This window comes from Pseudomonas sp. GW822-FHT06D10 (genome assembly GCF_058799535.1).
This window is the reverse complement of the sequence record NZ_JBXALN010000001.1, coordinates 922,831-980,501: the sequence shown is the minus strand read 5'-3', so window position 1 is coordinate 980,501 and position 57,671 is coordinate 922,831. Positions and strand designations below refer to the sequence as shown.

At 63.4% G+C, this 57,671-nt stretch carries 45 protein-coding genes and 1 pseudogene (2 of these 46 only partly in view); 25 read left to right on the top strand and 21 right to left on the bottom strand.

All coding sequences use genetic code 11. From position 1 onward, the window contains the following. The 3 genes from AC1RL5_RS04290 to AC1RL5_RS04280 all read left to right on the top strand — a co-directional run. Nucleotides 1-8,126: the 3' portion of a TcdA/TcdB pore-forming domain-containing protein gene (locus AC1RL5_RS04290; protein ID WP_492588893.1), read on the top strand. 886 nt of this gene lie to the left of the window's left edge; only the last 8,126 of its 9,012 coding nucleotides appear in the window; its start codon lies beyond the left edge, outside the window; it ends in the stop codon at nucleotides 8,124-8,126. Between the two features lie 78 nt (nucleotides 8,127-8,204). Then, a complete protein-coding gene (locus tag AC1RL5_RS04285; RefSeq protein WP_123397374.1) occupies nucleotides 8,205-9,710 on the top strand; it encodes a TolC family outer membrane protein in 1,506 nt (501 codons plus the stop codon). Nucleotides 9,711-9,838: 128 nt separating this feature from the next. Next, the gene (locus AC1RL5_RS04280; protein WP_207239458.1) at nucleotides 9,839-13,009 is read left to right on the top strand and encodes an ATP-binding protein; all 3,171 of its coding nucleotides are present in this window, start codon (nucleotides 9,839-9,841) and stop codon (nucleotides 13,007-13,009) included. Here the strand turns inward: AC1RL5_RS04280 and AC1RL5_RS04275 are convergent. The 9 genes from AC1RL5_RS04275 to AC1RL5_RS04235 form a co-directional block, all read right to left on the bottom strand. Further along, complete coding sequence (locus tag AC1RL5_RS04275) at nucleotides 13,006-13,923, bottom strand: LysR family transcriptional regulator (RefSeq protein WP_015635601.1); 918 nt, start codon at nucleotides 13,921-13,923, stop codon at nucleotides 13,006-13,008. The genes AC1RL5_RS04280 and AC1RL5_RS04275 overlap by 4 nt on opposite strands. Before the next feature lie 20 nt (nucleotides 13,924-13,943). Continuing rightward, the gene (locus AC1RL5_RS04270) at nucleotides 13,944-14,924 is read right to left on the bottom strand and encodes a response regulator (RefSeq protein WP_492588895.1); all 981 of its coding nucleotides are present in this window, start codon (nucleotides 14,922-14,924) and stop codon (nucleotides 13,944-13,946) included. Nucleotides 14,925-15,023: 99 nt separating this feature from the next. Next, nucleotides 15,024-16,274 carry a TIGR02270 family protein gene (locus tag AC1RL5_RS04265; RefSeq protein ID WP_492588897.1) on the bottom strand — a complete coding sequence of 417 codons (1,251 nt, stop codon included), beginning with the start codon at nucleotides 16,272-16,274 and terminating at the stop codon, nucleotides 15,024-15,026. Nucleotides 16,275-16,298: 24 nt separating this feature from the next. After that, complete coding sequence (locus tag AC1RL5_RS04260; RefSeq protein ID WP_492588899.1) at nucleotides 16,299-17,180, bottom strand: hypothetical protein; 882 nt, start codon at nucleotides 17,178-17,180, stop codon at nucleotides 16,299-16,301. A 27-nt stretch (nucleotides 17,181-17,207) separates the two neighbouring features. Then, nucleotides 17,208-18,320, bottom strand: coding sequence for a PAAR-like domain-containing protein (locus tag AC1RL5_RS04255; protein WP_145712057.1), 1,113 nt, complete (start codon nucleotides 18,318-18,320; stop codon nucleotides 17,208-17,210). Further along, complete coding sequence (locus tag AC1RL5_RS04250) at nucleotides 18,320-19,360, bottom strand: 3-oxoacyl-ACP synthase (RefSeq protein WP_103407448.1); 1,041 nt, start codon at nucleotides 19,358-19,360, stop codon at nucleotides 18,320-18,322. The genes AC1RL5_RS04255 and AC1RL5_RS04250 overlap by 1 nt, the downstream gene beginning before the upstream one ends. Next, a complete protein-coding gene (locus tag AC1RL5_RS04245; protein WP_492588901.1) occupies nucleotides 19,357-20,469 on the bottom strand; it encodes a DUF2169 family type VI secretion system accessory protein in 1,113 nt (370 codons plus the stop codon). Before AC1RL5_RS04245 ends, AC1RL5_RS04250 begins: the two co-directional genes overlap by 4 nt. Nucleotides 20,470-20,483: 14 nt before the next feature. Then, a complete protein-coding gene (locus tag AC1RL5_RS04240; protein WP_262214462.1) occupies nucleotides 20,484-20,930 on the bottom strand; it encodes a DUF6484 domain-containing protein in 447 nt (148 codons plus the stop codon). 11 nt (nucleotides 20,931-20,941) lie between these two features. Next, complete coding sequence (locus tag AC1RL5_RS04235) at nucleotides 20,942-23,191, bottom strand: type VI secretion system Vgr family protein (RefSeq protein ID WP_011061292.1); 2,250 nt, start codon at nucleotides 23,189-23,191, stop codon at nucleotides 20,942-20,944. Nucleotides 23,192-23,800: 609 nt separating this feature from the next. On the opposite strand from AC1RL5_RS04235, the gene AC1RL5_RS04230 reads away from it, so the two are divergent. Then, on the top strand, nucleotides 23,801-25,492 hold the full coding sequence (locus AC1RL5_RS04230) for a SulP family inorganic anion transporter (protein ID WP_011061293.1): 1,692 nt from the start codon (nucleotides 23,801-23,803) through the stop codon (nucleotides 25,490-25,492). Between the two features lie 72 nt (nucleotides 25,493-25,564). Here AC1RL5_RS04230 and AC1RL5_RS04225 read toward each other — a convergent pair whose 3' ends face one another. Continuing rightward, the gene (locus AC1RL5_RS04225) at nucleotides 25,565-26,224 is read right to left on the bottom strand and encodes a hypothetical protein (RefSeq protein WP_492588902.1); all 660 of its coding nucleotides are present in this window, start codon (nucleotides 26,222-26,224) and stop codon (nucleotides 25,565-25,567) included. A 338-nt stretch (nucleotides 26,225-26,562) separates the two neighbouring features. Here AC1RL5_RS04225 and AC1RL5_RS04220 point away from each other — a divergent pair, with 338 nt between their 5' ends. The 4 genes from AC1RL5_RS04220 (at nucleotide 26,563) to AC1RL5_RS04205 (ending at nucleotide 29,704) form a co-directional block, all read left to right on the top strand. Then, the gene (locus tag AC1RL5_RS04220; protein ID WP_015635611.1) at nucleotides 26,563-27,423 is read left to right on the top strand and encodes an RNA ligase family protein; all 861 of its coding nucleotides are present in this window, start codon (nucleotides 26,563-26,565) and stop codon (nucleotides 27,421-27,423) included. Nucleotides 27,424-27,437: 14 nt separating this feature from the next. After that, nucleotides 27,438-28,583 (top strand): AAA family ATPase, encoded by a 1,146-nt coding sequence (locus AC1RL5_RS04215; protein WP_011061296.1) that lies wholly within the window; start codon nucleotides 27,438-27,440, stop codon nucleotides 28,581-28,583. A gap of 101 nt (nucleotides 28,584-28,684) precedes the next feature. Then, nucleotides 28,685-29,089, top strand: a complete 405-nt coding sequence (locus AC1RL5_RS04210; protein ID WP_492588904.1) for a hypothetical protein — start codon at nucleotides 28,685-28,687, stop codon at nucleotides 29,087-29,089. Between the two features lie 102 nt (nucleotides 29,090-29,191). Next, on the top strand, nucleotides 29,192-29,704 hold the full coding sequence (locus AC1RL5_RS04205; protein WP_492588906.1) for an Imm15 family immunity protein: 513 nt from the start codon (nucleotides 29,192-29,194) through the stop codon (nucleotides 29,702-29,704). A gap of 697 nt (nucleotides 29,705-30,401) precedes the next feature. On the opposite strand, the gene AC1RL5_RS04200 is transcribed toward AC1RL5_RS04205, so the two are convergent. Continuing rightward, a complete protein-coding gene (locus AC1RL5_RS04200; RefSeq protein WP_145712053.1) occupies nucleotides 30,402-30,977 on the bottom strand; it encodes a hypothetical protein in 576 nt (191 codons plus the stop codon). A gap of 242 nt (nucleotides 30,978-31,219) precedes the next feature. Here AC1RL5_RS04200 and AC1RL5_RS04195 point away from each other — a divergent pair, with 242 nt between their 5' ends. Beyond that, nucleotides 31,220-31,819, top strand: a complete 600-nt coding sequence (locus AC1RL5_RS04195) for an MliC family protein (protein ID WP_492588908.1) — start codon at nucleotides 31,220-31,222, stop codon at nucleotides 31,817-31,819. Between the two features lie 48 nt (nucleotides 31,820-31,867). Here AC1RL5_RS04195 and AC1RL5_RS04190 read toward each other — a convergent pair whose 3' ends face one another. Beyond that, nucleotides 31,868-32,701, bottom strand: a complete 834-nt coding sequence (locus tag AC1RL5_RS04190) for an enoyl-CoA hydratase/isomerase family protein (RefSeq protein WP_015635615.1) — start codon at nucleotides 32,699-32,701, stop codon at nucleotides 31,868-31,870. A 178-nt stretch (nucleotides 32,702-32,879) separates the two neighbouring features. Here AC1RL5_RS04190 and AC1RL5_RS04185 point away from each other — a divergent pair. After that, nucleotides 32,880-33,563 (top strand): annotated as a pseudogene (locus tag AC1RL5_RS04185) (linear amide C-N hydrolase). Between the two features lie 80 nt (nucleotides 33,564-33,643). On the opposite strand, the gene praB reads toward AC1RL5_RS04185, so the two are convergent. Beyond that, nucleotides 33,644-34,141, bottom strand: a complete 498-nt coding sequence (gene praB / locus AC1RL5_RS04180; protein ID WP_072450324.1) for an alkane oxidation protein activator PraB — start codon at nucleotides 34,139-34,141, stop codon at nucleotides 33,644-33,646. Nucleotides 34,142-34,471: 330 nt separating this feature from the next. On the opposite strand from praB, the gene AC1RL5_RS04175 reads away from it, so the two are divergent. The 5 genes from AC1RL5_RS04175 to AC1RL5_RS04155 all read left to right on the top strand — a co-directional run bounded on the left by AC1RL5_RS04175 (nucleotide 34,472) and on the right by AC1RL5_RS04155 (nucleotide 37,793). Continuing rightward, nucleotides 34,472-35,278, top strand: a complete 807-nt coding sequence (locus AC1RL5_RS04175; protein ID WP_492588910.1) for a helix-turn-helix domain-containing protein — start codon at nucleotides 34,472-34,474, stop codon at nucleotides 35,276-35,278. Between the two features lie 84 nt (nucleotides 35,279-35,362). After that, nucleotides 35,363-35,998 carry a LysE family translocator gene (locus AC1RL5_RS04170; protein ID WP_204840248.1) on the top strand — a complete coding sequence of 212 codons (636 nt, stop codon included), beginning with the start codon at nucleotides 35,363-35,365 and terminating at the stop codon, nucleotides 35,996-35,998. A 158-nt stretch (nucleotides 35,999-36,156) separates the two neighbouring features. Continuing rightward, nucleotides 36,157-36,573: an NUDIX hydrolase gene (locus AC1RL5_RS04165; RefSeq protein ID WP_072450322.1), complete on the top strand. Its 417-nt coding sequence runs from the start codon at nucleotides 36,157-36,159 to the stop codon at nucleotides 36,571-36,573. Nucleotides 36,574-36,708: 135 nt separating this feature from the next. Beyond that, nucleotides 36,709-37,314, top strand: coding sequence for an SCO family protein (locus tag AC1RL5_RS04160; protein WP_011061312.1), 606 nt, complete (start codon nucleotides 36,709-36,711; stop codon nucleotides 37,312-37,314). Next, the gene (locus AC1RL5_RS04155) at nucleotides 37,314-37,793 is read left to right on the top strand and encodes a copper chaperone PCu(A)C (protein WP_072450321.1); all 480 of its coding nucleotides are present in this window, start codon (nucleotides 37,314-37,316) and stop codon (nucleotides 37,791-37,793) included. The genes AC1RL5_RS04160 and AC1RL5_RS04155 overlap by 1 nt, the downstream gene beginning before the upstream one ends. Nucleotides 37,794-37,834: 41 nt before the next feature. Here AC1RL5_RS04155 and AC1RL5_RS04150 read toward each other — a convergent pair whose 3' ends face one another. Beyond that, complete coding sequence (locus tag AC1RL5_RS04150) at nucleotides 37,835-38,458, bottom strand: class I SAM-dependent methyltransferase (protein WP_093403232.1); 624 nt, start codon at nucleotides 38,456-38,458, stop codon at nucleotides 37,835-37,837. 71 nt (nucleotides 38,459-38,529) lie between these two features. Beyond that, nucleotides 38,530-39,447: a LysR family transcriptional regulator gene (locus tag AC1RL5_RS04145; protein ID WP_011061315.1), complete on the bottom strand. Its 918-nt coding sequence runs from the start codon at nucleotides 39,445-39,447 to the stop codon at nucleotides 38,530-38,532. 162 nt (nucleotides 39,448-39,609) lie between these two features. Between AC1RL5_RS04145 and AC1RL5_RS04140 the strand changes: the two genes are divergently transcribed. Beyond that, nucleotides 39,610-41,301: an AMP-binding protein gene (locus tag AC1RL5_RS04140; protein WP_492588912.1), complete on the top strand. Its 1,692-nt coding sequence runs from the start codon at nucleotides 39,610-39,612 to the stop codon at nucleotides 41,299-41,301. A 31-nt stretch (nucleotides 41,302-41,332) separates the two neighbouring features. Then, entirely contained in the window at nucleotides 41,333-44,605 is a 3,273-nt protein-coding gene (locus tag AC1RL5_RS04135; protein ID WP_072450318.1) for an acetyl-CoA carboxylase family protein, read from the top strand. 33 nt (nucleotides 44,606-44,638) lie between these two features. On the opposite strand, the gene AC1RL5_RS04130 is transcribed toward AC1RL5_RS04135, so the two are convergent. Together AC1RL5_RS04130 and AC1RL5_RS04125 are read right to left on the bottom strand one after the other, a co-directional pair. Beyond that, nucleotides 44,639-45,955 (bottom strand): DUF6687 family protein, encoded by a 1,317-nt coding sequence (locus AC1RL5_RS04130; protein ID WP_492588914.1) that lies wholly within the window; start codon nucleotides 45,953-45,955, stop codon nucleotides 44,639-44,641. A 48-nt stretch (nucleotides 45,956-46,003) separates the two neighbouring features. Further along, nucleotides 46,004-47,419: an MFS transporter gene (locus AC1RL5_RS04125; protein ID WP_072450316.1), complete on the bottom strand. Its 1,416-nt coding sequence runs from the start codon at nucleotides 47,417-47,419 to the stop codon at nucleotides 46,004-46,006. Between the two features lie 108 nt (nucleotides 47,420-47,527). Between AC1RL5_RS04125 and AC1RL5_RS04120 the strand changes: the two genes are divergently transcribed. The 4 genes from AC1RL5_RS04120 to AC1RL5_RS04105 all read left to right on the top strand — a co-directional run bounded on the left by AC1RL5_RS04120 (nucleotide 47,528) and on the right by AC1RL5_RS04105 (nucleotide 52,015). Next, the gene (locus AC1RL5_RS04120; RefSeq protein ID WP_053158546.1) at nucleotides 47,528-48,304 is read left to right on the top strand and encodes a helix-turn-helix transcriptional regulator; all 777 of its coding nucleotides are present in this window, start codon (nucleotides 47,528-47,530) and stop codon (nucleotides 48,302-48,304) included. Then, complete coding sequence (locus AC1RL5_RS04115; RefSeq protein ID WP_239690636.1) at nucleotides 48,304-49,776, top strand: alpha/beta hydrolase; 1,473 nt, start codon at nucleotides 48,304-48,306, stop codon at nucleotides 49,774-49,776. The genes AC1RL5_RS04120 and AC1RL5_RS04115 overlap by 1 nt, the downstream gene beginning before the upstream one ends. Nucleotides 49,777-49,907: 131 nt before the next feature. Further along, nucleotides 49,908-50,387: a sn-glycerol-3-phosphate transporter gene (locus AC1RL5_RS04110; protein WP_072450566.1), complete on the top strand. Its 480-nt coding sequence runs from the start codon at nucleotides 49,908-49,910 to the stop codon at nucleotides 50,385-50,387. Between the two features lie 137 nt (nucleotides 50,388-50,524). Continuing rightward, a complete protein-coding gene (locus AC1RL5_RS04105; RefSeq protein WP_072450315.1) occupies nucleotides 50,525-52,015 on the top strand; it encodes an aldehyde dehydrogenase family protein in 1,491 nt (496 codons plus the stop codon). Between the two features lie 44 nt (nucleotides 52,016-52,059). Here the strand turns inward: AC1RL5_RS04105 and AC1RL5_RS04100 are convergent, their stop codons facing one another. The 3 genes from AC1RL5_RS04100 to AC1RL5_RS04090 form a co-directional block, all read right to left on the bottom strand. Beyond that, entirely contained in the window at nucleotides 52,060-52,530 is a 471-nt protein-coding gene (locus AC1RL5_RS04100) for a hypothetical protein (RefSeq protein ID WP_011061324.1), read from the bottom strand. After that, nucleotides 52,524-52,979 (bottom strand): glucosaminidase domain-containing protein, encoded by a 456-nt coding sequence (locus AC1RL5_RS04095; RefSeq protein ID WP_015635634.1) that lies wholly within the window; start codon nucleotides 52,977-52,979, stop codon nucleotides 52,524-52,526. Before AC1RL5_RS04095 ends, AC1RL5_RS04100 begins: the two co-directional genes overlap by 7 nt. A gap of 143 nt (nucleotides 52,980-53,122) precedes the next feature. Further along, nucleotides 53,123-53,365, bottom strand: a complete 243-nt coding sequence (locus tag AC1RL5_RS04090) for a hypothetical protein (protein WP_186452701.1) — start codon at nucleotides 53,363-53,365, stop codon at nucleotides 53,123-53,125. Between AC1RL5_RS04090 and AC1RL5_RS04085 the strand changes: the two genes are divergently transcribed. Then, nucleotides 53,364-53,576, top strand: a complete 213-nt coding sequence (locus AC1RL5_RS04085) for a FecR/PupR family sigma factor regulator (RefSeq protein WP_011061329.1) — start codon at nucleotides 53,364-53,366, stop codon at nucleotides 53,574-53,576. The two genes, AC1RL5_RS04090 and AC1RL5_RS04085, sit on opposite strands and share 2 nt — an antisense overlap. 12 nt (nucleotides 53,577-53,588) lie before the next feature. Here AC1RL5_RS04085 and AC1RL5_RS04080 read toward each other — a convergent pair whose 3' ends face one another. Continuing rightward, a complete protein-coding gene (locus tag AC1RL5_RS04080; RefSeq protein WP_492588918.1) occupies nucleotides 53,589-54,530 on the bottom strand; it encodes a site-specific integrase in 942 nt (313 codons plus the stop codon). A 462-nt stretch (nucleotides 54,531-54,992) separates the two neighbouring features. Here AC1RL5_RS04080 and arnB point away from each other — a divergent pair, with 462 nt between their 5' ends. The 3 genes in view from arnB to arnA are tightly spaced (at most 5 nt apart) and all read left to right on the top strand, a layout consistent with a single transcriptional unit that may run on beyond the window. Beyond that, nucleotides 54,993-56,132 carry a UDP-4-amino-4-deoxy-L-arabinose aminotransferase gene (gene arnB / locus AC1RL5_RS04075; protein WP_207239225.1) on the top strand — a complete coding sequence of 380 codons (1,140 nt, stop codon included), beginning with the start codon at nucleotides 54,993-54,995 and terminating at the stop codon, nucleotides 56,130-56,132. Nucleotides 56,133-56,137: 5 nt separating this feature from the next. Further along, a complete protein-coding gene (gene arnC, locus AC1RL5_RS04070) occupies nucleotides 56,138-57,157 on the top strand; it encodes an undecaprenyl-phosphate 4-deoxy-4-formamido-L-arabinose transferase (protein ID WP_011061332.1) in 1,020 nt (339 codons plus the stop codon). Beyond that, nucleotides 57,154-57,671 carry the start of a bifunctional UDP-4-amino-4-deoxy-L-arabinose formyltransferase/UDP-glucuronic acid oxidase ArnA gene (gene arnA / locus AC1RL5_RS04065; RefSeq protein ID WP_011061333.1) on the top strand. Its footprint extends 1,489 nt past the window's final position, so the window shows 518 of its 2,007 coding nt (coding positions 1-518); its start codon is at nucleotides 57,154-57,156; the stop codon falls past the right edge of the window. Before arnC ends, arnA begins: the two co-directional genes overlap by 4 nt.

The following is a 57,671-nucleotide window of genomic DNA, read 5'->3' as shown; positions in this document are numbered from 1 at the left end:
TGCGCTCGCCGACCTATGCACCGATTCGCTCGGTGCTGGTCAAGACCGGGTTCGTCGAGCAGTACTTCGCCAACCACCTGGTGTCGGAAAGCTCCCTGCGCGAAGGGTTCAAGGCCCAGGTGCTGAGCAATGGCCGCAAGCTGCTGTTGACCGGTGTCGATCGCAAAGTGCCCAACCAGGTCGGCATCCAGGTCTCGGGCCAGTCGCCCGGCACCAGCGTGACCCGCGAAGTGCCCCTGGCCGGCGCCTTGAGCGAACTGATCAACCAGAACGCGGACATCACCAGCTTCCAGACCCTGGGCGTCGAAGACTATCGGCAGAACAGCTACCACCCGGACCGCGACGGCCTGTTCGTCAATATTCATGAGCTGGAGCGCTCGGTCGGCTTTGCCGAGCACCAGTACCTGCTGGAAATGCCCCAGGGTGACGCTTACCGTTCGGCGACGCCTTTTGCCGTGATGACCGTCGAGGGCGACAAGGTCAGCAGCAGCCACCTGAGCAAGGCCCAGACCGAGGCTTTGTACCAATACAACGCGGCGTTTTTCGAGCGCCTGGAACAACTGCGCGGCGAGGGCTTCAAGGCCAGCCGGCTGTTCGAAGGCAGCAGCGAGCGCGCCACCTTCGTGCAACAGCTGACGCGCCTGCTCGAACGCAACCACATCACCCCGGCCGGGGTGCTGCTGGCGCAACACAGCCGCCCGAGCCTGCGGGATATCAAGGGCAACAACCTGAACAAGGTGCTGTGGGAACAGGCCTTCGCCGCGTCGGTCTGGCAAAGCCACGACAACGATGAGCTGCTGTTCGGCCTGGGGCAGAACCTGGTGAAGAACCAGGCGCTGAGCAAAGTCCTGCAAGGTGGTTATCTGCAGAGCGACATTGCCCAGGCCAAATTGCTGCTGGCACCGCTGTATGAACAGTGGCGTGCCCAGGCGATCGAGGTGGAAACACAGCGAGTGGCCAGCGCCAACGCCGGGCAGCATCCAGGCAACCCGAAGGTGCATGTTTTCGATCAGGTGGCGGTGGAGCGCGGCCTGGACAGCAAGTTGCTGAACCTGTTGTTGAGCGGCCCCCGGGGCCTGGCGCCGGCCGACGTCGCGTTGCGGCCGACGGTCGAGGCGCTGTTGTCCGGCGACCAGGGCCGCAGCCTGCGCAAGCAGGCGTTGTTCCATGCCCTGCGCCCCGTGGCCGACAGTTTTTCCAAGGCCGCGGTGCCGGTCAATGCCCATGCCGCGCTGACGCCAAAAAACGGCGCCGACAAGGTCATGATCAACAACCGGCTGAACCAGCCCGACCCCTACCTGATCCTCAATACCCACCCGGAGCAGGCCCGGACCGATGCCGCGCTGCTGATCCAGGACGACAAGTACCGCAGCTACAGCCAGTTCCGCCCCGATCCGAACAATGAAGCCACACGCTACATGAACGACCTGGACACCCCGTTCGTGGGGGGCATTTCCGGGACCACCCAGACCGTCAGCAATGCCTTGCCGGAACTGTTCGGTAGCGCGCCGAGCGTCAAGCAGTACTGGCAGTTCCAGATGGCCAACGCGGCCTTCATGATCCGCAACGGCTACCACTCGTTCTTCGAAACCCTGTATGTCGCCGCCCGTTATGAACCCCAGGGGCCGGACAGCATCGGCAAGGACCTGCTGCAGACCTTCGACCGCTACCGTGCCGAAGGGCGCCGGGAGGCTTTGCATGGGGAGCTGTACGACGCCGTGATGGCCCGGGTCCTGCCCGTCGTCAATCAAGGCCTGGCGCCGAGCGAGGAGTTCCATCCACCGCGCTTCACCGACCTGGGGCCGCTGCCCGCGCTGTTGGGGCAGGCCGCCAAGGACCTGCAACTCAAGACCGGGCTGGCATCGCTCGGAGCCGGCTTCGAACCGCGCCAGGGCAGCGCCGACATTCACCAGTTTGCCGCCGACCCGGTGCAGTTCGCCCAGACCCACACCCTCAGTGCCGAGGCCCTGGTCAAGGAGGGGCGCTTGCCGGCCCAGGGCAACGTGCAGTTGGTGGAAGTCGCGCCCAGGCTGTATGAGCTCGAATACACCGAGCACAGCGCCAACTCCGTGAGCGGGAGCCCGGACAGCGTGCCGGCGTATTTCCTCGGCTACAACGGGCCGAACCAGGCCAACGCCGCGCCGGCCTATGTGGACATTCCCAAGCAGGCGCGCGCGGGCAGCTTCCTCTTTACCGGCACCTTGTCGGGCTGCTCGCTGGTGGTGACCAGCCTGGACGCCACTACCTATCGGGTCTATCACGACGGTCGGGTCAACAGTTCGCTGCTGTACGACAACGTGGTGATGGCGGTCGACTACAAGGACTACCAAGTGGCCGGCACCGCCGAGGGCCTGGCTGCGGCGTACATGCAGGTCGTCGACGGCCAGTGGCAGTTGGTGTTCCAGCGCCAGGAGTACCAGCGCGAAGGGCAGATGGTCTGGCCGAAGTTGCGCGAGGGTGCAGAGCCTCTTTCCATCCAGACCGCCGACAGCCAGGTGCAGGAACGCAACCGGACCCAGTTCGCCGAGTACCGCGAACAGGTGCACCAGAACCTGAAGAAGGTGGCGACCCAGTTCGGCGTGGCCACCGAAGGGGTGGCCGATGGCGTCTACAGCGGCGGCGACTTTTCTCCCGAGCACCCGGCCATTGCCGCCTGGAATCGGCTGCGCGATGCGGTCCAGGCCAAGGTCAGCGCCGACATCGAACAGCTCGGCAACCAGCGTTATCAACTCCAGGAGCAGCGGCGCGGGGCCAGCGACAAGAGCTTGATCGACCAGCAGATCAAGCAGCTCAACCTCACCCAGGATTTCTACCGGGCGCAGTACGAACCGGTGTTGCGTGAGGCCGCTTCGGTGGAAAAGACCTGGCTCTGGCAGCAGATCCAGGCCAAGCAGGGCAGCGCTGCGGTGGTGCGCACCGACGACACGGCGATCCAGGGCGGGGGCGATGAGCGCAGCACCAGCGTGGGCGAGCGCTACGCCATTGCCGAGGCCTATCAGCGCGGGGCCCGGGGCACGGCATTCAGTGACGGCGTGCGGGATTTCCGCGAGATCAAGATCCCCGGGCTGGACGACAAGAAGTCGGCCCTGGAGATGAAGCGACTGTTTCTCGACGGCCAGCTCACGCCTGGGCAGCGTGGCGCCCTGAGTGCTCGCATCAGTGAAACCAGCCAGGCCGAATACATCGACAAGGTGCTGCGCCAGACCGCGACCCTCAGTGAAGACTTCCGGGGCGCCGGCAGTGTCTTCGGCCAGTTGGCGCCCCAGGACTTCTACCTGTCGCTGGTGGGGGACCGCTCCGGAGGCCGCTGCTACCCGCTGGTCAGGGCCATGGCCGTCGCCCTGGCCAGGGGCGGCGAGGCGGGGGTCAACAGCCTGGTGCAGAAGCTGTTCCTGGCCTCGGCCGATCCCCAGGCGGGCAGCTCGACCTTGCTCAAGAACAGCCTGATCCGGCTGCATTCCAATGTCGACGCGGTCCAGGCCTCCAAGGCGCTGGGGCAGTTCCAGTTGTCCGACGTGGTGGCCCGGCTGGCCAACGGCAGCAGCGACTCGATGTTTGCCCTCAACACCCAGAACCACTCGATGATGGTGGGCAGTACCCAGGGCCCCGAAGGCCGTCGCTACTACTTCTATGACCCGAACGTGGGGATCTTCGCTTTCGACTCCAGCAAGGGCTTGGCCAAGGCCATGGAGCAGCACCTGGTGCGCCGAAAACTGGCGGCGCACTACGGCTCGTTCGGCAGCCAGTCGCAGCCGGCCTTCAACCTGATCGAGATCGACACCCACAAGATGGCCGAGGTGCCGGTGGGCAGCGGGCTGAACGTTGCCGATCTGTCCCGTCCCGAGGAGTTGGCCGGTGTCATCGGCCAACGCCGCCAGGTGGAGCAGGCGGTGGGTGCCCAGCAGCGCGTCAGCCAGGACCTGCGCCTGGGCGCAGCGCTGACCACGTTCGACGCCGAGCAATGGGGGGCGCGCTTCGACGCCGCCAGCACCCGGCTGGCCCGGGAGCACCAGTTGAGCAGCCAGTGGATACCGATCATCGCCAACACCGAGCCACAGCCGGAGGGCGGCTATCGGGTGCAGTTCATCAACCGTGACCAGCCCGATCAGACCCGCTGGCTGAGCACCGACGATGGCACCTTTGTCGAATTCCGTCGTTTCGTCGATGAGCACATGAGCGTGCTCAACGAGCACTTCACCCTGGAACATGGGCAGATCCGGCCCCGCGGCGGTGTCGGCGAAGTGGCGCATGTGGACGGCCTGAACGCGGGCTTTGCGGTCCAGACGCTGATCCAGTGGTTTGCCGACAAGAACCGCAAGGATGCGGCCCAAGGCGTGGTTTCACCGGACCTGGCCACCGCCCTGAAGATCCATAGCTACCTGGGCCTGGCGCAGATTGGCCATGGCACCTTGCAAGATGTGGCCAAGGTCACCCAACTGGTGCAAACCGCGTTGCGCGGCGAAGCCCTGGCCGCCGAGTCCTCGCTCAAGGACTTTGCCTCGACCCTGGGGCACACGGTCAACGAGGGCGCAGGCGTGCTGTTTGGCGGGGCCATGGTCGGCCTGGATGCCTATGAGCTGGCCCATGCCGAGAACGATGTGCAGAAAGCCGTATTCGGCACCCAGCTGGCGTTCGATTCGGCGAGTTTTGTCAGTGGCGCGGCGGGTATCGGTGCCGGGCTGATCGGCGCTTCGACAACGGCGGCGGTGCTGGGCGGCGCGGGGGTGATCCTCGGTGGCCTGGCGGTAGGCTTCACGGCACTGGCCCAGGCCTTTGGCGCGGTGGCCGAAGATGCCAAGGCGGTGGGACGTTACTTCGACACCCTGGACAACGCCTACCAAGGCAACGGCTACCGTTATGACGAGAAACAGCAGGTGCTGGTGCCCCTGGCCGGGGCGGTGGTCAAGCGCCTCGACCTGCGCTCGAACGAGGTAGGTTTCGACAGCCAATACATTTACCGCACTCACCACGGCTCCACCGGTTCCGGGGCGATCAACTACTTCTTCTGGGTCGGGGACTTTCCGCGGATGATCCACGACCGCGCCCAGGCGATCGAAGTGCGCAGCGGCATTGGCCACGGCGCCAAGCCGCCCAGACTCGACCACGGCGACAGCAGGACGGTGATCCTGCCGGGCACGCCCAAGTCCTACATCAGCTACGAGTACATGATCCTGCCAGGAGCCACCACCCGGCATGACACGGGCTTCGATGTGATTCGCAAGCTTGAGCAGGACCGGCGCTTCGACTACGACTTCTACATCTTCCCGAGCGAGGAGACGATCCGGCGGATTCACCAGGAGTACGTCGAGACGCCGGTAGAAGTGCTGCTCGATGGGCACAACCGGCAATTGGTGGTGCCGCAACTGCCCAAGGAGCTGTACGGCTACCTGCGCTACGACATCCAGGGCGCAGGCGGCGAATACCTGATCGGCCTCAACGAAGGCACCGAGGTCAGGCTCAGTAACGAGGCCGGTCGTCAGCCGTCACGCTGGATCATCGACAGCAGCCAGCTTGAGAGCGACAGCATCACCGTGGCGAAGGACCACCTGCTGGTGGGTGGGGTCAAGGTCAGGCTCGATCCGGCCCAGAGCGGGCAGGTGCTGCTGGTCAACGCCAAGGGCGAAGTACGGGCAGCCGATTTTGCCGGCCAGACCACCTACGTGGTGAAGGAAGACGCCAGCCAATGGCAGGTGTCCGGGCAGCGCATCGAACAGCACCTCAAGGAGCTGGCCCAGGCCCATCAGTTGCACGGCCAATACGTGGTGGTGGAGAACTACAAGCACGGTGAGCGCAATGTCGGTCGGGCTTACTACGACGTTGCCAAGGACCGCATGCTATTCACCGACACCGATGTGCAACAGGCGCGCAACGCCCAGTTGGGGGCGGTCATCGGCGAGCATGCCTACTTCGTCGATGCCGAGAACGCCGCCGCGTGGCGGGTCGATATTGCCAGCGGCAAGATCGATGCGCAGTTCGCCCCTGCGTTCAACCAGAGCGCCGGCCAGATCAGCCGATTCTGGCAAGAGGGCGATGCGGTGTATCTGGCCCGTCGTTATCAGCTCAAGGAGCGGGAAGCCGAACTGAGCTTCCGTATCCTCGGTGACCGCATGGAGCTGGTGGGGGTGGTCGGCGATGAGTCGTTGCTGCAACTGTCGGCAAGCAACAGCCAGCATGGCAAGGACGCCAAGACCCTGCTCAATACCCTGCTCAAGGGCTACGAGACTCAGGCCACCCAGCGCGACACCCCGGTGTACAGCCTGGGCGCGCCCGTGCTGGAGCCGACTGCGGCAGAGCTGATCACGGTGTTTGGCCTGGACAACGCCAAAGTCGCGCACCGCTACTGGGTGCGCAGCAGCGACGGCATCGTGATCAAGCCGAACCTGGCACCACCGGCCGGGCAGGCGCCGCGCGCCGATGCCCCGGGGCAGGCGCAAAGCGCCTGGCAGATTCCGGCCGACCTGGTGTTGGCGGGCAGCCAGGCGCAGCCCGGTGGCCAGGAAGTGTTTTATTTCTACAGCAAGGCGCAGCAGGTGCTGTTCCGCCAGGAAGGGCCGGGGCAGAAGGTGCTCGATGCCGGCCAGCCAAGCGCCTTGCGGCTGAGCACGCCGCCCCTGGCCAATGTGCTCAATCTCAATGGCCATCTGCTGGCCGTGACCAACGACGGGCGCATGGCCCGGATCGAGGCGACGGGACGGCTAAGCTATGAGGCGGTCAACGAGCATTGGCTCAAGGCCCACAGTAACTGGTGGAAAAACCTCGCCGAGGTCGCCGGCAGCAATGCCACCCTGGCGGTATTCGGGGTCAAGGCCGCCGACGGCAAGAGTGCGTTGCCGGTGTGGTACCACAACGGTCAGGTGGTGGTGGCATCGTCCGCGCTGCAAGGCAAGCCGCTGCAGTTTCTCGGCTTCGACAGTGCCAGCGTCAGTGCCCGGCTGTTCGAGCCCGAGAGCGGCAAGCTCTATCTGCAGCCGCCGCTGACAGCGCAAGCACTGGCCACCGCGTTTGGCAACGACGAGGTGCTTGAGGCCTCGGCGCAATTGCCGGCCGCCATTGACTGGATGCCCAAGCAGCCGCTGCGTTCGGCAGTCCAGGTCGATGCCGGGTTGCGCCTGACCACGGTGCAAGGCGAAGTGCTGCTGCGCAGCAACAACGGCGATGTGCAACTGGTGGCCGTGGACAAAGGCTGGCAGCAGGCACATCTGGGCAATCTGCCCCAGGCCCTGGCAACCGTGGCTGGCCAGTGGCGCGCCAAAGGCGTGTTGAGCTTGCAGGACGGCGACACCCGCGGCTGGTTCGATATTGCCAGTGGGCAGATGTTCGCCAGCAACGGCATCCCGGGTGGCAGCGACTTGCGCTTTATCGGCGTCGCTGCCGGGACGCCGAACTCGGCCTATGTCTACAGCCCGACGGCGCAGGCGCTGTATCAGGTCAAGGACGGCAAGGCGCTGCAGCTGGGCCATTACGCAAATGTCGAGCGCATCGGCTCCTCGCTGCTGCTTCAGGGAGCCAGCGGCAATGCTCCTCAGGATGACCTGGCGCCGCCGTTGATTGCCGGGGTCGACAGCGTGGTGCTGCACGGCGGCGCCGGGGATGACACCTATCGTTTCAGCCCGGCGATGTGGGCGCATTACCGCTCGGTGGTCATCGACAACGATGATCCGGGCCTGGCCCTGGATCGGGTGATCCTGCCGGTGGCCGATGGCAAGAATATCCTCGTCAGCCGTCGGGGCGAGGACGTGCAGCTGACCGACACGGGCAATGGCACCGCCCTGGTGCTGCGCCAGGTGCTGGGCAGCCAGGCGGCCGCCCATGGGCATTTGCTGATCGAGCTCAAAGGCGACTCGTCGATGCTCAGCGTCGAGCAACTGCTCAAGGGCTTTGGCCCGAGTGGATCGGCCGGGGACCGCGTGTTCGAACTGGCCTGGAGCCAGCGCGAGACGCTACCGGCGACGAACGCTCTGAGCTCGGCGGCGGATGAGCTGGACTCGGCTCCGGATGGCCGGGGCCCCAGCCTGGCAAAACTCAGCGGGGCCATGGCGGCCTTCGCTGACACCGGCGGTGCTCGCGAACAGCTGCCGAAAAACCATCAGGCCGCGCAGGCGGTGCTGGTGCCTTCACTGACCTGACCTCGCAGGAGAAACACAGGAGGGGCGCAAAGCCCCTCCTGTCTGCGGCGCCCTCTTTTCCCGGTGTTAGATCCAACCATGAGCAAACCCATGAATTCGCGGCAGCGAGCCCTTGCCGGCTGGCTGCTTGCCGTCCCGCTGCTGGCGGCGCCCCTGGCGCAGGCGGCCCCATTGCATCGGCAAGACCTGCCACAAGACTCGGCACAGCATCCGCCAGCCCATGTGCCACAACAGCGGCCCCAGGCACTGCCCAGCGACCTGTGGCGGGTGTACCTGGATGCCCGGCAGAACAACAGCGAGCTGGCGGCGGCCCAGGCCGATCAGGCGGCCCGCGCCGAGGCGGTGCCCCAGGCCAGGGCCGGCCTGCTGCCCACGCTGTCCGCCAGTGCCGATCTCAATGCCACCAGCACCTCCCTGCAGCAGCCGCGGCAGGACACCCGGCGCAGTGGCACCAGTTATCAGGCGGTGCTGAACCAGCCGATATTCCGCGCCGATCGCTGGTTCACCCTCAAGGCCGCGCAAGCTGAAGACCAGCAGGCCCAGCTGGAGCTGGCCGCCGCCGAGCAGAAACTCATGTTCGACAGCGCCCAGGCCTACTTCGGCCTGCTCAAGGCCCAGGACGCCCTGGCGGCGGCCAAGGCCGAAGAAGCGGCGCTCAAGCGCCAGCAGCAACTGGCCGAACGGGGCTTGCAGCTGGGCCTGTCGGACCGCACCGATGTGCTGCAGGCCCAGGCCGGCCATGACACGGCGCGGGCCAACCGCATCGTGGCGCAGAAGCAGACCGACGATGCCTTCGAAGCTCTGGACACCCTGACGCATCAGCAGTACCAGGCAGTCCAGGGGCTGCGCCACGACATGCCGGTGCTGTTGCCCGAACCCAACGACGCCCGGCGCTGGGTGGACACGGCGGTGCGCCAGAACCTGACCCTGCAGGCCAGCCAGTTCGCCCTGGAGGCGACGCAGCAGACCCTGAGCGCGCGCAAGGCCGGGCACGCGCCGACCCTGGACGCGGTGCTGCGCTACCAGACCGGGGACAACGACGCCCTGGGCTACGGCAACAGCGATATCCGAGGCAATGGCTACGGTGGCAATGTCGAGCAGCGCACCGTCGGGCTGCAGTTGAACATTCCGCTGTTCAGTGGCGGTCAGACCCGCTCCCAGGTGCGCGAAGCCCACCAGCGGATGAACCAGCGCGAGTACCTCAACGACGGCTTGCGGCGTCAAGTAGTGGAGCAGACCCGCAACCTGCATCGCGGTCTCAACAGTGGTGTCGATCAGGTGCAGGCGCGGCGCCAGTCGATCATCTCCAACCAGGGCGCCGTGCTGGCCTCGCAGATGGGCTTTCAGGTCGGAACCCGCAATATCGTTGATGTGCTGGAGGCGCAGCGTCAGCTCTATAACGCCGTGCGCCAATACAACAACAGCCGCTATGACTACATTCTCGACACCCTGCGGCTCAAGCAGGCGGTGGGGACATTGTCGCCCCAGGACCTCAAGGCGCTTTGTGATTACCTCAAGGCCGACTACGATCCGGACCGCGATTTTCTGCCGCCGGAGTTTCCACGCCGGCTGGCAAAACGCTGACAGGGCCAGGCAATGCCTCGGACAAGGGTTGGCGGGCACCGATTTTTTTCAGGTAAAGGGGGACAGGGTTGTACGGGTTATTGGACTTCTTCGACAGTCACAGGCGCTGCTGTTATGCCCTGGGCGTGATGATCGCGGGCGGCGCCGCAGGGGCGCTGGGCAACTACTACCGTGTGCAGGTCGAAGACGTCTACCGGGCCAGCATCCAGATGCAGACCCGGGAGCAGGCCCAGGACCTGGAACAATGGAAATCCAACGGTTTTGCCATTGGCGCACTGTCGATCCTCGGGCGTCACAACCCCTCGCTCAAACGCATTGTCCTGGAGCCCGAACCCTCTGCGGACCTGATGGAGCGGGCCACCATTCCCCTCAAGACCCTGTCCCTGGTGGTGGAAGCCAACCATGCGTTTGTTCTCAACCGGGAAGGGGTGGTGGTAGCGGCCCATGACCAGCACGGGCAGACGCCCCTGGGGCTGAACGTGGCCTTCCGCCCCTACTTCAAGGTGGCTCTCGATGGCGGCAGCAGTGTCTACGGCGCCATCAGCGCCACCACCGGCACTCGCATGTTCTACATGGCGGTACCGATCTTCGAGTCGCGTACGCGTCAGGACAAGGTGATCGGGGTGCTGGTGGCGCGTTTTGATGCCGATAGGCTCGATGCCAGCCTGAGCAAGCCGTACAGCGACGATCTGAAGATGATCCTGTCCCCCAGCGGCGTGGTGCTGGCCGCCAGTTCCCCGGCCTTTATCCTCAAGTCCGACCGCGCCTGGCCCTGGAACCGGTTCACGGGGGAGATCCGCCGCCAGTTCAGCGACTATCGGTTTGCCAACGGGGTGCCCGAACGCTTGCCCTTCGATGCCCATCAGTCGGTGATCCAGCTGGACGGCCGGCGCTATAGCCTGTCCCGGGTGGATTTCGACTGGAATGACCCGAGCGGTCCCTGGACCCTGATCACCCTGGGCGACCTGGATACGCTGTTGCCGGGGGAACAGGTGCTGCTGATCGAGGGGCTGAGTGCCCTGGTGTTCTTGCTGTTGCTGTGGGGCGGCCTGCGGCGCCTGGCCGATGCCCGGCGGCACAAGCGCGACGTGGCGCAGATCGAGCAGAGCGAACAGCGCCTGGACATGGCCCTGCAAAGCGGGGCCCTGGGCCTGTGGGACTGGAACCTCAGCCTGGGGACGGTCATCAACAACGATGTCTGGCTGCAGATTCTTGGCTACAGCAAACAGCAGATGGAACAGGCTTTCGGCCATGGCCTGGAGCGCTGGACCGCTCTGGTGCATCCGGACGACTACGAGCCGGTCATGGCCCGGCTCAAGGCGCACCTGAACAATGAAGTCGGCGAATACCGCGCTGAGTACCGCATGCGCAACAAAGAGGGGCAATGGCTGTGGGTGCTGGACATCGGCAAGATCATGCAGCGCGACGCCAGTGGAGCACCGACGCGGGTCACCGGGGTGCTGCAAGACATCAGCGAGCGCAAGGCGGTGGAAGCGCAAATCCAACAGTCACGACAGGATGCCGAGCGGGCGACCCAGGCCAAGTCGGAGTTTCTCGACTGCATGTCCCATGAGATCCGCACGCCGCTGAACGCGATCATCGGCATGGCCCACCTGGCACTGGACCTGCCACTGGAGCCGGTGCAGCGCGACTACATCGAAAAGATCGACCGTGCGGCCAAACACCTGGTGGGCACCATCAACGGCGTGCTCGACCTGTCGAAGATCGAAGCCGGCAAGCTGAGCATGGAGCAAGTGGGCTTCGACCTGCGGGAACTGGTGGACGATGTGTTGCTGCTGGTCCGCCAGCGCGCGGAAGAAAAGGCGCTGCGGCTGCAACTGGATATTCCGGCTTCACTGCCGCGCCGTTATGTGGGTGATCCGCTGCGTCTGGCCCAGGTGCTGACCAACCTGGTGGACAACGCGATCAAGTTCACCGAGGTCGGCCATGTCTGTATCGGTGTGTGCCTGGTGCGCCAGTGGGATCATCAGGCGCTGCTGTGCTTCAGCGTCACCGACACCGGGGTGGGCATCAGCGACGAGCAGCAGGCCCGCTTGTTCAATGTCTTTGTCCAGGCCGACCGGTCCATCAGCCGGCGTTATGGCGGCAGCGGCCTGGGGCTGACCATCTCGAAGAAAATCGTGCAACTGATGCAAGGTGATATCTGGGTGAAAAGCCAGCCAGGGCAGGGCGCAACATTCAAGTTCAGCGTGCAGTTGAGCCTGTCGCCGTTACCACTTGAGGAAAACTGCACCACGCCAGCCACTGGTGCCGCAGCGGGGCAGGGCGCGATCAATGACCCGGTACGCTGGCTGGCGGGGACGCGGGTGCTGGTGGTCGAGGACAACGGGCTCAACCAGGAAGTGTTGCAGGGCCTGCTGCAGCGCGTGGGGGTCCAGGTGGTGCTGGCGGCGAACGGTGCGCAGGCCCTGCGTCTGTTGCTTGAGGAGGGGCGCTTTGACGCTGTGCTGATGGATTGTCAGATGCCGGTCATGGACGGCTTCGCCACGACCCGCAAGATTCGCGGGTATCCGCACCTGCGGTGGCTGCCGATCATTGCCGTGACCGCCAGTAGCCAGGCCGATGTGCAGGGCAGGGCGGTGGCGGCTGGCATGAGCGATCTGCTGAGCAAGCCCCTGGAGGTCGCGGCGTTCTATCGGACCCTGGTGCGCTGGATCAAAGCGACAGACATGCCAGTAGCGCAAGTTCCGCCGCCTCCGGGTACAAGGGTCTTGAACTCGACTTATGCAGGCATCGACACCGCGCGCGGGCTGGCGGTGGTGAACCAGGACCTGGCCCTGCACCGCAAACTCCTGGCCGACTTTCGTGACAGCCAGCAGCAGGTCATCGAACGCTTGTGGCAAGCCCATGCCGCAGGGGACCTAGCCGCCCTCGGCTTTCTGGCCCACAGCCTGCAGGGCAACGCCGGGAACATCGGTGCCACGGCGGTCAAAGAGGCCGCTGGACAACTGGAGGAACAGGCGGGCGGGCCGGCAGCGCTGGGGCCGCTGATCGAGCAGCTGGCGCGTTGCCTGGAACCGGTGCTGGCCGGCCTGGCGTCCCTGCCAGGGGCAGCCGACGGGGATCTGGCACCGCAGCAGCTGGGGCTGGACCCTGAGCAGGTGTTGGCACTGGAGCGCTTGGCCAAGCTGCTGCGCAGCCATAATGCCCAGGCCCTGGCGCTGATCGATGAACTGTACGAGCAATACCCCTGTGACCCTCTGCGGGCCATTCAAGAGCGGATCTACCGATTGGAGTTCCAGCAGGCCCATGACCTGCTTGTCGACTTCCAGGGCTAGCGGGTGTCCTGGGTCAGGGCCTGATAGCGGGCCATGCGGTCGGTGCAGTGCTCGACCAGGCATTGATGCAAGGCGCGCAACGACGAAGTGATCTGCGAGCGGTGCGAGACCACCAGATTCAGCGGTGCCGCGTCGGACTGCCAACCGGGCAGCAACGGCAGCAGGCGACCGGCGAGCAGGTCCTCCACGACATTGAGCAGCGGCAGGTTGACCACGCCATGGCCAGCCACGGCCCAGCGCCGTGCGGCATCGCCATCATCACAGCAAAAATGCCCTTGCACCGGCACGTCCTCGACCTTGCCGGCCCCATGGAAACGCCAGCGGCTCTCCGGGCGGCCAATGCTGTGGCAGATGATGCATTCGTGCTCGCTCAGCTGTTCCGGCGACTCGGGCTGGCCATGCTCGGCCAGGTAATCGGGCGCGGCGCAGGCGATGAAGTAATGCTGCTTGAGCACCGGTAGCTCGACCAGATCCAGGGCCAGGTTCTTGCCGTAGCGCAACGCGGCATCGAAGCGGCCCTTGAGCAGGTCCTCTTCCTTGTCGCTCAGCGCCAGCTTGATGTACATGCGCGGCCGTTCCTGCTTGAGCCGGGCGAGCATGTCCAGCAGCAGGTTGCGGCCCAGGTCGGAAGACACCGTGAGTTCCAGCATGCCGTCATCGTGGCGCAACGAGCGCTTGCCGTTGGCCAGGATCTTCAAGGCGTGCTGGGCACTTTCCAGGTAGCGTGCGCCTTCGGGGGTGAGCTTCATGGTGCGGGTGGAGCGGGTGAACAGCCGCACGCCGAGGCGGTTTTCCAGGCGCTTGAGCCCCAGGCTGGCGGCAGCCGGGGTGATCGACATGACGCGAGCGGCGGGGGACAGGCCCTGCAGCTCGGCGATCAGAATGAACAGCTCCAGATCTGCGAAGTTAGGCATTGGCCAGGCTCACCATCCATTCACCGGCCGAAAAAGCTCTGTGACGAACTCAGCAAGGCCGCCGACAGCGGCTCCGGGTCGCCGGCGATGCACTGCTCGAACCCGGGCTGGCGGTACATCTGGCCCATGGCTTGCGCATGCCGACTGTGGAGGTCCTCGGTGCTGGCCTGGAGCAGGCTCAGGTGGTAGTTCAGTGCCAGGGCGAACAGACGGGCCGACAGGGACAACCGCTCGCAGGTGTGCAGCTCACCAGGGCCCTTGAGCAAGACATCGGCGTGGGTGATTTTCCAGGCAAGGTTGAGGATCGGGTCTTCCGGCTCGGCGTGGGCGAGAATCTCTTCAATCAGCAGCCTGCTGTGACCCAGGGCCTGATCGATACGGCTGCCCGGCTGATTGAGGCCCATCAGCGCCAGGCAGGCAGCGCTGCGCAAGGCCGCGGGGTCGCGCCGGCTCGGGCTGCTGCGCAGCAGAATCGACAGGGTATCGAGCAGGGCCTGGAGGCGAATCTGCGGATTGCCGGCCAGTTGCAGGGTCAATGCACTGACAAAACCGTCGCGCATGTCGCTGCCGGCGCAAGGTCCGGCCACCGCTTGCAGGTCATGCAGGGGTTTGTTGCGGTAGCCCAGTTGCGTTGCCACCCGGGCCAGTACCACAGGGGGCGAAATCGGCTTGGCGATGTAATCGGCGGCGCCCAGCAGCAGCCCCAGGCGTTCGTCTTCGACACTGTTGCGCGAGGTCAGGAAAATCACCGGAATGGCTGCAGTCGCCGGGTGACTCTTGAGCTCGCTGAGCACCTGGAAGCCATCCATCTCCGGCATCAGGATGTCGAGAATGATCAGATCGGGGCTGGCACTGCGAGCCAGGGCCAGGCCACGTTCGCTGTTCTTTGCCAGCAGCACTTCATATTCGGCGGTCAGGGTTTTCGACAGCACGATCAACGATTGCGGATCATCGTCGATGGCCAGAAGCGTATAGGGCTTGGGAACATGCTCTGCGGGCATGACGAGGGGGCCTGAACAAAATAGGCCGGCAGTCTAGCGTATTTGGTTTATGGGCACCTAGCGTCCAGCTGCCGCAGTCGAAGAGAATGAATCGCCTGCTCATCCTCCGGACAACAACCGCTTTTGCCGCCAGGCCGGTGCGCTGGTGGGAAAAAGCACTTCGGTCGGCCGGAAGCGGGCGATGCCGTAGGCGGCGGCAATACGCTGGCGTTGCTGGCCCCGGACAAGCGCTTGCTGAAAACTGCTTTCGCGCTGCGCCAACCCCAGCACATAGCCCACGCCCGCCTGGAAATCACCTCCATGGGCCTGCCACCAGGCTGCGATCAACTGCGGGTCGGGCCAGGGTAGATTCTCATCGGGGTCCATGGCGACATTGGCATCCTCAGGGTCGTCGTTCGGGCCTGCATCGAAATCCGGCAGGTCCTGCAATTCCAGATCGAGTAACGCCAGGTCTGCCCCAGTAATCTGGCTGAAGGCCTCGCCGGCGACGCGGGCATGAGGCAGGTCGCTCATCTGCTGGATCAGCCAGGGCACGCTGACCGGGTCGCCCAGCAGCCCAACGGCCTGGATGCCGACGCGCTGTTGCTCAGGGTTCTGTATCAACTGGCGTATCCAGGCGATGCTGTGCTCACGCCTTTGCCAGGCCAGCAGTACACAGAGCGCGCGGTACTGGAACTGGCCCGGTTGCTCGGCGAACTGCCGCAGCGGCTCCAGCGCTTCCTCGTCGCCCATCTGCGCGGTGGCCCAATTGGCCCAAAAGCGCGTGGCGGTGTCCTGGTGTTGCCGGTGGCTGCGAATGGTCGGCATCAGGTCACGACGGCGCAGCTCGCCGGCAGTGCGGGCGGCACGTGCCAGGACGCTTGGGTCGGCGTGGGAAAGGCCGGTAAGCAGGGCTGGGCCGGGGTCGTGGCGGTGCATGCCACAGGCGGCCAGGCCGAGGCGCAGAAACAGGGGGTCGGGGGAGGCGAGCAGGCGATCGATCCAGGGCGATACCCACTTCCAGTCGAGCCAACCCAAGGCCATCAGGTAGCCGCTTTCCGTTTCTACGGCACTTCGCAAATGCTCGCTGAGCCGTGACAACACCTGTGCGTTACCCGCCTCGAAGGCCAGCACCACACTGGCGAACAGCCCGCCAATGGAGTGTGGCCCAAGTTGAGCCAACAGGGTTTCCAGGCCGCAGGTGCCGGCGACGCGAAGGCCGTCAAGGTGGGCGTCGATGCGCTCGTCGAGTTGGCTGAGGTGGTCGAAATCGTAGTGCGGTGCGCCCAGGGCATAGTCCCGCAGGACGGCGAGGAAGCTGGCTTCTTCGACATGTTGATCCAGAATCAGCGGAATCAAGTTCGAGTACATTTCAAAGTCTTGAGAAATAGAGAGTTAAGCAAGTTTCCTCCAGCTCTGCCCGTCATGTACCAAGATATCCTTTTGGCCAACAGACCAGAGCGCCCCGTTTTTAGCGGAAAGACAGTAGCAAGTATTGGGCTTTGGCATATTCCAGTTGACTGGCCGCAAAGAACTTTCATCGAGAACGTATACTTCGAACAAGGTGGCTAAATAGATTTTTCCTTGGTGTTCAGCAATGCTCCAGAAATCATCGGTGAACTCTTCGAGATCGATAATTTCCCATGTATCTGCTCTGCCACGCAACAAAGTGCCTTGGCGGCCACATAAATAACAATAACCATCAGAGGCGCATATCAATGCAGTTATTTTAAAGTTGGTTGGACTGTCGACTTGCCGCCAGTTGCCTTGCTCCCGCAGCCATATTTCTCCCTTCCAGCCGGCGGCATAGATTTCATCATTGGAGAAACCGCCCAGTGCTTCGAAGCCAAAAACACTGTCTTTACTCGTAGGCTTTGGGGCATGTACAGGCTGCCAGGCAGAAGATCCATGGCGTACATACACTTCTCGGGACACTCCGCACAAGTAGGTACATTCGCCTATCGAGCTTATCCCTCTGAGCATTAGCGGTGGCGGATCCATTTGCGACAAGCTGAGGGTCGAGCCGAGATAGCCTTCCCCAATTTCACCCTCTTCGGATATTGCCAGCATCTGTTGTGACCGGTCGGTGGTCATGGCAACGGTATCCCAAGTCGCCTCGCCAACTTCTCGCCACTTTCCAGAGTTGTACTCCAGGAAAATAGTGTGCGAAACGTCCTGGGCTTCTAGTCCTATTTCCCGAAAAGCGAAAAAAGATTTCTGTGCGTCTACGGCGGCAACATAAGCGTAGTAATAATCTTCCAGCCATTCGTCAGCCATATGAATATCCGTTTATTGGGTGGTGGCTCAAGGGGAGGGCCTTCTCGCAGTACGGTTCAATACCGCTGGCTTACTTCTTCCGCTTGGTGAATGTTTTACTTTAGGGGGCTGCGTATTTGGCGGTAGCATTTTTTTATGCCCGTCGGCCAACTGTGCCGTGAGGCAGCGTTCGCTACAGTTTGACTCGGGAAACGCGCCACGAGTACTTTGCGCCGCCATGGAGGCCTCTTTACCGAATTCGCGCATATCGCCTTTCTTGACCCCAGCGATAACCCCCAGAGCTTTATGCTCGCTGTGTCGGACACCATGACTCCCATGAGTGTTCCCCCAGCCCTCAACGCACATACAAGGCGCTGTATCTTTCGAATACTCTTCCCAGCCGGGCTGGCGCTTGTTGTTACTGAACGCTCCTACAGAAAATGAGCTTTTCGGTATGACATGGTCAGGTGTTTGTGCTGGACAACATCCGGCTATACCTGCTTCGTCCTTAGGGCGGTAGGGTACTAACTGACAGCGGCGAGCCGACAAGCATTTGTTTGCTTTGGCTCTTGTCGCTGTTTTGCTGGCCCAAGCGCTTTCATTGACCATTGCACCGCTCAGCTCGGCCTCTTTACAAACATTCTTTTCACCGTACGGTTTGTATTCCTGGCAGGATTTTCTTTCTCTTTTTTTCTCCCTTTTGCATTTTCCCTGGGTGCTCGGCGACATCTTGGAAAGGTGAGGCCAGGGAGGGGTATTACCTGGCTGTGAAGCATGGTTATGCGTCGTCATGTCAAGGTGCCGTACTACGTTTTGACCTTCGAACTTCACATTCATCGACCAGGAAGTGAAGTACACCTTCCCCTTGATCTTGCTAGTGATGACCCCCTTCTTGGGCGCATTCCCAGCCTCATCCCCATAACTTGTCTTGAAGTAACTCTTGTCCTTGAGCATCACCTCTTTGCGGGTGATCTTGACCGTTCGTGTGCCCCGGGTGGTGTCCTTGGACATACCCGTATTGGGGTAGGGAATGGGTACCCCTATCGGTGTCGGCGGAGCCACGGGCGGGGTGAAGCAGACATCCGGAAAGCAGGCGACGGACTTGCCATCGGCCGCCTTGCAGGAAATCTCCATATTGTTGGCATACACCTCGTTGGCCATCAGGCAGCCCTCACGGTCTGGTAGCTGAGCAGGGCGGCGGCGCGTTGGCCCGCGTCGTTGCCGAGGTGGCAGAGGATATTCGGGCCGTCACCGTAGCCCTTGCGGCTGGCGGCCAGGGCCACGGCCAGCATCGTCGGGCCGATGGCGGCGCCGACTTCGCCAATGCAGTCGGCCGGGTGCCAGAGGTGGAAGAACTCCTTGCGCACCCGCAGGGTACGGCTCAGGGCCAGGGAGGCTTCCTTGAAGTAGTACTGCTCGCCGGAGATGTCGGTGAGCCGATAATCCATTTGCTCCAACCCACAGCCGACCTCGCTCAAGGCAGCGCGTACGGCTTGAGTCAGACCGTCAGCACGCAGGGGAGTACCTTCGGCCTCCACGGTGGCCTTCTCCACGCCGAACCCCAGGCCGAGGCAGGCCAATTGCGGTTCTTCGCTGGCAACGGGGGCGGCCAGCACCACGGCGGCGGCACCTTCGCCGGGGATAAATCCGTTGGAGTTCTGGCTAGTGAGCAGGCGCTCGCGTGCTTCGAAAGCGGCCAGCGTCGGTCCATTCAAGAAGGAGTCGACGCCGGCAATCAGCACGTGGCGATGGCCGCCCTGGTAGATCAGCGTACGCGCATCAAGCAGGGCCACGGCAGCGCTGACCCGTCCATAGGCGATGACGTTGGAACTGGGATGAAAGCGCAGGCCCAGTTCGGCTTCGATGGCGTGCAGCAGCCCCTTATCGAGACCGTCGAGGCGGCCGGGGCGCTCGACTTCCGCCACCCCCAGCAGCAGCGGGGTCTTTTCCGGGTCGACGTTCGGGGTGCTTTGCAGCGCCTCGGCGATGGCGCAGGCGGCCATCTTGATCAGTTTGCTGCGCCCACGCCAGGGCTGCTCCAGAGGCACGCTGGCAGCGATCAGCCATTCGCCGCCGCAGTCGATGAAGCGGGTTTCCTGGAAGTTATCGATAGCGCAGCGAATCGCCGCGCAGCTCGCGGGTGCGCTGAGGCCAACGGCGCTGACCATGCCGGTACCGATGATGCAAAGTGCAGTCATCAGTCTGTCTCCTCGGAGGCGTGCCTGGCTTTTACCAGGGAGGAGAGCGACGGGTAGTAATCCTTGCCCAGTTCGCGGGCGCGCCACCAGCCTGTGGACATAGTGCCGACCAGCACCTGAGCGATCTCGAACATGTTGTGTCGTAGTGCACGGGAGACACGCCAGGTCAGTTGCACCTGGAGCGCGTCTGTGTCGATCAGCAGGGTATCGATCACCGCCTGCACAGTCTCATGACCGCCTTTTTTCAGAAAGAAGGTCACCGGCACGTCCATTTCGGGGATGCGAAAGCCCGCGCGCTCCTGGCGTGTGAGGTTGAGCAGCAACACATCCTCGCCGCCACGCAGGTAAGGAATCTGCTGATCGTCAGGGGCCGCCTGAAAGTAGCGACGGTCGAAATCTCCCGGCAGAAACGGAAAGCGGTCGGCCAGCCAGGCATCGTCGTAAGTGCCAGCGAAGCGAGCACGTTGCGGCCAGCTGCGGCCGATGGGGCCAAGGGCCATAGGACGGAAGTCGCCAGAGGGACTGTCGATCGCCTTGCCCAATTCCTCGGTGCTCGGCATCGGCATGCCGACGATAGCAGCACTGCCCATGCGGCTTGGAAACCAGCCACAACCGGTCGGATTGTCCAGGTAGCTGTAACGCAATTCGGAGTCTTCCGCCATCGGATGGCTGCCGCCAAAGGCCTGGGCATAAGAGATGTCCTGCTCGATGAAGGGCTGCGGCAAGCCGGGAGAAACGCCCAGTAGCCCCAATTGCCATTGTCGGGGGCCGAGCACGGAAAAGGCCTTGCTCATCTGACCGACGCGAATGCCCGCTGCCATCTGGCTCACGGGTCGCCCGCCTGGGGCATAGGCCTTGCCGCGCACCAGCACATCGCAGAACGGCTTGACCGGTGCGAAGTCCATTTCCTGCAGCGGGGCGCTGAGACCGGGTTCGCCGAGGAAGGTATCGGCCATCAGCAGCGGTTGCTGGGTCTCGGCCAGGGTCGCCGCGCGGCCGTCCAGCGGCAGATTAAACGTGCCTTTGACCACCACCACCAGGGATTCGCGGCCATCGGGCTCCATGCCCTGGGTATAGGCAGCAAGCAGTTTGCTGGCGTTGAGCAATTCCATAGGCGACTACCTGTCTAGTTGATCTGCACCGAACCACCCTTGATGCGGTTGACCCCGCTAGAGCGACTGGACAGGTAGGCGCCCTGGATGATCACTTTGCCCGCGCGGGTCAGGGTGATGCTGGCCTTGCCGCAACGCAGCACGATCTCGCGTTCGGCGCGCAGTTCCAGGCGCTGGTCGTCCAGTTGCACGCTGGCAACCGGTTCGGGTGCCATGGCCTGGCTCAGCAGGCGGCCGATCACTAGCGGGCGGGAAGGGTCGCCATCTTCGAACATCAGCGCCACTTGGCTGCCGATGTCTTCAGGGGAGAGCAGGGTGGTGCTGCGGGCGGCGATGCTCCGTTGCTCGGGGCAGCCGGGGTAGGTCACCCAGGGCGCACTGGCCTGTGGCAGGTCGAGCAGTACACCGACGACTACGCCATCGATGCGGGCCTGCGTGGGCAGTGAGTATTGAACCGTCATACGCGTTACTCCTAGTTTTGCAGGATCTTGCGTCCCTTGATCACCACGTTCTTGTTGGCCTTGATGTTGATCACGCCAGAGCCGTCTATGGTGATGTCCTTGCCGCTGATGCTGATGGTGCCGTCCTTCTTCATGACGATGCTGGCTTTGCCGGTCATGATGGTCACCGAGTCACCGGCATCGATGACAAGGTTCTTGCCCACCGTCAGCTCATCGTCCTTGCCGATATCGGTCGTGCGTCCTGCGCCGACCTGGCGCGATTCGTTGTCTTTTACCGTCGTTGAAAGATTGGCTCCGACGTCCACCGAGCGGTTGGTGCCCACATTGGTCGACTGGTAGAGGCCCACGTTGACGTTTTGGTAGGCCCCGACATTCACCGTTTGAAAGGCACCGATGACAACTTCCTGCGCGGCGCCGATGGCGATCGTCTCGTTGATACCTACCGCATGGGTGCGTTGCAGGGCCACGGTCGCGGTTTCGCTGGCGCCCACGCTGATGGTGCGGTTGAGGCCTATGCTGATCGTCTCGTTACTGCCGACGCTTTCGGTACGGTTGACGCCAATGCTGATGTCCTCGTTGTTGCCCACGCTTTCGGTGCGGTTGACGCCGATGGTGATGGTCTCGTTGTGATCGACGGTTTCGGTGCGGTCGTGTTTGACATGCACAGTCTCGTCGTTATCGATGGTCTTGCTGCGGTCGTGGCCGACCCAGTGGGTCTCGTCGTTCTCGACCTCGATGTCCTGGTTCTTCTCGGCATGGATAAACAGTTGCTCCGCACCTTTCTTGTCCTCCATGCGGATTTCATTGAAGTTGGCCGGTGAGCCGTCCTTGCTCGAACGGCTTTTCACCCCGCTCTGAGTGGCATTGGCCGGTAGCGTGTAGGGCACGGTCTGTTCGGCGTTGTAGACGCGGCCAGTGATGATCGGCCGATCCGGGTTGCCTTCGATGAAACTGACGATCACTTCCTGACCGATTCGCGGGATCTGCACCGCCCCCCAGTTCTTGCCGGCCCAGGCCTGGGACACGCGCATCCAGCAGGAGCTATTGGCATTGGACTGATCGTGGCGGTCCCAGTAGAAATGCACTTTGACCCGGCCATACTGGTCGGTCCAGATCTCCTCGCCATCGGGGCCGACCACCACGGCGGTCTGCGGCCCGCGAACAATGGGCATGGGGGTCAGGGGAAGAGGGCGGAAGGCCTGGCTGGCATCCATGCAGTCCAGCTCGCTGGTGAACTGCTCGGACAGGTCCAACTGCGCATTTTCATAGAGTTCCTGGCGGATCTGATAGCGTGCGAACACCACCAGGTATTCGCGGTTCTGGTCCTCGCGCTCGTAGCCGGTCAGCTTGAACAAATGGCCGCAGCCCAGCCCGCGGGCGCGGCCGCGCAGCTGCACGCGTTCGAACTGGCTATGAATGGCTTCGATGCGGGTACGCGCGTAGTGCTCGCCATCGTTGCTCTGTACGTATTCACCGGGGTAGTCGTAGAGCGGGTGGTCGCCGTTGCTGTGACTGCGCGACACACTGGAGCGCACCTCCAGTCTGGCGCGGGGGCGCTTGAAGTCGTAGTCGTTTAGCTCCAGAGAACCGGGTTGGACTTCCCGCTCCAGTTGCCAATCGTAGAAATGGTCGCGCTCGCGCATTTGCCGATCGGGCGGGTAGAAGGGCACCGAGTCATAGTCGGCCACCGTGGAGTGGGCGCCATAGGCGTCGGCAAACACCAGTACATGACGCGCCTGCTCATGGCGAAAGTAGTAATAGATGCCTTCGTGCTCCATCAACCGGCTGACGAAGTCAAAGCTGGTTTCGCGGTACTGCACGCAATATTCCCACTCGCGGTAGTTGCCGCTCAGGCTGTCTTCGAAATCGGAGAAACCGAGGTCGCGGAACACCTGCTTGATGATCTCCGGCACCGTTTTGTTCTGGAAAATCCGGCAGTCCGAAGTGCGCGTGAGCAGCCATAACCAGGGCCGTAGGCTGACGCGGTAGCCGGCGAACTGACCGTGGCCGTTCACTTGCCGGCAGCTGCAGACAATGCCGTGGAAATAGCGTTTGCTGCCGTCGTGCAGCTCCAGGGTCAGGCCCATGGGCTTGCCCAGCAACTGGTCGAATGTGATCGCTCGGTTTTCGGAGGTGAGGTCCAATTCGTAGTGGAACAACCGCCCCAGCTCTTCGTTGCCTTCCATGCTCTGCAGCAACAGGACATCGCCGCCGAGGGGACTGTCGACCTGCACCAAACGGTTGTTTTGCGTTATTGCCATAAACGACTTCCTCTGGCTCGTGTTCGGGCGTCAGTCGTCCGTCTCGCGGGGTCAGGGGAAATCGTGTCCATCCATCGCGGTACATCCACCACAGAGATGATCTCCATATCGGCCTCATAGGCACTCAGTCAAAGCGAACGTACGAGTCAATCCGGCTCCTGCGGATTAACCTTCTGTCCAGAGCCACTTGGGCATCACCTCTAACAATTCCGGTTAAAGTCTTAGCGCGGTTTAATCCTAGTCAAGAAACTCTCCGACCAATGGAGCGAACACCGAGCCGTTTCACGGTAGGTGACCGACGGTCATTTGCTGCCCGGCTACGAGCGCAACGACATGCACCGGGAGGTGGCGCGTCATCAAGGCAACGCGCCGTTATAGCTGGCTTGGCGGCCCATGAATGGGAGGGGTTGTTCATCCATAGCGGCCCAAGCTCACCACCACCTGCGCCTCAGCGGGTTGCCCATGGCCAAGCACCTGGGTGAATCGAAGCAAAAGCTGCTCCAGCTCATGGCGCTAAGTTGCCCGATTCGCTTGAATAACGCCCCGCGTCGCCTTGCCAGACAAGCGCGCAGCCAAAGAATAAAACGGAATATTTCGAAAGGACCCGGCATGTCGTTATCCCGCTGTCTATCTGGCCTGTCCAACTTGCTGCACTACCGCCGCGAATGGTTGCGCGCCGACCTGCGGGCCGGCTTGTCCGTGGCGGCTATCCAGATCCCGATCGCCATCGCCTATGCGCAGATTGTCGGCCTGCCACCGCAGTATGGGCTTTACGCCTGTGTGCTGCCGATGATCGTCTATGCCTTGATCGGCAGCTCGCGGCAACTGATGGTCGGCCCCGATGCCGCCACTTGCGCCATGCTCGGCGGGGCCGTGGCGCCTTTGGCCATGGGCGACCTGCAGCGTACCGTCGAATTGTCGATGATCGTCACCGTGCTGGTGGGCCTGATGCTGATTGCCGCCGGGATCGCCCGGGCGGGTTTTATCGCCAGCTTCTTCTCGCGGCCGATCCTCATCGGCTACCTAAACGGCATCGGTCTGAGCCTGATCGCCGGGCAAATGGGCAAGGTGGTGGGCTTCAAGATCGAAGGCGACGGCTTCATCCTGGGGCTGGCGGACTTTCTCCAGCGCCTGGGGGAGATCCATGGCCTGACCCTGGCCGTCGGCCTGGCCAGCCTGGGCCTTTTGATCTGGCTGCCGCGACGCTATCCGCGCGTACCTGCGGCGCTGCTGACGGTGGCGCTGTTCACCTTGCTGGCCGGGCTATTGGGCTTCGACCGCCTCGGAGTGGCGATCCTCGGTCATGTGCCGGCCGGGATGCCGGAGTTGTCCTGGCCCAAGACCACCCTGGAGGAAAGCAAGAGCCTGCTGCGCGACGCGCTGGGCATCGCTACCGTGAGTTTCTGCAGCGCCATGCTCACAGCCCGCAGCTTCGCCGCGCGCCATGGCTACGCGATCAACGCCAACCATGAATTCATCGCCCTGGGCCTGAGCAACCTGGCCGCCGGTGCCTCCCAGGGCTTTGCCATCAGCGGTGCGGATTCGCGTACCGCGGTCAATGACATGGCCGGAGGCAAGAGCCAACTGGTGGGCATCATCGCCGCCCTGGCGATTGCGCTGATTCTGCTGTTTTTCACCGCGCCCATGGCGTGGATTCCGCAGCCGGCCCTGGGCGCGGTGCTGTTGATGGCGGGCTGGGGCTTGCTCGACGTCAAGTCCCTGAAGCAAATCTACCGACTCAGCCGCTTCGAGTTCTGGCTGTGCCTGCTGACCACCGTCAGTGTGCTGGGGCTGGGCGTGCTGCCGGGCATCATGTTCGCCGTGACCCTGGCCATCCTGCGCCTGCTGTACAGCATCTACCAACCCACCGACGCGGTGCTGGGCTGGATGCCGGGCATCGAAGGCCAGGTGGACATCCGCCAGTACCCGCAAGCCCGCACTGTGCCCGGCCTGGTGGTGTATCGCTTCGACGACGCGATCCTGTTCTTCAACGCCGACTACTTCAAGATGCGCCTGCTGGACACCGTGCAGCGCGAGAGCCAACCCGAGGTGGTGCTGTTCGATGCCGAGGCGGTGACCGATATCGATGTCAGCGGCATCGCGGTGCTGCGGGAAATCCGCGAGACCCTGGCCGCCCAGGGCATCTACTTCGCTATCGCCCGTGCCCGCGGTACTTTCCTGGCGATGCTGGAACGTTCGGGGATGACCCGGGAAATGGACAGCCAGTTGCTGTTCGGTTCGGTGCGTTCGGGCATCAGGACCTACCGCATATGGCGCAACAGCATGCGCGGCAAGCAATGAAGCAGAGGAGGGTGACCGGCAGGGAGCAGCCCTGCCGGCGCTTGATCGAGGCTCAGCCAGGCTGGCCCGGCATCACTGGGTGATGGTCATGCTGCTGGTGGCCTGGACCGAGCCATAGCGGATGCGCGGATACGTCGGGTCGGCGTAGCTGAAATCCATCACCGTGCCGACGGAACCGAAGTACAGGGCCTGGCAATTGAAGTTCACCGCGACCTGGCCGCCGTAAGGGGTGACCCCGATGGCGACCTGGGTCGGCCCGGTCCATTCGATCTTGCAACCCAGCGTACCGCCTGCTGCGCCGGCATTGTATCCACGACAGTTCAAGGTGGCGTTGCCGTTGCTGGTATTGGGAAAGCCCGCCCATTTGGCGATGGCCAGGTTGGCCGAGCATGAAGTGTTGACGCTGCTGGCTCCCGGGGCGAGCTTGTAGACCCCCGACGGTGGCGCAAGCGTTGCCGTGACAGGCGTCAATGGCAGCGCGGCAAGGCTCGATGCCGCCTGGTTTTCCACCACGGTGGTGGGCGAGGGCGGGAGCTTGCACACCACCACGGCGCCGACGTCGTCGGACCTCTTCAACTCACCCAGCGCAGTGATATCGGCGCCGCCCTTCGACTCGCAGAAGAGTTTGCGCAACTGGGCTTTCTCTTCGCTGTCAGCCATGGACGAGGCCTGGGCCAAAGGTGCAAGTGCCAGGCCAATGACTGCAGCCATCAGCACGCTTGAACGTTTCATGATCGATTCCTTATCGGGTTATGACTGGCTGCACCCTATGAGCCCCAGGCGGTTTTTTTCATGACAAAAGCTCGGGTGTTTCGCGCAAGCAGGGGCGCTGGGGTTTTGTCCTCTCGGGGCTTGACCTGATGCCGCTATCTGCTGTTGAATGCGCGCCCTAAAGCCTCTGCAACCTTTTCTCCAAGTGGTGAAGCCAGTGCCCTACGCCAGCCAACACGCCTGATACCGACGACGGTCCATCCTGCCTGATGGCTGCCCGTGCCCATGCACGGCGGCGCTTCATTGCCATGTCTGCCTGATCCTGTCGTTGGTTTTTCTCTTTTTTCGAGGACAAACCCATGCACACGGATATTCGTGCCACCGCGCACAACCTGGAACTGCTCAAATACCCCCGCACGCCCCACCTGCAAGGCTCGCGCCTGCAAGATGGCGACACTGACACTGGCCAGGTGCGCTATGGCGCCCTGGCCGGACAGTGGCTGGTGGTGGAAGAAAAACTCGATGGTGCCAACGCGGGCATCAGCTTTGGCGCAGGCGGCGAGTTGCTCTTGCAATCTCGCGGTCACTACCTCACCGGCGGTGGGCGCGAGCGCCAGTTCAATCTGTTCAAGCAGTGGGCCTCGGCCCATGAGCACTGGTTGCTGGAACGCCTGGAAGATCGCTTCGTGCTGTATGGCGAGTGGCTGCACAAGAAGCACTCGGTGTTCTACGACCACTTGCCACATTACTTCTGCGAGTTCGATGTGTGGGACCGCGCCACAGGGCTGTTCCTCTCCACCGCGGCGCGTCGGCGCCTGCTAGAAGGTGGGCCGGTGCTGTCGGTGCCTGTGCTGTACGAAGGCCCGGCACCGCGCCGGCATGCCGAGCTGCTAGCGCTGGTGGGCGATTCGCTGGCCAAGACCGCGCACTGGCGCCAGGTGTTCGAGCAGGTTGTGCACCGCGAAGGCCTCGACCTGGCCCGTGCCTGGCGTCAATGCGACCGCTCCAGCCGCATGGAGGGCCTGTACCTGAAGCTTGAGGACGAGCAGCAGACCCTCGGCCGGCTCAAGTGGGTACGCCAGGACTTCGTCCAGGCCATCCTCGATGCCGACCAGCACCATGCCAGCCAACCCTTTATCCCCAATCAACTGGCCGCCGGCGTCGACCTCTATGCCCCGCGCCTGTCCATGGACTGGCAGGGCCCACGCCACGGCTACTGAAGGAGCATCCCGAAATGGATATTCAACAACTGCGCCAACTGGTCCCCGAGCCGGGGCGCGATATGGACACCGCCGCCTGCCTGTCGGCCATTCCGGCCCTGGCGCGCCTGGCCGACACACCGCAGGACCCGATCTACCACGCCGAGGGCGATGTATGGATTCATACCTGTCTGGTGGTCGAAGCATTACTGGCCCAACCCGCCTACCAGCAGGCCAGCGCCGAGCAGCGCTTTGTGCTGTTCTTCGCGGCCCTGTTGCACGACATCGCCAAGCCCGACACCACGGTGATCGACAAGGATACCGGGCGTATCGGCCAGCCCGGTCATTCACGCCGGGGGGCGGTGGATGCGCGGCTGCTGTTGTGGCGCGCCGGTGTGCCGTTCGAGCTGCGCGAGCAGATCTGCCGCATCATCGCCGTGCACCAAGTGCCGTTTTTCGCCCTGCAGGGTGATCGCAGCGGCCGCAGCCCTGAGTTCCTGCTGCACAAACTGTCCTGGGAACTGCCGCTGTGGATGCTCTGTGCCGTCGCCGAGGCCGATATGCAGGGCCGCAACTACGCCGGCAAGGCCGATGTACTGGACGCCATCGAACTGTGGCGCGAACTGGCGCAGGAGGAGGGCTGCCTGCACGGACCGCGGGCCTTTGCCGACGACTACACACGCATTCAGTACCTGCGTGGCGCCCGGGTACATCCCGACTACCCGTTGCACGCGCCGCAGGGTTCGTCGGTGGTGATGCTCTCGGGCCTGCCGGCCAGCGGCAAGGACACCTGGACCGCACAGCATCACCCGGAGCTGCCGGTGGTGTCGTTCGACGACGCCCGCCAGGCCCTGGGCCTGCGCCATGGACAGAATGAAGGCGCCGCTGCGCATTACGCCATCGACCGGGCCAAGGCCTTGCTGCGAGAGCACAAACCCTTTGTGTGGAACTCGACGCACCTGTCGGCGCAGATGCGCAACCGCACCCTGGACTTGCTCTACGGCTACGGCGCGCAGGTGGAAATTCTCTACCTGGAGCGCCCCGAGGGCGAGATCATGCGGCGCAACCAGCAGCGCGACACCTCGCTGCGCAACGATGATATCCGCCGCATGCTGTTCAAGTGGGAAGTGCCACTGCCCACCGAGGCGCATCGGGTTGTTTATCAGGCGGTGACGGGGTGAGTGGTCCAGGGGGACATGGCGACGCGAGGCATGAGGCGTTTCAAACTCTATCCTCTTGAAAAAAACCAACTTGAAAGTCACGGCCAGAAATCACCAGGTAAATGAAAATGTCAGAAACTGCAGAAAAAATAAGTGAGGTATTACAAGCTTTTCACCGTTTTGAAGATGGCTTGCTATTGTCGTTCGAGTTTAATTTTGCGCCAGGCGAACGACTCGCAGCACAGGTTGTATTTCATGCCAGAGATCATCGTATTGATGGGGATGTTTGGAAGAAAGTCAAAGTGGTTGTCCGTGGCGTCGAAGAGCTGAGCGCGAAAGTTAGCGGTCATCAATTCAATTCAATTTGCTCGGGGGTTCGGCTGTTGAAGTTTGACGAGTATTGGTGTGTCGACATTGATGGAAATTACGCTTTGGATGCTGATCCAGTATCTATTGATCAAGTGCGCCAAGAAGGGGATCTATATGTTGTTGGTCGTGATATCGAGGTTTATGAGCTTGAGGGCTAGGCGATCCCAGTGAAAGTGGTTCTAGCCAGAACGTACCCTCGTTGATTGAACTTCCTGACGTTCCACCCGAACATCCTGCGACGGATGGAGTATCCCCTGGAAATGAAGCTTACAGATCTCTATAACAAGGTAATCAGTAAAGAACCGTACAATGATATGGACGTGTTCTTCGAGAGCTATGAAAGCTTTGAAGAGATTCCGCTTGTATCAAGGTATGGTCGCTTAAAGCACCTGATGGATGAAATGAGCAGCGACGGGTTGTCTGATTTTCTGACAGGGCTCGCTTTGTTTGTTTTAAATACTTTAAGAGTCTTGGAGGTTTCAACAGGTAAAGATGTTTTTTTTGCCGTGACTTTTACAGACTTTGAAGGGCTGGAGCAGCAAGGTGTTCTCATACCCAATATTTTTATTTACGCAAAGCCAGCTTCAGTCAGTTTTTTGGAAAAAGTACGAGAACATGATAAAGGGCTTGCGTCGAAGGAGATGAAGGAAGTGAAAAAACATTTTTCCAACTGTGGGGCAGAAACTGCTTTTGATTTTTATGAAAGCAGATCTTATGACGCAGCTTGCGCTGAAGAAATTGTAAGGGTCTTTGCTGTACCCAGGACTTCATGAGAGTACTGGATTCGTCAGCCAATCCGATTCGATGGTGAAGCACTCCAATGATGGGGTGGGAGCTATGCGATTGCTCGCTGCGTCAGGTCCATGGGCTTGGTCGAAGCCTATAGGTGCAGAGCGAGCCATCGGTGGATCTGAGCAGTGAGTGGTTTCGAAAACTGGAAATGGCCAGCTCGGGTACGCCAATTCAAAGCGTCGAAAGCGCCCGGATGCGTGATCCAAGCCTGATAGCTGATCTCAGGTACTGTGAGCCTTGGAGTTATTCTATTTAACATAATATACATTATGCGTAGATATGACACATTCATGTGGGTCACGATACCCAAGAATTACCCAGGCTCAACTGCAACGCTTCCTACCCTCAGGAACAGCTTCTGAAGCCAGGCTTCGATCACTTTGCTGTTGCTCGCGTCTGGGCCTTCGCAATGACATCCTGGACAAACGAATCCTGACTCCTTTGCTCCTTGTAGCCAACCCAGGACTTCACCGGCCGTGGGCCGAAAAACTTCCAGTTGCATGACACCCACGAATTCCGACTGCGGACGAACACGTGGTGTGTGTCTTTCGAGATTCGTAACGCCTGTCAAAGTTCGAGCGGGAGAATTTCAAACTCAGGTGGTTGCTGACTGTGGCCCACCTGCATATCGAACTATTGAAGGTGGGCTTTGGGTAATTGCCGGGACGGCCAAGGAATCTACCGACAGAGTTCTCTGTATCGACTCACGTTGGAAACTGCAGAGTCTAGTGTTGTTGTTTTGTATTTGTAGTAGTGGATTATATTCGCCTGGGCCGGTCCGACATTGCCGAAGTATTCTTCCCAGGCATTACTCTTGGTGAGTAAGTCAGAGAGCATGGTTCTCAAGTCGTTTTCCGTCCAGGCTGTCTTGTAGCCTTTAACCTCACCAGGGGCCGGGCTGTTATGTTTTACATAATTAACCAGCAGGTACTTTCCTTCGTAGGCCATAAATACCGTATACACGGTCCCTTGAGGGGCTGACTGCCTGTACCAAGGGATCACGACAAAATGATGAACCACTGGTCCCGTACTAAAGTGCCAAACAGCTGTCTCCGAGTGCAGGCCGCGAAATAAAAGAGCCTGATCGATTTGGTACTTCATGCTTCCGTTATTTGTAATGACATCGTTTCCAACATCATTTTGTACCTTCCCGTAGACAGCGCAGCTCATTTGAATGGGCACGGAAGGACAATCCTTCAGCCCCATGAGTGTTGCGTTGTTTTCTATTGCCTTGACCAGATCTTCCCCTGTCATGTTTCTTGGCTCCTGCCTAGTTGTTCAATATGCAGTTTAAATAATCGATATTGCTGCCCCTGGTGAGGATAGCTTCGATCTGCCCTTTATCAAATACACCTCGCCGCGGGTCTTGCCGAGTGCTGCCGGGTGTCGAGATATGGCTCGCGGGATGAGCTACCCTGCCCTTACAATATGACGCTTATAAATAACTAAACTAAATGAATATTTAGTTTAGTTATATTGGAAATCAGGAGTTACCCATGAGCTTTCCCCTTCGAACAATGGTGAGCAGTGTCGCTTTTTCGGCCCTGCTGGCCACTTCTCTGGCAACGGCCGAACAAGGTCCTTCATTCAACTGCAGTGAGAAGATGACCGGGTCGATAACCGCACTGATCTGCCAGAACCCTGGTCTCGCGGCACTGGACCGCAAGTTGGCCACTATTTATCGCGACGCCCTGAAGAATGCCGGCAAGCGCGGCAATGTGCTCAAGGCCGAACAGCGTGGCTGGATCAAGGGCCGCGACGAGTGCTGGAAGATCGATGATCAGCAAGCCTGCGTGGCTGATAGCTATCGTCGGCGCATCGTCGAACTGCAGACGGGTTATGGGCTGGTCACCTCCTCCGCTCCGGTCATGTTCGATTGCGCGAGCAATGGCCGTATCAGTGTCACCTTCTTCCAGACCGAACCGCCCTCCCTCACCGCCTTATATAAAGGCCGGCAATCGCTGATGCTGGAGACCAGCTCTGCCAGCGGCTCACGTTACCTAGGGCAGAACGAGAGCTTCCGGGAGCATCAGGGCGAGGCCGCTGTCACTTGGGGCCATGGGGCTGAAGAGATGATCTGCAAGAAAGCAGGCTGAGCCCTGCCGTCTGCACCGCATCGGGTGCAGGCCGCAACGCCCTGGGGGTTAGTTCCTGACAATACCTGGCGTCCCGGGCGACTGCTGGCTGGCCCGATCCGGATGATCGCGCTCGATGAACCGCCGCAACCCTTCCTGGGTTTCCGGTTGATGGATCGAGCGGTTGAAGCACTGCGCTTCGATCTTCAAGCCCTCCGCCAATGGCAAGCCATAGCCGCGCACGGCCGCTTCCTTGTCCGAACGCATCGCCGGTTGCGGCAGGCCGGCCAGGACATGGGCCAGCTCCAGTGCCCGTTTCAGGGAGCGCCCACTGGGCACTATTTCGTTGACCAGGCCGATGCGGTACGCCTCCTGGGCGTCGATCACCTTGCCCGTGAGAATCAGTTCCATGGCCCGGCCCATGCCGATGATCCGTGGCAGGCGCTGGGTGCCGCCATCCGCCAGGCCGATGTTCCAGCGCCGGCAGGTAACGCCGAACGAGGCGTGTTCTTCAGCGATGCGGATGTCGGCAAAACAGGCCCACTCCAGGCCACCGGCATAGGCCACGCCGTTGACCGCGGCAATGATCGGCTTGTAGATCTCGGTCCAGCGGCTGGGGCCGATGATGCCCGGGCGTTCGCCACGGTCGTGGGCTGCCATTTCCTCGGCGCTGCTGGGCACCAGTTGCGCGGCCGCCTTGAGATCGCCGCCGGCGCAGAAGGCTCGGTCGCCGGTGCCGGTGATGATTGCCACCAGGGCGTTGTCATCCTCGCGAAAACGCGTCCAGGCCTCGATCAGCTCGCGGTGGGTGACCGGGCCGATGCAGTTGCGCTGCTCGGGACGATTGAAGCGGATGATCACCACGGGCCCGGACTGCTCATAGGCTATTTCGCTGAAAGTCATAAACGCTCCTGCTTATCTGTGTCCTGCGGTGAAACGGCTGCGCAATCCAGTATAGGCAGTGCTAAAAGTGAGGTTATGGCGATTTTCAGGTCACTCCGGGCTTTCTTGACAAGGAAAAAGACTGGTATGAATTCAGAGACCCGCGCCTTCTCGGCCGAATAAAACAGGAATCAGCACCATGAAGGTAATGAAGGTATTGCCACTGCCCAGGAAAGTCGTGCCTAGGGCCTTAGTCCTGGCCCTCAGCAGTATCATCCTGTCCCTGCCCCTCGCCTAGGCCTGCACCCGGCTGACCCACCTGGGGAGCAACCAGAGCGTGATCACCGCCCGTTCCATGGACTGGAAAACCGATGTGGCGACCCATCTGTGGCTCTTCCCGCAGGGCATGCAGCGCAATGGTGAGGTGGGAGCCAACTCCCCGACCTTTGATGAACAGCTGGCCCTCAATGCCTACTGGAAATCCATTGGCGGCACCGTCATGTTGCCGGGCACCAACCGCGCCGCGGATCGCTTCGCCCGGGCCTCCTTCTATGTCAACGCTATTCCCAAGGACGAGAGCCCACAGGTCTCCCTGGCCAGCGTATTCAGCGTGATCAGAAATGTCTCTGTGCCTTACGGCACCTCCACCCCGGGTGAACCGAATATTTCCTCCACTCGCTGGCGCACTGTAGTGGACCATCAACGCAAGCTGTACTTTTTCGAGTCGGCACTGACCCGCAATACCTTTTGGGTCGACCTGAAGAAGATCGACTTCGCAAGCACTACGGGCCAGGTGAAGAAGCTCGACTTGGGCAAGGGCCAGTCCACCACCTATTCCGGCGACTTCAAGGTCACCCCCGCCTTCAAGTTTCAAGGTGCCTGAGCGGTTTCTACGCTGCCGAGGCAATGTGCCCGGAGCGCCCGAGGCCACAAGGCCCGGGAGCTCGGGGTATCGCGAGGGAGCTACGGGACCAGGGTCAGTGGCGGCTGCAGGGTGATATCCAGCGTGGCCAGTGTGCAATTGCCAGTGAGGGTCTGGTTGAAGGCACTCAACTTTTGAAAGGGACCGTTCCAGGTCACGAATATGTCATTGGCCCCGCAATTGCTGGCAGGCACGAAATTGGAGACGACAAAGCTGACGCCCTCCAGCTTCAAGGAAAACACGTTTTCCGGTTTCAAGGTCCAGGGCAGGTTCTTTGCCTGCAAGGACTTGCAGATTCCGCTACCGCTGATGAACACACTGTGGATCTTGGCTTCATCCTGAGTGTTGATCGAACCGCTCAGGCTGATGCCACAGGTGACCTGTGCCTGAAACGACGACGGCAGTTTTATCGAGAGGGTGCCATTGTTGCCGTAGAACGGGCCCTGGGGTGAAAAGTGTGGTGCAGCGGCCACCAGGGTCGTGGAGCACAACCCTATGACAAGCGCACTTGCGATCATCAGGCTATTCAAGCTTTTCATTGTTGTTCCTCACGCATAGGGCGAAGTGTTTCGCCGGGGTAATGGCCATGATCGAGAGGTCATGAAAACGGCAGGACGTCCCTTTCCAGCCAAGCTTCAGGTCGGTTGCATTTCACGGGAGCGGCCAAGGCGCCAAGGAAAGTCCTCCGCCCTGGGCGAAATTCAAAAACAGCATTGAAATATTTTTTTGAATCAAATAGCTGGCAATCTCCGATCGGTCAAGGCTTCCCATCGGCCTTCAACCCTGTGGCAAGCCTGCCAGGGGGCCTGTTAGGCTAACCCGCCCACCGCGTCGCCGCGGTCTCTACAGCCCTTTCGCGGATCCGCACCATGTCCTCCACCGCCCAATTCTGGCGCGACCCGAACCTGCCCTACGTCGAAAGCCGCCGGGCCTGTGACAGCCGCGCCAACTACAAGGCCCACAGCCATCCGACGGTGTCCATCGGTGCCGTGGATCGGGGCGTCAGTGTGTTCAGCGGCGGCGCCCAGGGCCCGACCCGGATCCAGGCTGGCAGCGTGGTGTTTGTCCCGGCCGATTGCGCCCATGCCTGCAACCCCCTGCCCGACAGCGCCTGGAGCTACCAGATGCTGCACCTGGACCCGCGCTGGGTGGACGCTGTGCGCGAAGAAGCGCAGCAGCATGGGCCGGCGCTTTCCCAGGTCGTGCTGAGCCACGACAGTGGCCTCTACCAGGCTTTTTGCCGGCTCAACCAGTTGTTGTTTTCCAGCGCCGGCTGGCAGCACAAGGAGGCCGCGCTGATCGAGTTCATCGGCGCCTTGGCCACCCGGGAGCAACCGGTGATTGCCCTGGCGGCCGATCCGGCCCGGGCCAGCGCAGGCGTGCGCCGGGTCGTGGATTTCCTCCAGCGTGATCCGCAGCTGGCCGGGCCTCTGGAGCACTTGGCGGAACTGGCGGGAATCAGCCGCTACCAGTTGATCCGCGCCTTTCGCGCGGCCACCGGGATGACGCCCCATGCCTACCATTTGAACCAGCGGATCATCCAGGCCCGCGCTTCGCTGCAGGCCGGGGAAGCGTCGGCAGCCCTGGCCCAGCGCCTGGGCTTTGCCGATCAGGCGCATTTTCAGCGAGTGTTCAAGGCTCATGTCGGCGTAACCCCGGGCCTGTACAAGGCCTGAGGCCGCGCAATTTTCTTCAATACCCCGGCTCTCTCGGCGCCGCAGACTTCCAGGCTTTCACGTCACTGGAAGGCTCTACCCATGATTCAACAGTTCCTGCTGGTCGCCGCCGCGCACTTTCTCGCGCTGCTCTCCCCCGGCCCGGATTTCTTCCTGGTGGCACGCATGTCCATGGCCGCGGGGTGGCGATCGGCCACCGGCGCCTGCCTGGGCATCGCCCTGGCCAATGGTGCCTTTATCGTCCTGGCGTTTGCCGGGGTCTCGGTGTTTCGGGCAGGCAGCCCGCTGTTCCTGGCGATCCAGTTGGCCGGGTGCGGCTACCTGCTTTATATGGGTTGGCTGTTTATCCGCCATGCCGGCGCCAGTTCCCTGGCCGCGGTAGACGGCAACGGCGAAGCCCGGCCGCTGGGCCGGGCCACCTGGTGGCGTGGCCTGGGCATGGGCTTTCTCTCTGGCATCCTCAACCCCAAGAACGCTCTGTTCTATGTCAGCCTGGCGTCCCTGGTGGGGGCCCAGACCAGTGCCGGCTGGAAGCTGGTCTATGGCTTGTGGATGTTCAGCGCCGTGCTGTTGTGGGACGTGCTGGTGGCCCTGGCCATTGGCAACCGCCGGGTGCGCGAGCGCTTTGCCCGGGCCCTGCCCTGGCTGGAACGGGGCACCGGGGTGGTGCTGATCCTGCTGGCGCTGCTGGTGATCGGCGCCACTGTGTGGCGTCACTGATCCACGCCCCGGGCAGTGACTTCCAACTGTCATTACAAATAAACAACAAAGCAATAATCTGCCGAAAGCGCCGCTGCCGATATTGTCGCAACGGTGAACGGGCCTGCCGGGCATTGCCCGGTATCTGCCCCGCCGAAACAGTGCAAGGAGGACCTGCCATGCAACAACAGCCACGCCTGGGGTGCGGTGTCGCGATTGTCCGGGACGGCCAGCTGCTGCTGGTCAAGCGCCTGCGCGACCCGGAAGCCGGTTGCTGGGGCCTGCCCGGAGGCAAGGTCGACTGGCTGGAACCGGTGGAACAGGCCATGCGCCGGGAAATCCACGAAGAACTGGGGCTGACCCTGCAAGGCGTGGGCCTGTTGTGCGTGGTCGACCAGATCGACCCGCTGCGCCAGGAGCACTGGGTATCACCGGTGTACCTGGCCTCGGCCCCGGCCATGCCGGCGCGCAATTGCGAGCCGCACAAGCACAGCGATGTGGCCTGGTTCGAGCTCGACCGCCTGCCCCAACCCCTGACCCAGGCCACCCGCAGCGCCGTGCGCGCCCTGGTGCAGATGGCCGCCCTGGAAAGCTGAGCCGCCACGCCCCGGCCCTTCCCGACCTGCGACCGATGGCCGCAGGCATTGGTCTAATTAGCCCGCCGCCGCTTTCGTCTGTTTGTTACCATGCGCGGGTTTTTGCCTGTCTGGCTGTTCAAAGGGCGTTATTTCATGAGTGTTCTGCTGACTCGCCGCACCCTGCTCACCAGCGCCGGAGTGCTTGGCCTGGGCCTGCTCGCCGGTTGCGACAACAGTCCCCGACTGTCCTTCAAATACGGCAAGGACCTGAGCAATCAGATTCTTGGCCGCACCTTCAAACTCACCGATTCCCAGGGCGAAACCAAGTCGCTGTCCAGCTACCGCGGCCTGATGCCGATGATTTTCTTCGGCTTCACCCAGTGCCCGGCCGTGTGCCCCACCACCCTGGCCCGCGCGGCCCAGGCCAAGAAGCTGATGGGCCGTGATGGCGACCGCCTGCAAGTGGTGTTCATCACCCTGGACCCGGAGCGCGACACCCCCGAAGTGCTGGACGCCTACGTCAAGTCCTTCGACCCCAGCTTCGAGGCGCTGTACGGCACCCTGGAGCAGACCGCTGCCACCGCCAAGGAATTCGGCGTGTTCTACGAAAAGATCCCCAGCGGCTCGACCTACACCCTGTCCCACACCGCCACCAGTTTCGTCTTCGACTCCCGGGGCACCTTGCGCCTGGGGCTTTCCCAGTCCCTTACCGCCCAAGAGTGCGCGGAAGACCTGCTCACCGTCATGGAGGTTTGTTAATGCATTCCCTACAGCGCCCATCCCGTCTCAAAGCTGCCCTGCTGCTGGTTTCCCTGCTGGGCCTGGGCGGCACCGCCAGCGCCGCGACCCAAGTGGACAACGCCTGGGTCCGCGCCACCGTAGCCGGCCAGCACGCCAGCGGCGCCTTCATGGACCTCACCGCCAGCAGCGACAGCAAGCTGGTTGAGGTGCAATCGCCAGTGGCCAAGAACGTGCAGATCCACCAGTCGAGCATGCACAACGACGTGATGAGCATGCAGCAAGTGGACGCCGTGGCCCTGCCGGCCGGACAGAAAGTCAGCCTGGACACCCACGGCTACCACGTGATGCTCATGGAGCTCACCGGCCAGATCAAGGCCGGCGACATAGTGCCCCTGACCCTGACCGTGGAAAACGCCAAGGGCGAGAAGGAAACCATCAAGGTCCAAGCCCAAGCCCGAGCGCTGAATGCGCCGGACCACAGCATGATGAAGCACTGACAGCAGCGTGAAGAAAAACCGGCCCTTGGGCCGGTTTTTTTTCATCCCCAGTCAATCGCCCGCGCCAGCCAAACGGTGAACCCGCAGCAGTCCGGGTCTTCGCTGATGTGCTGCACCACCTCGAAACCATGGGTGTCGAGCAAGGTGCAGTATTCCCCCGGGGAGAGGCTGGCGTGGTACAGGGCTTCGCCCTCGAATTCGCCGATGGCCTCCCCTGCCTCGGGGCCGCTGGTGAACATCAGGGCGCAGCCCGGGCCGGCGTGGCGTTCGAAAACGGCGAACATGGCGCGCTGATCGTCCGGGCTCAGGTGGAACAGGCTGTTCCAGGCAAGGATGCCGGCAAAATCCTGGTCCAGGGCGAGGCTGCGCATGTCAGCGTGGATCCATTGCTGCCCGGCAAAGCGCTGGCGGCAATGGTCCAGCAAGGTGGCAGAGCTGTCGACGCCGGTGACTGCACATTGGTGTTCGACCAGGTTGCGCGCAATCGGCTCGCCACCTCCGCAACCCAGGTCCAGCACCTGGCCGCCCTGCCCCATGACCCGGCGAAAGCGCTCCAGCCATGCCTGCTCTCCCTCGAAGGCCTCGGGGTTGGCCCTGCGACGCTGGTCCCAGGCCCGAGCATGACGCTGGTACAGATCGACGATATGACGGGCGGACTCGTGCATCCACAGGTTTCCTTGTGCGTATGTGGCCGCAAATTACAGCACAACGGCGCTTGGGCCGGGCGTCAAACCGTTCAACTGCGCCCTGCCAGCTCCAGCAACTGCCCGCGCAGCCAGCGGTTGGCCGACTCGTTCTGCACTTGCTTGCTCCAGTACAGGTTGAGGCAGACCTCGGGCAGGGTCAGGGGCATGTCGAGAATCCGGTTGCCCAGCCCGGCGTTGATCAACTGCGCATTGTTGCGGGTCAGGGTCAGCAGGCCATCGCCCTGGGCCACCAATTGCGCGGCGGTGAGAAAGTGCTGGCAGTGCTGGCGGATGCGCCGTACCACCCCCAGGTGCCCCAGGGCCAGGTCTTCGACGCAGATGCCCCGGCGCCTGGAGGTCACCGCCACATGCTCGGCCGCCAGGTAGCGTTCCACCGTCAGTTCGCCGCTGAAGCCGGGGCCGGCCATCACGCAGAAGGAATCCTGCAGCAGCAGTTGCTGTTGCAGTTGCGGGTCGGTGAGCCGCGACAGTTCGATGGCCAGGTCAATGCGCCCGGCAATCATCTCCAGCTTCAGGTCGGCCCAGTGCACGCTGGTGCTGCGCACTTCCAGGTGCGGGGCAACACGGTTCAGGTGCGCCAGGATCAAGGGCAGGATCACCGGCTCCAGTTGCTCCGGCATGTTCAGGGTGAAACGCCGGCGGTCCCGCAACGGGTCGAAGGCCTGGGCCGGGTTGAGGCTGCGGCGCAGACCGCTGAGGGCGTCCTGGATCCCCGGGGCCAGTTGCTTGGCCAGCGGCGTGGGGGCCACGCCATAGCCTTCGCGGACGAACAGCGGGTCGTCCAGCTGGGCGCGCAGGCGCGCCAGGGCGTGGCTGATGGCCGACTGGCTGAGGTGCAGCACCGAGGCGGCGCGGGTCAGGTTGCGCTCCTGGTACACCACCTCGAAGACCCGGAACAGGTTCAGGTCCAGGCGGCTCAGCCCTGACCATTCATGCGGTGAGTTCATGGTTGTGCCCTCGCAGTCTCGACCCGCAGCAGGCTAGCAGCGGGCCGGCGCCGGCAGAACCATGTAGCGCATTCATGAATCTCGATGAATAACCGTCGGTTCTGTGGTGCCCCGGGCGCTGCCTAAGATGGTCGTGCCGATAACAACAATTCAGGAGGCACCATGGACCTTGCGGCCTATCAGCAGCACCTTCACGCCCTGCAGCAGGCCGCCTGGCCCGAAGGCGCGCCGCGTACCCCGCAGTACCCCCTGGGCCAGCAGTCCCTTACCGAATACCTGCGGGCCTGGGCGCAGTCGCAAGCCAGTGCCGTGGCCCTGGACTTCTATGGCTATCAGTTGAGCTTTGCCGAGCTGGACCGGCTGTCCGACCGGTGCGCCGCCTTGCTCGGCGAGCTGGGAATCGGCCCCGGGGACCGGGTGGCGGTGTACCTGCCCAACTGCCCGCAATTGCATATCGGCTTCTGGGGCATTCTCAAGTGCGGCGCCGTGTACGCGCCGGTCAGCCCCCTGGCGCGCACCCTGGAGCTGGAGTATCAGCTCAAGGACAGCGGCGCCCGGGTGATCCTGTGCTTCGACCAACTGCTGGATGTGGTGCAGGCGGTCAGCGACGCCTGCGAGTTGAGCGCGATCCTGGCCACCAGCCTCAGCGAGTTGTGCCCGGCCACCCCGAGCATTCCCCTGCCGGACCTGCTGCGGGCGCCCAAGCGCCTGGCCCCGGGGGTGATCGACTTTTTCCCCGCCCTGGAGGCCTGTCGCGCCGCCACCCCGGCCCACCGTCCTGCCCTGGGCGATATGGCCGCACTGAACTACACCGGTGGCACCACCGGCATGCCCAAGGGCTGCATTCATAGCCACGGCGACATGCTCTACACCTGCGCCAGCTTCGTGCCGGTGGCCTTGGGCCTGAGGCAGGACAGCGTGCTGCTCAATTTCCTTCCCGAGTTCTGGATCGCCGGGGAAAACGCCGGCCTGCTGTTTCCCATCTACGCCGGCTGCCGCCTGGTGCTGCTGGCGCGCTGGGACGCCCTGGGTTTCATGGCGGCGGTGGCGCACTACCGGGTCAGCCATTGCGGGCTGCTGGTGGACAGCGCCGCCGAAGTGCTGGAGCACCCAAGCGTCGCCGACTACGACCTGAGCTCCCTGAAGGCCACCGGCTGCATCTCCTTCGTCAAGAAGCTCACCCCGGACTATCGCCAGCGCTGGCGCGCGCAAACCGGCTGCACCCTGTTCGAGTTCAGCTTCGGCATGACCGAAACCCACACCTGCGACACCTTTACCGCCGGCCTGCAGACCGACGACTTCGACCTCAAAAGCGCGCCAACCTTCGTCGGCCTGCCGGTGCCGGGCACCGAGTTCAAGGTCTGCGACTTCGACAGCGGCGCCCTGCTGCCCCTGGGCTCCGAGGGCGAGTTGTGCGTGCGCAGCCCTTCCCTGCTGCAGGGTTACTGGCAGCGCCCGGAGGCGTCCGCGGCGGCCCTGCGCGACGGCTGGCTGCACACCGGTGACCTGGGGCAGATCACCGGACAAGGGTTTATCCGCTACCTGGGCCGGCGCAAGGAAATGCTCAAGGTCAATGGCATGAGCGTGTTTCCCAGCGAGCTGGAGGCGCTGTTCGGCCAGCACCCGCAGGTGCTGGCCAGCGCAGTGATCGGCCGCGCCGATGAACGTCGGGGCCAGCAGCCGGTGGCCTTCGTTGTGCTCAAGCCCGATGCGCCCCAGGACCCGCATGCCCTGGCAGCCTGGTGCCTGGAGGTGATGGCCGCCTACAAGGTGCCGCAGATCCGCCTGGTGGCCAGCCTGCCCATGACCGCCACCGGCAAGGTCAAGAAGAACGAGCTGGAACAACAGCTCTGAGCCCTTCCTTTTCAGCATTGCGAGAATTGCCATGTTCCAGAGTCTGTTGATCGCCAATCGCGGCGAGATCGCCATCCGTATCGCCCGGGCCTGCGCCGACCTGGGCGTTCGCAGCGTCGCGGTATTTGCCGAGGACGACGCCGCCAGCCTGCACACGCGCAAGGCCGATCTGGCCCTGCCCCTCAAGGGCCGCGGGGTGGCGGCCTACCTCGACCGCCAGCAACTGATCGCCCTGGCCCTGCAACAGGGCTGCCAGGCGATTCACCCGGGCTACGGCTTTCTCGCGGAAAACCCCGACTTTGCCCGGGGCTGCCTGGAAGCCGGGCTGACCCTGATCGGCCCCGGCCCCGAGGTGCTGCAACTGTTTGGCGACAAGGCCGCGGCCCGTGCCCTGGCCGAAGATTGTGGGGTGCCCTTGCTGGAGGGCATCAACCGAGCAGTCAGCCTGGAACAGGCCGCAGCCTTTCTCGAACGCCATGGCGCGGTGATGCTCAAGGCCCTGGCCGGTGGCGGTGGCCGGGGCATGCGCGCGGTCACCGAGGCCGGGCAACTGCAGCAGGCTTTCATCCGTTGCCAGTCCGAAGCCCAGGCGGCCTTCGGCAATGGCGCGCTGTATGTCGAACAACTGCTGCAGCGGGCGCGGCACATCGAGATCCAGGTGCTGGGAGACGGCAGCGGCGCGGTCAGCCACTTGTGGGAGCGCGATTGCAGCCTGCAGCGCCGGCACCAGAAGCTGGTGGAAGTCGCCCCCAGCCCGGACCTTGCCCCGCAGTTGCGCCAGCAGTTGATCGACGCCGCCCTGGCCCTGGCCGCGCGAGTGCGTTACCAGGGCATTGGCACCTTCGAATTCCTTCTCGACCAGGAACACCCGGGGCGCTTCTATTTCATGGAGGCCAACCCAAGGATCCAGGTGGAGCACACGGTGACCGAGGCCATCACCGGCGTCGACCTGCTGCACACCCAACTGCGCCTTGGCGCGGGCGCCTCCCTGGCCAGCCTGGGCCTGAGCCGGCCACCAGAGCCCCAAGGCTTTGCCGTGCAGGCGCGGATCAACCTGGAACAGCCCCTGGCCGATGGCGGCATGGGGCCGGTGGCCGGCACCCTCAGTGCCTATGAAGCCCCCAGCGGGCCCGGGCTGCGGGTCGACGGCTACGGCTATGCCGGTTACCCGGTGAACCCCGGCTATGACTCGCTGCTGGCCAAGCTGATCGCCCAGGGTACGGATTTTCCCGCGGCCCTGGGCCGGGCCTATCGTGGGCTTTGCGAGTTTCGCCTGGAGGGCGTGCCGAGCAACCTGGGGCTGTTGTTGAACCTGTTGCGCCAGCCGGCGGTGCTGGACTATCAGGTGGACACCAGGTTCGTCGAAGCCCATTGGGCCCAGTTGCTGCAAGATTGCGCCGGGCAACACCGGCCGATGTTCTTTGCCAGGCAGGCCGCCACTGCGCAGAGCACTCGCAGCGATGTCCAGGCGCCCCCGGGCACGGCGGCGCTGAACGCCCCGAGCACCGGGGTGCTGGTGAGCCTGGAAGTGGCCGTGGGTGATGAGTTGCGGATTGGCCAGCGGGTTGCGGTGCTGGAAGCGATGAAGATGGAGTTCGAGGTCAAGGCGCAGAGCAGCGGTATCGTCCGGGCCTTGGCCGTCCAGGTTGGCGAGGCACTGGGCGAAGGCCAGCCCCTGCTCTTTCTGGAGCCGGCGGAGTTTGCCGACCAGGGCCAGCACAGCGAAGAGCAACTGGACCTGGCACTGATTCGCGCCGACCTGGCCGAAGTCCGCGAACGCCATGCCTTGCTGGAGGATGCCCAGCGTCCGGAGGCGCTGGCCAAGCGTCGCCGCAACGGCCAGCGCACCGCCCGGGAGAACCTCGAACACCTGCTGGACCCGGGCAGTTTCATGGAGTACGGCGCCATGGCCCTGGCCGCCCAAAGGCGTCGGCGCAGCGTCGAGGAGTTGCAGGCCCTGAGCCCGGCGGATGGGTTGGTGGGAGGCATAGGTACGGTGAATGCCGGGCTGTTCGACGGCCAGGACGCCCGTTGCCTGGCCCTGGCCTACGACTACACGGTGTTCGCCGGCACCCAGGGGGTGATGAACCACAAGAAGACCGACCGCCTGCTGAGCCTGGCCCAGGAGTGGCGGCTGCCGGTGGTGCTGTTTGCCGAAGGCGGCGGTGGCCGGCCCGGCGACAGCGACTTTCTCGGGGTCGCCGGCCTGGATTGCCATACCTTCGCCGCCATGGCCCGGCTGTCCGGCTGGGTGCCCACGGTGGGCATCGCCTCGGGGCGCTGCTTTGCCGGCAATGCCGCCCTGCTCGGCTGCTGCAACCTGATCATCGCCACCCGGAACGCCAGCATCGGCATGGCCGGCCCGGCGATGATCGAAGGCGGCGGCCTGGGCAGCTTCACCCCGGAACAGGTGGGCCCGGTGTCGGTACAAGGCCCCAACGGAGTGATCGACGTGCTGGTGGCCGACGAAGCCGAGGCCGTGCAGGTGGCCAAGCAGTACCTGAGCTATTTCCAGGGGCCGCTCAAGGACTGGCATTGCGCCGACCAGCGTGAGCTGCGGCATTTGATTCCGGAAAACCGCCTGCGGGTCTACGACATCCGCCGGGTCATCGAGACCCTGGCCGACCGCGACAGCGTGCTGGAGTTGCGCCGGCAATTCGCCCCGGGGCTGATTACCGCGCTGATCCGCGTCGAAGGCCGGGCCTTCGGCCTGCTGGCCAACAACCCGGCGGTGCTGGGCGGCGCCATCGACGCCGCGGCCGGGGACAAGGCCGCACGTTTCATGCGCCTGTGCGAAGCCTTCGGCCTGCCGCTGGTGTCCCTGTGCGACACCCCGGGGTTCATGGTGGGGCCGGAGTCGGAGCAGCAGGCCACGGTGCGCCATGTGTCACGGATGTTTGTCAGTGCCGCCAGCCTCACGGTGCCGTTCTTCACCCTGGTGCTGCGCAAGGGCTACGGCCTGGGCGCGCAGGCCATGGCGGCGGGCAGTTTTCACAGCCCGTTGTTCACCGTCGCCTGGCCCAGCGCCGAGTTCGGCGCCATGGGCCTGGAAGGTGCGGTGCGCCTGGGCTTCTCCAAGGAACTGGCGGCCCAGCCCGACGCGCAGTCGCAACAGGCGCTGTTCGACAAGCTGGTGGCCAAGGCCTACGCCCGGGGCAAGGCGCTGAACATGGCCAGCTACCTGGAGATCGACGCGGTGATCGACCCCCTGGAAAGCCGAGCGTGGCTGCTGCGTGGCCTGCGGGCCGCACCGCGCCCGGTGCCCTGGACCGAGCGCGCCCAGGGTTTTGTCGATACCTGGTAGCCCTGCGCCTCCCTCGTAGGAGCGGGCCGCTGCTCAGGCGTTGGCATCCCAGGCGACAGGGGCTTGTTCGAGGAACTGGCGCAGTTCGGCCAGCAGGGTGCTGCTGGCGTGGCTGCTGGGCCGGCTGGCGACAAACCTCAGGGCCGGCATGATTTCCTGCACGCCGTCGTAGCGCCATTGCCCCGGGGTGCGTTCGGCTTCCTGCAGGGCCCGGGCGAAGATCGCCAGGTCGCGCCGGGGCCGGGCAATGCCGCTGATGCGCTCGACCCAGCTCTCGTAGCGCTGGCGAATCTCCACCCGCCCCTGACGGACCATGGCCAGCACCCCGCAACGGCTGCGGTTGTGCACCGCCACCGGCGACAGGCCGCAATACTCGCCCAAACCGTCCCAGCCCTGCTCGGGCAGGACAAACACCGCCAGATCAATGCCCGGGTACTCCTCGATCACCGTGCCCGGATCGGCCAGCAGCGCCTCGCTGCGTTGCAGCGCGAGCATGGCCGGAGCGTACAGGGGCGCATAGCGCCGGGTGTTGTCGAGTACATCGGCCATCTGCGGCAGCAGCGCGGCGAAGCGTGTCAGCAATTGCCGGTCGTTGCTGGCCTGTGGGGCGACGCGCACCCGGGCCGCCAGGGCATGCAGGGCAAAGGCGCAGTGCAGGGCCTGGGCCGAAGTGCCCCGGGAGAAATCACCGAGGCGGGCAATGTCGATCAGCAACTGGCGGTGCCCCAGGGCATGCTCCGGCGCCAGGAACGCATACACCGAAGCCAGCCCGTCGAGGTCGAAATGATCGCTGGTGATCACCTGCGCCTGGTCCACCGTCAACCCCTGCTGGAGAAAGCCCAGGGCACTGGTGGTGGAGAGATTGGCCTTGTGCTCGACAGGCGTCTTGTTCGCCGGCCAATGGGACAGGGTCAGCAGGGTCGCCGGGGTATCGATGGAATCCAGGGAAATGTTCTCGCGGTGTGTGCTCTGGCCCAGGGGCAGGAAGCCATAGCGGCTTTGCCGGCCCAGGCGCAGGGCTGGCAAATCCAGCTCCAGGGGCGGGACCGGCGTTGCCACCGGCCATGGGGGCGCCGCCGGCGCAGGCGCGGTTGCACGGGTCAATTCGCCCTGCCCGCCCAGGCGATAGCCGAGCTGGCAGATATTCTCCCGGCGCAGGTCCCAGGGGTTGCCGTTGCGCACCGCGCAGCCGGGCCCGCCGACAACGCTGAGCAAGTCAGTGAAGCGGTTGTCGGCAATGCCGATCACCCTTCCCCCCAACTGCCTGAGCTGCAGGTGGTGCAAGTGCGGGGCCAGCCCCGGATCGAGGATCAAGGCCGGTTGCGGCGCATCAGTGGCAAGGCTGTTCATCGTGGTTTCCTTACAGGTCAATGACGCCAGGCGCACGCCCGACAGGGTTCAGGCTTGGGCCAGGTGCGGTGAACCGTTGCGCCGCACCTGGCGCACCGAGACAAACAGCAGCGCCGACAGCCCGGCGTACAGGCCGAACAGCCAGGCCGCAGCCTGGGCCGCGCCAGCAGTCCCGCCCGTGGAGGTCAGGCCTGCCAGGTTGACGATCATTCCCGCCAGCGCCGCCCCCAGGGCAGTGGCCACCAGTTGCACCGTGGTAATCGAGGCGCCGGCCAGTTCCTTCTGATCCTGCGGGGCCTGTTCCAGAACCCGGGACAGCAGGTGCGGCCACGCCAGGCCGATACCGACGCCCACCAGCAACATGGCCAGGCACACCGCCCCCAGGCTCAGGGCCGGGGTGGCGGTGGCAGGCATGAACAGGCAGGCCAGGAGCAGCCCGGCCACCACCAGGAACGGTCCGATGGCAATCGCCCGGGCCGCGCCCCGCGGGCCAAGGCCTGAGCTGAAGATCGCCCCCAGGGTCCAGCCGGCGGCCATCAGTGCGGCGATATAACCTGCCAGCAACGGCGTCTGCTGATGCAGCACTTGCAGGAACAGCGGTACGAAGACCTCGCTGGTCATGCCCACCACCAACAGGGCCATGGAAATGTACAGCGCCAGCAAGGCACTCCCGGCCTTCAGGCTATTGCGCGGCAACAAGCGCGCGCCGTCGCGGTTCTCCAGAGCGAATACCGGCGCCAGCAAAACCAGCCCGGCTCCCAGCCCCAGGGCGTTGTACAGCGGCGATGGGGTGATGCTGCCGATGGAAATGGCCAGTACCACGGCGGTCAGCAACAGCAGTTGCAGGGCGGGAATCGGGCTACGGGGCGCGCTTTCCCGACTCTTGCCCGGCAACAGTGCAACGGCCAGCAGCATGAATAGCAAGGTGCAGGGCAGCAGCACCCAGAACGCCGCGCGCCAGGCCCCATGTTCGGCGAAAACTCCGCCGACCGCCGGGCCGATCAGGGTTGCTGCGCCCCACATGGCGGAAATCAACGCCATCGCCCGGGGCCACAGCGGCTCGTCGAACACCAGGCGGATCATGGCGTAGGGCAAGGCGAACAGCAGGCCGCCCCCCAGCCCCTGGACGCTGCGCCCGAGGATCAGCCAGCCCATGTCCGCCGCCAGGGCGCACAGGCTGCAACCGAGCATGAACACCAGGCCCGCCAGGCCGTACGCGGCTTTGGGGCCCAGGAGCGCCAGGGCCCGGGTGGAGAGCACCGAGCCGATGATCGAGGCCACCACGAACAAGGTGGTGTTCCAGGCGTAGTAGTCCAGGCCGCCAATGTCCTTGACCACCGAAGGCAACAGGGTGGTTACCAGATAGACGTTGATTGCATGCAGGGCCACGCCACCAGCCAGGGCCGCAGAACGCAGCCCGTTCTTGCCCAGTAACAGTGCCGACCATCCGCTTGTCGATGCCATGCCGTTCTCCATGTGAGTTGTTCGCTGTTGGGTGAATGTAATACACAAGTAAATACTTTGATAATTGTTTTTTCCAGCCGTCCCGGCAATTCCCCCCAGCAGCAGGCAATGGATAGACAACCTGCGAGCCCCTGCGCCCGAGCCTGTTATGCTTGCGTGGTTGCCGGCGTCATGGACGCTCCTGATACCCCACCTGTGCATTGGTTAATGGCTCAGATGTCTTCGATTTCCCCCTCCACCGAGAAGAAAAGCCCCGGGGCTACCGCCGAGCGGATCCTGTTTCTGCTGAAAACCCGTGGCCCGTTGAAAACCGCCGATCTGGCGCCGCTGCTCAAGGTGTCCCAGGAAGCCGCGCGCCAGCAATTGCAGAAGCTGGTGGACAGCGAACTGATCGTCGGCCAATTGATGCCGGCCCAGGGCGCCGGGCGGCCCTCACAGAAATGGGTGCTCACCGAGCTGGCCCAGGCGCGCTTTCCCGATACCCACGCCAACCTGACCCTGCAGTTGATCGATTCGATCCGCGCGGTGTATGGCGCCGACGGCGTGGAGCGCATCGTCAGCGATATGGAGCGGGCCAACAGCGCCGAGTACCTCAGCGTCTGCGCGCCGTTGCCGACCCTGGAGCAGCGAGTCCGGGCCCTGGCGCAGATCCGTGAAGTGGCCGGCTACATGGCCAGTGTCGAGGCCGACGGCGATGCCTGGCTGCTGATCGAGAGCCATTGCCCGATCTGCGTCGCAGCCCAGCAGTGCCAGGGCTTCTGCCGTTCCGAGTTGCAAGTGTTCCAGGCCGCCATCGGCGAGTTGGGCCAGGTGCAGCGCGTGGAACACCTGATTACCGGCGATCGACGCTGCGTCTATCGCATCCGTGCCACCCCAGTGAGTTGATGCCCGTGCCCCTGCCAGTCCTGTCCCGCCTGCTCAAACAGGGCGCGCTGATCCTCGGCGTCGCCACCCTGACCCTGCTGGCCTGGCGGGCTTACGACAGCGAGCGCGGCCCGGCGCTGCAGCCCTGGCACCTGAAGGTGCCCCATGAACTGAGCGTGGAGCAGTTGGACCACGCCGACTGGGGCGCCTGGCTGCAGGCCGAGGACCGGGTATTCACCGAGGTCCGGCAGCAGGTCAGCGAGCGGCTGGACCCCGGGCAGGTACCGCCCTTCAACCGCTACCGCCAGGACAGCCGGGCCTACCCGCCACGCTTTGCCACGAACTGGAACCGTTCCTACCTGTTGCGCCCAGCGGGTACGCCCCGGGGCGTGGTGGTGCTGCTGCACGGCCTGACCGACTCGCCCTACAGCCTGCGGCATGTCGCCCAGCGCTACGTCGAGCACGGTTACCTGGCCATCGGCTTGCGCCTGCCCGGCCATGGCACGGTGCCGGCGGGGCTGACCGATGCCCAGTGGCAGGACTGGCTGGCCGCCACCCGCCTGGCCCTGCGTACCGCCCGGGCCGAAGTGCCGGTGCCGGCTCCGCTGCACCTGGTGGGCTACTCCAACGGCGCCGCACTGGCGGTCAAGTACACCCTGGATGCCTTGAGCGACCCGCAGTTGCCCCAGGCCCAGCGCCTGGTACTGATTTCCCCGATGATCGGCGTCGCCTCGTCCGCCCGTTTTGCCGGGCTGGCCGCCTTGCCTGCGGTGTTCCCGGCCTTCAGCAAGGCGGCGTGGCTCAACCTGCGGCCTGAATACAACCCGTTCAAGTACAACTCGTTTCCAGCCAATGCCGCGCGCCAGTCCTGGCTGCTGACCGACACCCTGCAAAAGCAGCTGCTGGCCCTGGTGGGCGATCCACGGCTGGCCCGGTTGCCACCTATCCTCAGCTTCCAGTCGTTGACCGACGCCACCGTCAGCACCCCGGCCCTGGTCAGTGGGCTGTACCGGCAACTGCCGGCCAACGGCAGTGAACTGGTGATCTTCGACCTCAACCGCGAGCGTGATTTCGAAGGGCTGCTGGACCCGGCCAGCGTCACCTCCCTGGCCAGCCTGCTACCGCCCGCGCCACGCAACTACACCACCCGCATCCTCAGCAACGAAGGCACGGGCAGCGCGACACTGGAAGAAGTGAGCACCCCCGCCCTGAGCCCGGACAGCAGCCGGCGGCCCCTTGGCCTGGCCTACCCGCCGGGGGTGTTTTCCCTGTCCCATGTGGCATTGCCCTTCCCCGTCGATGACGGCCTGTACGGCACCCAGCCCAGCCCCGATGAGGATTTTGGCGTGCACCTGGGCACCATTGCTGCCCGTGGCGAACGGGGTGTGCTGGTGGTGCCCATGGATGAGCTGATGCGCCTGAGCGCGAACCCGTTCTACCCCTACCTGATCCAGCGCATCGAGGCGCAGATAGATAAAGCAACAGTTCATTGATTGATCCCGTGAATGCCCGAGTGGTAGTTTCGCCGCCCCTACCCTCCTTGATTTCCGAGGGGGCGCAACTGCCGCCATGGCAGGGAAAGCCCATGATCCCCATGCTTCAATCTCCGGCCATGCGCCTGCCAATGCCCAAGCACCGCACTCTGAAAGCCGCCGCTGCGGCCCTGTTGTTGCTGGGCGCGGCGGCCAGTGCCCAGGCCGACCAGCAACAGGACTTCTGGTACGTACAGACCAGCGTGTACACCAACCACTGGAGCAACGACCCCGACCACAACAACCACCAGGACCTGATCGGCCTGGAGCGCAACTACGCCGACGGTGAACTGTGGGGCGTGAGCACCTTTCGCAACTCCTTCTCCCAGCGTTCCTACTACGCCTATGTCGGCAAGGCCTGGGAAAATGCCGACTGGCCGGTTTACGCCAAGCTCAGTGGCGGCCTGATCCAGGGCTACAAGGGCGACTACAAGGACAAGATCCCGCTGAACCACTTTGGCGTGGCGCCGGTGCTGATCCCGGCCATCGGCACCCATTACGGCCCGGTGGGCGCAGAGCTGGTGGTGCTGGGGGCCGCGGCGGTGATGGTCAACGTCGGCTACCGCCTCTGAGCACCTGGCCCTCGCACAATCGTACAAGACGCCTCTGCACTCCCCTTCCTAGACTCCCCGCTGAATGACCACCGCGCCGCGGTGGCCCGGCGTTGCCATCGTTGCCAGTCCCGGCACACTTGGAAAGGGATCTTCCAATGCACGGTTTTCAACCCTGGAACCCGCAGTTCTATATCAACCCGCTGTACCTGCCGGCTTCCGGCGATGCCCCGCACCAGGTGTTCAACCCGGACACCCGCGAGCCCATCGGGCTCAACCCCAGCTGTACCAAGGACGATGTGCACACCGCGGTGGCGGCGGCCAACGTTGCCCACACCCTGTGGCGCCTGCTGGATACGGATCAGCGTCAGGCGCTGTTGCTGCAACTGGCGGACAGCATGGCCGCCGACAGTGAACTGAACCGGCAGATCATCCGGCAGATGACTCGGGAACTGGCGCTTTGCGTGGCCGAAGCCCGGGCCGAGCTGGATCACTGCGCAGCCGTGTTCCGCTATTACGGGGCACTGGCCGACAGCGATATTTCGGCCCCGAGCCCGAGCGGTGCAGCGCAGTGCCGGCTACGGTACGAACCCTATGGCGTCAGCGTGCATATCCTGCCGTTCGCCCTGGGCATTGCCCTGCTGGGGCGGACGTTGGCCGCGGCCCTGGCGGCCGGTAACAGTTGCCTGGTCAAGCCGGCGCAGAACGCCAGCCTGTCCACCCTGGCCTTCATGCAGCACTTCACTGGCCTGCCGGCGGGGCTGGTCTCATGCATTCCCGGGGACGCCGCCACTGGGCAATGGCTGCTGCAGTCCAGCGGCACCCATGCCGTAGCCTTCACCGGCAGTGTCGGCGCTGCCAGCGCGGTGGCGGTGACCTGCGCCGAACTGCTCAAGCCCTGTGCGATCGAGAGCACCGGCCGCGGCGCGATGATCGTTGCCCAGGATGCCGACGTCGCGCTCGCCGCCGCCTACGGAGCTCGCACCGCCTTCAGCCGCGGTGGCCAGAGTTGCCTGTCGATCCAGCATTTTTTCGTCGAGGCGCAGGTCCATGACCAGTTCGTCCGGCACTTCATCGAGCACACCCGCAACCCGGGCCACGACTCCAGCAGCGCTGTGCGGCCGCTGATCAGCCAGGCCGCACGACACAAAGTCCGGCGGCTGGTGCGTGACGCCCTGGCCAAGGGCGCCGCACTGCTGGCCGGAGAACAGGCACTCGAAAACCCGCTGCCCGGCAGCCTGCAACCGCCGGTGATCCTCACCGAGATCGACGACGACATGGTCATCACCCAGGAAGAGTGCCTGGGCCCGGTGGCGGTCATCCGACGGGTGAGTGACCTTGGCGCAGCCGCGCAACTGGCCAACGATTGCCCGGCAAGCTTTGAGGTGACCCTGTTCAGCAAAGATCCGGCGCACGCGGTGCAGTTGGCCCAACGCTTACTGAGCGCTCGGGTGCGGATCAACCCGCCGCCCGTGCCGAACCACCCCGACAGCGAGCACCACTGGACCCTGTCGCAATTGGCCGGCGACCTGTCTCCCAGGGCCCTGGATGCTTTCCGGCGGCCCAAACGCCTATTGCTCGGTGCTGCAGCGGCGCCGGCCACGCAGCAGGCGCCGGTGCAAGCCTTTGCCGCAGGGCTGCCCGAGTGATGAGCCAGAGGTTGGAAGAGCACGCGGCGACGGTGCTCCTAGGCTTATTGTTGGTCTTCGCAGCCCAGGCCCTCGCGCTGGCTTTTTTCATCCGCCAGGCTCTTGCCGGTACGGGCCATCACCCGCCGCTGCAAGGCTCGCAGCTCGGCGCCATCAAGGCGCTTGCAGCTGTTGATTTCCCAGGTATCGCCCGTGTTCAGGCTGACCGAGAACAGGCCCCAGTACTCGGTGGCCCCGGCCTTGGGGTCGTTGTAGCCGAGGCTGAAGTCGTAGTACCCGGGATGGGGCGGCTTGCCGTTTTCGTCCTGCAGGTCGCCGTCGATGAACACCCCGGGGCGCTGCAACTGATAGTCCTGGTGCTTGAGGGCCACCCGCAGGACCTGCTCCGCCTGTTCGCGGGTCAGGCCGCTGTCCTTGATCCGGGCCGGCTGCAGGCTATCGGTGGCACAGGCCACCAGTGTGGTGCAGGCCAGGGACAGGCCAAGCACCCAGGAAGGACTCTTGAGTTTCAGCACGCCATGCGCCCTCTGACCGCAATGATGATGTCCGCCAGGTAGCGGGCGAAGCCATCCCGGCCGCCGGTCTTGGCGTTGCCGGTGTTGTAGCCGCTGCGTACCAGCGCCTGGGCGAATGCCATGGGGTCACGCTGGCCACGTACTGCCGTGCCAAAGCTCGAAGCAAAGGACTGGGCGGACTTCTGGAAGGAGTCGAACTTGGCCACCTTGATGCTGGCGTTGCCCAAGGGCGCCTCGGCGCCGATCTGCAGGGGGGCCGGTGCGTGCATGGAAAAGTAGTTGTTCAGTTCCCGGGCAATGCGCCCGGTGCCGTACTGGCTTTCCTGGGCGGCCAGGCCCAGCAGGTTTTCCACTGGCAGGTCCAACTGGTCGGCAATCGGCTGGCACACCGCCTTGTACTTGCTGACAAAGGTCACGGCACTGATGTTGTTGCAGAGTCTGGCGCTCACGTTTGTTCCCTCGGTTGACCGGTCAATTCCATTTACTGCGGTTTTCGCCGCGTGATTATAAAGCAACCCGGGGCCCACGCTGTCGAGTGCGTCACAGGCTCAAGACAGACGCGTTGACCGGCTACCGCGAGAACCTCCGGGCATCACGGGAATTCACCATGAATTTGACGATTTTTTCTTGTTTGCCGCTCTACATTGCGCGCAGTTTTCATTTGCAAATGATTCCTATTGTTCGAGCTGCCCGACGGCTCGATTCTTCCGGCTTGATGCATCCAAAGAAGGATGCTGCCCTTGATCATGGTCAGGCGCGGCAATCGCTCCGATACTTCAGCCATGCCGCTGTACAGCGTGGCTACCGGCTCCACCTTGAACAAGGAATGAACCATGACTGATTCTGCCAGCCAAGCAGAGGAATACCTGATGATGCAGGCCGCGCACTGGTGCATGCGCCTGCGCGAGGCCGATTGCAGCCTGGCCGAGCGCCGGGCATTCGAGGACTGGCTGCAGAGCGACCCGAGCCATGCCTTCGAGTACGCGAAGATGCTGGAAGCCTGGGACCTCACCGGGCAGTTGTCGCCCACCCTGCCCTCGCTCTGACCCTGCCACGGCCTACAGATCGAAGCGGTCGATGGCCCGGCGCCGTTCGTTGTCATCGCGCAGGTCATAGCTGGCGGTGGTCTGGATGTTGCTGTGGTGAGCCAGTTTCTGCGCCAGCGACAGGTCGTGTTCCTCGATCACCCGGGTGATGAACGAGCGCCGGAAATCATGGGGCATGATCCGCGCGCCAACCTCGGCACCGCGTTGCCGGGCAATGTAGTAGATGGCGTGCTTGGTGATGCGCTCGCGAGTGATGTGCCCGCCCCGGCGGATTCGGTTGAACAGGAACGGGTCGTCTACCTGGCCCACGGGCAGATGCCGGCGGCGCAGCTCCAGCCAGGCCTGCAGCTTGTCGAAAGCCCAGGTGGGTGCGTACTTGACCAACTGACGATTGCCCTTGGCCAGGACCTGCAGGCTGCGCTCGATGAAATCCACCTGGGCCAGGTCCAGGTTGACCGACTCGGACTTGCGCATGCCCGAGCCATAGAGCAGCGCAATCAACGCTGCATCGCGCACGCCCTGGGGGCGCGGGTCGGAAGCGCACACGGCCATCAGTTCGTGGATCAGGCCGCGCTTGAGGTTGCGCCCGCGGGCCAGGCGCGTGCCGCTGATGGCCTTGACCGAACGCATCTTCAGCAGGTGGTCCTGGCTGATCAGGCTGGCACGCCACGCCTCGTTCATCACCCCACGAAGGGCATTGACGTACAGCGATGAGGTATTGGGCGCATAGCCGTCTTCGCGCAAGGTGGCCACCAGGGCCGTGACATGCTCAGGTTGCAGCAGGTGCCAGGGGATTTCTTCCAGGTTCTGTTCGGCGTAGCCCAGGCGGTCGGCGGCGTCCTGCAGCACATAACGCAGGGTCGACTGGCTGGAGGGGGCCAGGCGCTTCAGGTACAGGCTCAAGGGGTTGGGCGCGTCAAGACCGGCGGCGCGGTCATGGCCCGGCGGGCTCATGGATGCTCCGCTGGGCAAGGTTGTACCGGGCAGCGCCTTGGCGAGGTGAAAAAAACACTCCCGCAGGCCCATTCGATACCCATTGAAAGCTGGTTACAAAAGCCGCCAGGGCTGCGCACTTCGATAACTTTGGAAACAAACTGAACACTAGCTGTCTGGCTCGCAGAAAAACGGACTTTTACCTTATTTTTCATATTCGTTTCACAATTTTCGGCTTAATCTCAGCCCCCGACAGACCACCGTCCGAGTGCAGTTTGTTCTCAGGTTGTAAAGATAACACCTTGATCCGCCTTTACTTTTCACAAACCTATTCTTTACTGATTCGTTGCATGGAATGCCCTGTTGGTTCAATAACTGGATGCGCCTTGATGACTGCAAGACCTCCCCGCTTTCCATGAACTGTCCGTTCACCCGCAGCAACCCGTATTCCAGTAATTCGCATTGTGTAAACCCGAGGTAACCATGAACCAGGCTTTCCTTCCTTTCTCGCGCCCGAGTATTGGCGAAGAAGAGATTGCTGCAGTGGAGCAGGTTCTGCGCTCCGGCTGGATCACCACCGGCCCGAAAAACCAGGAACTGGAACAGCAGTTCGCCGAACGCGTCGGCGCCCGCCACGCCGTGGCACTGTCCTCCGCCACCGGCGCCATGCACGTCACCCTGCTGGCCCTGGGCATCGGCCCCGGGGATGAAGTGATCACCCCGTCGCAGACCTGGGTCTCCACCGCCAACATGATCTGCCTGCTGGGCGCCACTCCGGTGTTCGTCGATGTCGACCCCGACACCCTGATGAGCGACGCCGCCACCATCGAAGCCGCCATCACCCCGCGGACCAAGGCGATCATCCCGGTGCACTACGCCGGCGCAGCCTTCGACCTCGACCCGCTCTATGCCCTGGCCGACAAGCACGGCATCGCGGTGATCGAAGACGCCGCCCACGCCGCCGGTACCACCTACCGCGGCCGCGCCATCGGCGCCCGTGGCACGGCGATCTTTTCCTTCCACGCGATCAAGAACATGACGTGCGCCGAAGGCGCGATGTTCGTCAGCGATGACGAAGCCCTGGCCAACCGCGTGCGCATGCTCAAGTTCCACGGCCTGGGAGTGGACGCCTACGACCGCCTGACCCATGGCCGCAAGCCACAGGCCCAGGTCATCGAGCCCGGCTTCAAGTACAACCTGGCGGACATGAACGCCGCCATTGCCCTGGTGCAACTGCAACGCCTGGACGAGATCAACGCCAAGCGTGAAGTGCTGGCCAAGGCCTACCTGCAGCGCCTGGAAGGCTTGCCGGTACAGCCCCTGCTCCTGCCCCAGTACCCGCAGCAGCATGCCTGGCACCTGTTCATCCTGCGCATCGACGCCGAACGCTGCGGCCTGGACCGCGAAGCCTTCATGAAAGGCCTGCAGGAACAGGGTATCGGCACCGGTATCCACTTCATTGCGACGCACCTGCATACCTATTACCGACAGCGTTTCCCTGAAGTGCAACTGCCCCATACCGAATGGAATTCGGCGCGGCTATGCTCGATTCCACTGTTTCCGGACATGACCCTCGACGATGTCGAGCGGGTGACCGGTGCCATTGCAAACCTTTTGGACTGAAGCCTTTGAAACCTTATCCGATTCAGTTCGTGTCGATCGTGATCCCGGTCTACAACGAAGAACAGAGCCTCCCCGAGCTGTTGCGGCGCACCGAAGCGGCCTGCCGCCAGCTCAAGCACGAGTTTGAAATCGTCCTGGTGGACGACGGCAGCCGCGACGAGTCGGCAAACATCCTGCAAGCTGCCGCCGAGCGCGAAGACAGCCCGGTAGTGGCGGTGATCCTCAACCGCAACTACGGCCAGCATGCGGCGATCATGGCCGGCTTCGAGCAGTGCCGTGGCGATGTGGTGATCACCCTCGACGCCGACCTGCAGAACCCGCCCGAGGAAATTCCGCGCCTGGTGGCTCAGGCCGAACTGGGCTACGACGTGGTCGGCACCGTGCGCAACAACCGGCAGGACTCGGCGTTCCGCCGCTGGCCCTCGAAGCTGATCAACCTGGCCGTGCAGCGTTCAACCGGGGTCGCCATGAGCGACTACGGCTGCATGCTGCGGGCCTATCGCCGGACCATCATCGACGCGATGCTGGCCTGCACCGAGCGCAGCACCTTCATCCCGATCCTGGCCAACAGCTTTGCCCGGCACACCACCGAGGTGCTGGTGGAGCACGCCGAGCGCGAGCACGGCGACTCCAAGTACAGCCCGATGCGCCTGATCAACCTGATGTTCGACTTGATCACCTGCATGACCACCACGCCCCTGCGGCTGTTGAGCATCATCGGTTTCGGCATGGCCGGCCTCGGCGCGCTGTTTGCCCTGATGCTGATCGTGCTGCGCCTGATCTTCGGCGCCACCTGGGCCGGCGACGGCACCTTCGTGCTGTTCGCGGTGCTGTTCGTGTTCACCGGTGGCCAGTTCATCGGCATGGGTCTTTTGGGTGAATACCTGGGACGCATGTACAGCGACGTGCGGGCCCGCCCGCGTTTCTTCATCGAAAAAGTCTTGCGCAGCCAGCCTGCGGCCCCGGCCCCTGCTGTGACTGTCGACGGTTTAACTTCCACTCATACTGATCAGGTTTCGCCATGAGCAATAAAGCTGTTGTCTTCGCCTACCACGATATTGGCTGTGCTGGCATCGAAGCCCTGCTCAACGCAGGTTACGAGATCGCCGCCGTGTTCACCCATGCCGACGACCCCAAGGAAAACACCTTCTACGGCTCGGTGGCCCAGCTCTGCGCCCGCAAGGGCATTGCCGTGCATGCCCCGGAAGATGCCAACCACCCGCTGTGGATCGAGCGCATCGCCAAGCTCAACCCCGACTACCTGTTCTCCTTCTATTACCGCAACCTGCTGAGCGAGCCGCTGCTGGCCACTGCCAGCAAGGGCGCGTTCAACCTGCACGGCTCGCTGCTGCCGCGCTACCGTGGCCGCGCACCGGCCAACTGGGTGCTGGTCAAGGGCGAAACCGAAACCGGCGTGACCCTGCACCGCATGGTCAAGCGTGCCGATGCCGGCGCCATCATTGCCCAGGAACGTGTGGCCATCGAGCGCAGCGACACCGCGCTGAGCCTGCACCACAAACTGCGTGACGCCGCCGCCAG

Coding starts and splice junctions, on each gene's coding strand:
- AC1RL5_RS04105 (WP_072450315.1), top strand. CDS start 50,525: ATGCACGGTTTTCAACCCTGGAACCCGCAGTTCTATATCAACCCGCTG.
- AC1RL5_RS04140 (WP_492588912.1), top strand. CDS start 39,610: ATGGACCTTGCGGCCTATCAGCAGCACCTTCACGCCCTGCAGCAGGCC.
- AC1RL5_RS04090 (WP_186452701.1), bottom strand. CDS start 53,365: ATGGTTCATTCCTTGTTCAAGGTGGAGCCGGTAGCCACGCTGTACAGC.
- AC1RL5_RS04235 (WP_011061292.1), bottom strand. CDS start 23,191: ATGGCAATAACGCAAAACAACCGTTTGGTGCAGGTCGACAGTCCCCTC.
- AC1RL5_RS04110 (WP_072450566.1), top strand. CDS start 49,908: ATGCCCAAGCACCGCACTCTGAAAGCCGCCGCTGCGGCCCTGTTGTTG.
- AC1RL5_RS04210 (WP_492588904.1), top strand. CDS start 28,685: ATGAAAATGTCAGAAACTGCAGAAAAAATAAGTGAGGTATTACAAGCT.
- AC1RL5_RS04240 (WP_262214462.1), bottom strand. CDS start 20,930: ATGACGGTTCAATACTCACTGCCCACGCAGGCCCGCATCGATGGCGTA.
- AC1RL5_RS04245 (WP_492588901.1), bottom strand. CDS start 20,469: ATGGAATTGCTCAACGCCAGCAAACTGCTTGCTGCCTATACCCAGGGC.
- AC1RL5_RS04160 (WP_011061312.1), top strand. CDS start 36,709: ATGAGTGTTCTGCTGACTCGCCGCACCCTGCTCACCAGCGCCGGAGTG.
- AC1RL5_RS04205 (WP_492588906.1), top strand. CDS start 29,192: ATGAAGCTTACAGATCTCTATAACAAGGTAATCAGTAAAGAACCGTAC.
- arnB (WP_207239225.1), top strand. CDS start 54,993: ATGAACCAGGCTTTCCTTCCTTTCTCGCGCCCGAGTATTGGCGAAGAA.
- AC1RL5_RS04115 (WP_239690636.1), top strand. CDS start 48,304: ATGCCCGTGCCCCTGCCAGTCCTGTCCCGCCTGCTCAAACAGGGCGCG.
- AC1RL5_RS04285 (WP_123397374.1), top strand. CDS start 8,205: ATGAGCAAACCCATGAATTCGCGGCAGCGAGCCCTTGCCGGCTGGCTG.
- AC1RL5_RS04135 (WP_072450318.1), top strand. CDS start 41,333: ATGTTCCAGAGTCTGTTGATCGCCAATCGCGGCGAGATCGCCATCCGT.
- AC1RL5_RS04120 (WP_053158546.1), top strand. CDS start 47,528: ATGGATAGACAACCTGCGAGCCCCTGCGCCCGAGCCTGTTATGCTTGC.
- AC1RL5_RS04230 (WP_011061293.1), top strand. CDS start 23,801: ATGTCGTTATCCCGCTGTCTATCTGGCCTGTCCAACTTGCTGCACTAC.
- AC1RL5_RS04150 (WP_093403232.1), bottom strand. CDS start 38,458: ATGCACGAGTCCGCCCGTCATATCGTCGATCTGTACCAGCGTCATGCT.
- AC1RL5_RS04225 (WP_492588902.1), bottom strand. CDS start 26,224: ATGAAACGTTCAAGCGTGCTGATGGCTGCAGTCATTGGCCTGGCACTT.
- AC1RL5_RS04220 (WP_015635611.1), top strand. CDS start 26,563: ATGCACACGGATATTCGTGCCACCGCGCACAACCTGGAACTGCTCAAA.
- AC1RL5_RS04190 (WP_015635615.1), bottom strand. CDS start 32,701: ATGACTTTCAGCGAAATAGCCTATGAGCAGTCCGGGCCCGTGGTGATC.
- AC1RL5_RS04195 (WP_492588908.1), top strand. CDS start 31,220: ATGAGCTTTCCCCTTCGAACAATGGTGAGCAGTGTCGCTTTTTCGGCC.
- AC1RL5_RS04260 (WP_492588899.1), bottom strand. CDS start 17,180: ATGGCTGACGAATGGCTGGAAGATTATTACTACGCTTATGTTGCCGCC.
- AC1RL5_RS04165 (WP_072450322.1), top strand. CDS start 36,157: ATGCAACAACAGCCACGCCTGGGGTGCGGTGTCGCGATTGTCCGGGAC.
- AC1RL5_RS04255 (WP_145712057.1), bottom strand. CDS start 18,320: ATGGCCAACGAGGTGTATGCCAACAATATGGAGATTTCCTGCAAGGCG.
- AC1RL5_RS04270 (WP_492588895.1), bottom strand. CDS start 14,924: ATGCCCGCAGAGCATGTTCCCAAGCCCTATACGCTTCTGGCCATCGAC.
- AC1RL5_RS04275 (WP_015635601.1), bottom strand. CDS start 13,923: ATGCCTAACTTCGCAGATCTGGAGCTGTTCATTCTGATCGCCGAGCTG.
- AC1RL5_RS04200 (WP_145712053.1), bottom strand. CDS start 30,977: ATGACAGGGGAAGATCTGGTCAAGGCAATAGAAAACAACGCAACACTC.
- AC1RL5_RS04080 (WP_492588918.1), bottom strand. CDS start 54,530: ATGAGCCCGCCGGGCCATGACCGCGCCGCCGGTCTTGACGCGCCCAAC.
- AC1RL5_RS04125 (WP_072450316.1), bottom strand. CDS start 47,419: ATGGCATCGACAAGCGGATGGTCGGCACTGTTACTGGGCAAGAACGGG.
- AC1RL5_RS04265 (WP_492588897.1), bottom strand. CDS start 16,274: ATGTACTCGAACTTGATTCCGCTGATTCTGGATCAACATGTCGAAGAA.
- praB (WP_072450324.1), bottom strand. CDS start 34,141: ATGAAAAGCTTGAATAGCCTGATGATCGCAAGTGCGCTTGTCATAGGG.
- AC1RL5_RS04280 (WP_207239458.1), top strand. CDS start 9,839: ATGATCGCGGGCGGCGCCGCAGGGGCGCTGGGCAACTACTACCGTGTG.
- AC1RL5_RS04085 (WP_011061329.1), top strand. CDS start 53,364: ATGACTGATTCTGCCAGCCAAGCAGAGGAATACCTGATGATGCAGGCC.
- AC1RL5_RS04175 (WP_492588910.1), top strand. CDS start 34,472: ATGTCCTCCACCGCCCAATTCTGGCGCGACCCGAACCTGCCCTACGTC.
- AC1RL5_RS04130 (WP_492588914.1), bottom strand. CDS start 45,955: ATGAACAGCCTTGCCACTGATGCGCCGCAACCGGCCTTGATCCTCGAT.
- AC1RL5_RS04215 (WP_011061296.1), top strand. CDS start 27,438: ATGGATATTCAACAACTGCGCCAACTGGTCCCCGAGCCGGGGCGCGAT.
- AC1RL5_RS04145 (WP_011061315.1), bottom strand. CDS start 39,447: ATGAACTCACCGCATGAATGGTCAGGGCTGAGCCGCCTGGACCTGAAC.
- AC1RL5_RS04155 (WP_072450321.1), top strand. CDS start 37,314: ATGCATTCCCTACAGCGCCCATCCCGTCTCAAAGCTGCCCTGCTGCTG.